A 57,073-nucleotide genomic window follows, 5' to 3' on the forward strand; every position below is an offset into this window, starting at 1 on the left:
TAGGGGGATGGATATATGAACAGTTTGATCATATTCCTGCTAAAGGAGACTTTTTTTCATATGAAGAGATACTATTTACCGTTAACGAGGTGGAAAATCGACGTATTCGCAAAGTTTCGGTAAAATCGTTTACGAATACGAAAGAGGAAGCTGATTAAAAGAAACTAGAAAGCGCTCCAAGAGGTCTTGGAGCGCTAAAGTCATAATATGAAATTAGTTAATATTAGTACTTGCCGCCTAGGTTTTGCTCAGCTAATTGTACTAAACGTTTTGTGATTTCGCCACCAATAGATCCGTTCGCACGAGCTGTTGCATCTGGTCCTAAGTTTACACCAAACTCACTAGCGATTTCGAACTTCATTTGATCGATAGCAGCTTGAGCACCAGGCTCTACTAACTTGTTTGATGAATTTCTGTTTGATGCATTTTGATAATTTGCCATGTGTATTCATCTCCTCGTTAGATAAAATAGATTGTAATGGTTGAGTTAGCTGGAGTTGAACCAGCAGAGCAGATGCATCGTTATATCTGCTTGCCTACCGCGGCGTAACTCAATGTTTGCGAGCTGTTGTGCTCGGTTGTTACTAGTATTATGGCGAAAGGTAAAAAACATATACATAGAAAATTTTGGTAATTTATAGAAAATTCATATAAAGTTTTATAAAGAGTAAGAGAGTTTTATTCTGTGCATATTACATATTATAGGTACATACTGATCAGGTAAAGCGAGGTGCGCGGATGTCGATTTGTTCCTTATGTAATGGGTTTAGTGATGTGCAAATGACGTGCAAAACATGTGGAGGAGTGCTGGGGGATATGGGAAAAGTCAGCGACTATTTTGATGATTACAGTGCTTATATGGAAATCGATCAGTTAAAAGTGGAAAATGGTTATCCTAGTGATTTAGCAAATCATCAATGTATTCATCTCTTTTACTGTTCTAATTGTCATAGTGAAGAATTGAAGCAAATACAGGAATAAAAAAAGACCCCTAGAGGTCTTTTTTTATTCGTGCTCAGCACGGATGCGCTGTTCTGATTCTGCATCAAAGAAATGCGCTTTGTTCATATCTAATGCTAAGTCTAGAGATTGAAGAGGTTTAATATCTGTTCTAGAATCCACGCGCGCTACAAAATCTTGTCCGCCAAGTTTAGAATAAAGCATGGTTTCAGCACCCATTAACTCGGATACATCGACTTTAATTGTAACTTTTGTGCCAGGTGAAGATTCAATAAATACAGGCTCATCATGGAAATCTTCAGGACGGATACCTAAAATAATTTGTTTATTTAAATATCCTTGCTCACGAAGTATTTTCAATTTGCCTTCTGGAACTGCGAGAAGAGAATCGCCTATTTGAACCTTTCCGTCTTTTAATGTTCCTGTTAAGAAGTTCATAGCAGGAGAACCAATAAACCCGCCTACAAATACATTCTCAGGTTTTTCATATACTTCTTTTGGTGTACCAACCTGCTGGATAATACCATCTTTCATCACAACGAGACGAGAAGCCATTGTCATTGCTTCCGTTTGGTCATGTGTTACGTAAATTGTCGTTGTACCTAAACGCTGGTGAAGCTTCGCGATTTCAGCACGCATTTGTACACGTAATTTCGCGTCTAAGTTTGATAAAGGTTCGTCCATTAAGAAGACCTTAGCGTCACGAACGATTGCACGACCTAGAGCTACACGCTGACGCTGTCCTCCAGATAATGCTTTTGGCTTGCGTTCTAAGTATTGCTCAAGCCCTAAAATACGAGCGGCATCTTTTACGCGGCGGTCAATTTCATCCTTTGGTAATTTACGAAGTTTTAACCCAAAAGCCATGTTGTCATATACGCTCATATGCGGATACAATGCGTAGTTTTGGAATACCATTGCAATATCGCGATCTTTTGGAGCCACGTCATTTACACGTTTACTGTCAATATAAAAATCACCTTTTGAAATTTCTTCTAGCCCTGCAACCATACGAAGCGTTGTCGATTTCCCACAGCCTGAAGGGCCAACAAATACAATAAATTCTTTATCCTGAATGTGAAGATTAAAATCTTTTACTGCCGTCACATCTTTATCATACATTTTATAAATATGTTCTAAACGTAATTCAGCCATTTCCATTTCCCCCTTGTATGTACTCTGTGAAACCGTTTTCTTAACTCTAGTGTAATTTTTTTTAATGAAACGGTAAATGGCAAACATGCACAAAAAAATGAAAGGGTTTTCGTGCACTATTCACGAAAACCCTTTCATTTTATCTTTCATCCTGCGAATTTTTCAAAGCAAGAATGGCTAAGTAAGCAGAAACAGCTCCTGTGAAGTGTTTGATATCAAGATGTGTTCGGTCAATAAATTTCTCAATTCTATACTGCAAGCTGTTGCGATGCATGTACAACTTCTTAGCAGCGAGAGATACGTTTAAATTGCATTCTAAATAAATTTTAATCGTTTCTAAAAGATCGTTATCATCTTTTACTAAGTCAAGTAAATGTATCATATGATTTTTGATTGCTCCTGAAGACTCTTGCAGAACTAAATGGGGTAAAACGTCAGTAAAATGGATAACGTATTTTTGTTCAACTGTATGTTTAATTTGATAAAACCATTTCTTTTCACACTCAAAAATTAATTGAGGTGAAGACGGAAATAAATGAATTTGTCCTTCAAAGAACTGAATAGAAGTTTCAAAATCATGACATAGAACCTCGATAGAATCTGATAGATTTTCAGTTAAGTCATTAGGATCATCAAAGGTTTCAATAATGACACCTGATTGTTTATCGATCCATAACACAGTAATGGAGGTGGAATACAAAGCGTGAAGCGCATTTTCAAACTCTATTTTTTGTTCAAACAAACGTTTAATTAAAAACTGAGTAAAGCGAAAAGAATGGTGCGTATGATGGGAGTGAATGACTTTTTCAGGTGCTTTAAATAACAGGCTTGACCAATACAATTGCTCTGGCGTCAGCACAGAAACTTCCTCATCATAAGGGGTTAAAAAAGCAGAAAGTAATGCCTGCTCTTTTTGAGATAGAGCCGTGTGTTCAATTCCAATGAAGCCTTCATCATATGAAAACCATTTGTATTGTTCAAATTGAGAAGGGGTTTTAGCCTTAATCATTTTATCCCCAAATAGTGTGTGTAGTTGTTTCATCTGTGCTCGGTCCTTTCGGTGAAAGCTTACTATTCATAAACGTGAAAAAGCATAAGCTCATGAATATAATCAATTAATTGAGTTTCATCTATTTGATTAGAAAGTGTAGTTTTCCATACAATTTGTCCATCCTTTAAATAATCAGCCTCATAATAAACCCGGTTCATATAAAACGAGATGTGCCAGCCCGGCATTCGATTATTTTGATACAGTGGTTTAACCTGGAAATGTGAAACCATAAAGAAAATCTCCTTTCTCAAGTAGTTATTATAAGCTTACCATGAGAAAAGGAGATGAAAAATCATTTAATCTAAAAATTTTGTTAATTTGTAAAATATATTGCATATGTGTTTAGCACCTTGCGTTTGAATGTCTGTCTCATCAAAAATCATTGGTTTTGCATTCACTTCAAACAGATAATAGTGCCCATGGGCTGACTTTGCCATATCAAGAGAAAACTCTTCAACTAGAGGAAAGGATTTTTGAAGGACTTGCCCGCACGTATTTACAAAAGACGAAAGAAAGGAAGTATCTATTTCATTTTCAAGATCTTGAAAAGGTGAAATGCTTCCTCCATTTAAAGTATGTGTTGTAATGGATTGATAGGGGCTATGTCGAATACCGACGCCGCTAATAATATATCTACTATCTTTGTGATGAGCTAAAATACGTAAGTCATAGCGTCGGTCGTTGAATGGTTGCGTCTCAATCGCTTCTTGAATGAGGTAAGCAGCTTGGGGAAGGTCAATTGCTTGTAAAGAAGAATATTCTTCTTTACGTTTATGATCTTGATAAATAATCGCATGCTTGTGGGAAGATAATCGGAAAATCCCAGCACCTTTACTGCTGTTAATAGGCTTAAAATAAAGGGAAGAGTGTTTTTGCAACAGCTCAGCAATATCTGTTTCCGGTGTTAAACGATAGGTTTTAGGAAGGTGAGAAGATAGTAGTGGATGCTTTGAAAATAATTGATATACTTTCCATTTTGAAAAAAAAGCGGAATTAAAAAGGGGGATGTGCTTGCTCTTAATTTTTTGATGTAAAGACTTCAGTTTCTTGGTTTCCGATTTTCTTCCTGGATAACGATTATATATAACGTTTGGCAGCGGCAAAGTTGTTTTGATCCACTGCTTCTTTGCACCGTCAAAGCAATACCCTTCAAAGAAGTGATGAGACATTGTTTCTTCAGCGAATAAAGCAAGAAGCCCCCCTTTTTCCTGTAGGGTATGGTGTAAGAGTTCTAATAAAGGGCGCTGTTTTATATTTAGTTTTTCCAGAACTGCTTTGTTAGTTAAAACCCCCACAATAGGCCCCGCTTTTTCTCCTTGGAAACGAAGAAAAGCTTGAGTAGAAGAAATATTTTGATTGAAGGGAAGTTCAATTTCTTGAACTCCCCATGTGTAAGATGCTGAAGGGTTATTATGAAACCACTGCTGCTGTTCTTTATGATAGTAAATTGTAATCATATGCTGATGCCTTCAGGTGTGTTTAGATAGTACGTAGATAAGTAAATGGCATATTCTAAAGAAAGTTTTCTAGTTTGTTGATCTGCTTTTCGTAAGGCAGGATGTGAAAAAATAGAGCGACCGGGCTTAGAATTAGCTTCAAACAGCCATACGTTTCCTTGATAATCCACTCCAAAATCGAATCCAAGCTCTCCAATTAACCCGTTCAACTCTTGTTCGAGCACATGACTAATTAAGATAGCGGCTTCTTTTAGCTTATTTTCAATTTCTTTTTTGTAAGAAGGATTGGTAAATATTTTGGCTGTAGCTTCAATTTCTCCGCCGTAATCAAGATGCGTAGTAATGCTGTTGGGACCAGCTACTTTAGCAGCTAAAGCAGTAAGCGCCCATTGGTTATTCCCGTCTTTGTTCGTATGCACGCGGAAGTCTACACAGCGCTTTTCTTTTTTGATTAGTGAAATACCTTGCTGAGCAATGTAGGAAGGATTAGTAAGTAAGAATTCAAATTCTGATAATAGCTCTTCTAAGGATTCTTTGTCTTGAATATGAAGACCTTTTTCTCCTTTGTAAGTTAGTGTATACATGGAATCTTTAAAAGATAGAGTATAAATGCCGCGACCTAAGCTTCCGTTTTTCGGTTTTAAATACACGGTTTGATGAAGGAACAAAAGTTTTTTTATTTGCGCAAGCGAAGGACTTTCAACCGTGTAAGGTAACAAATAAGCTGTCTGCTCATTCATTTTTAAAAGCTCATGAATTTCCCACTTATTGAAAAAGTCTGGATTGAAAAAGGGAATGCTATAATCAGTCATCATCTTTTCTTTAATGAACTTAAAGGGAGCTAATCCCTCTGTTTTTCTATTTGGCAAACGATTATATACAACGTTGGGAAGGGGAACTTCATGCTGTGTCCAGCCGCTTTCTTCATAAAAATAACCGTTTATAGTCCCGCTTTCCCAATTGATATGATGAGTTCCAAAAATAAAAGGAAGTCCTCCTGTCATACTTGCAGTGGAAAGAAGTTTAGCTAAGTGAAGGGAGCGTTTTCCGATTGGTCGCAGCAGAGAACCGGTAAAACCAGCTGATAACACACCAATTAAAGGTCCTAAGTGAATGGTCTCATTCACAACAATAGGGTGCATCATATGGGAGAAAGGAATTTGCAGTTTGGTCATTAGCTCAGCTGAAATCTGAATTTCTTCACGTTCTGAAGGTTGTATAAGGCATGGAGCTGTCATTGTTCCAAAAGCTACTTGTTTTAAAGATTCTTTGTAAAGAAATATAGGAACAGAAAGATCACAGTCTAACTGCTCTACCACAATAAGGCGAGTAAGAGTTCTTTTCATAGCATTACTCCTTACGGTACGATAGTGTGTTAGCTAAATAGATGCAGTAAGACAGGACATTTTTATACATGACTTCTTTTTGTTCAGGTGCTGTCTCCAATACTGTTTTTCTTCCCGGTTTTGAATTTAAATCTAAAATCCAGATGCTAAAGTCTCTTGAGATACATAAATCAATGCCTAATTCAAAAAGAGAAGGGAAGTTATTTTCCAGCACGGACGGAATCGTTTTACAAATGGTATTGATTTCATCCAATACATATTGACGATGAACGCGAGGAATGTGAGGCAGCAAGTTCTCAAAAGGTACAATAGACGCTCCTGAACTTACATTTGTTACGATAGAGTCCCGTTCACCTTGTCTAATTCCTCTTCCAATTTCTTTCCACTCACCATCGTTTCCTTTTTGTAATAGCAATCTTATATCAAAAGGAGTGCGTTCGTAAGGGAAAAATGAAATATGGGGTTGAGCAATATACAATACATCACGGGTCGTTTTCGTGAACCACTCCTTAAACTCCTGAAAAGAGGAAAATAGAATCGTGTTTACAATGTCATTTTGTTGATAAGAAGCTTCAATTTCGCGCCCGCGCTGTCTTAATTTCACAATGCCTTTACCTTGTGAGCCATTGGCAGGTTTAATCATTAGGCTATCGTTTGTTCGAAGCAGTTGAACAAGCTGCTCGATACTTTCGATTGGAGTAGTAGGAGGAATATATGAAGATAAATAGTTATCTTTTTTAATTACTTCATAGACATCCAGCTTATTAGGCAATCCATGGCCTAAAAACGTAACATCTTCCCGCTGTTTAAGCCAGTTTACAATAGGGCGAGCCTTTTTAGACAGAGAGTCTTTTCGATAAAAGCAGCGATCGTAAATAAACGAAGGAAGTAAGAAAGATTTTTCTATCCATTGCTTTTGTTCTAAATCGTAGTGGAAGCCTTCAATCTTTTCGGTGTTAGGATGAATGTTCAAAGGGGTAAAACGGTATATTTCAATCGAAAACTCAGCAGCATATTTAGCAATTTCAGTTACATACTCCACTTCTTGCTGGGGGTGAATAGTTAAAAAGCCTAATGAAATCATTGTAAATCCTCCTTGGCAAACTGAAAATTCGTTGCATGAAGACAATAATCAAGCAGTGCTTTTGTTGAAGGACGAACAGAGGAAGCGCTTGAATCTAATTGTTTTGAAGGTTTAACATTTACTTCAATAATCCAGGGCTTTCCTTCTTGATCAATTGCTAAATCAATACCAAATTCCGCATAAAGCTCAGACGGATGAGAAAGCTGTGTGCAAATTTCAATCGCAATCTCTTTTAAAAGTGAAAGGATATGGCGCGTAGTTTTTGAATCATAGAGCTGAGTTAAAACTTGCTGGGGAGGATGAATATCCCCTCCACGGGCAAGGTTTGAGACGAAATTGCCGGGTTTTGATACACGTGTGACAATAGATGTGATTTTCCACGTCAAGTCGTCTTTTTTATGACAAAGAATGCGGAAATCAAAAGGGCACTGTTTGTATGTCTGCAGGGAAATTCCTTCTTGAATGAGAAATCCTTGCCTTTTTAATTGACTATAAAGTGTTTCAAATAAGTCATAAAGAGATTCATACTCTTTTTCATATGTTTGCGTAAACGTTGTATAGTCTAAAATATACTTCTCTTTCTTTGAAATTTTAAAAATATTTTTTCCTTGGCTACCATGAACAGGCTTTAGAAAAACATCGTTATGAAGTTCCAAAGCGTTAAGAAGATCTTGACGTGAACGAAGCTGATACGTTGTTGGCAAATAGGGAAGCAAGTGTACGACATCTTTAAGCTGTTGAAAAACCGTCCATTTATTTAAGTAGCGTGCGTTAAAAAAAGGAACGTCATGCTCTTTCAAAAATGTTTTAAAGGTTTGGAAATCAGCAGTTTGCTCCGTTTTCCTGGCATGAATTCGGTTGTGTACGATTCCCGGAAAGGGAACATCTGAATAAACCCATCGATCAGCGCGATAAACATACCCTTTAGGGGATAATGACTTTAAGTCGCTCAATTTGCTCACATAGCAAAAACCCCCTAACTCCTTGCAAGTTTGAACAAATTCCTTACAAAATACAGAAATGGTGCCAAAGGGTTCTTCATCTTCTCGAACTTCTGTTACGATGCTAATCACAGGTCCCACCTTAAACGTGTTCTCTTCGTAAATGCCTCTCAGCTGATGCGTCTCATATGGAAAGCGAAACTCTGTAAATAGAGCTTCTGACATCATGAAACAACATTCTTGGTGTTGAAAAACGGTGGCTTTGACTTCTTTCATAATAGAACCTACTGTTAACGTAAACTCATGCTTGCATTTCACGCGGGAGAACAAAGCAGAACTAATGTAAATGTCGTTGCTCATATGTTTCTCTAGAGGTTTTAGAGAAATGGTGAAAGTATCCATAAGTGAATCCTCTTTTTCTTTCCTTTAGTAGGCGAATGCTGATATATACTATGAGGAATTAGCCCAATTCGTGAGGAGAATTTATCGTTTTCTTAGAAAATAAAGGTCTTAAGCTGAATTTTATATAATAATTTGTTATAGTTAGGGAAGTCAAGAAATTATAGAACTTATTTAGGAGGAACTTAACGTGTCTGTAAACTTACATGATGTAGCAAATGATTTAGAAAAAGCAATTCGCCAAAGCGATGATTACACAAACTTAAAAAACTTATATGCGGCAATAAATGCTGATCAAGGTTCAAAACAATTATTTGAGCGTTTCCGCACAATGCAAATGGAACTGCAACAAAAGCAAATGATGGGTCAAGAAATTACTGAAGAAGAAGTTCAGCAAGCTCAACAAACAGTTGCAATCGTTCAACAAGATCAAAATATTGCGAAGCTAATGGAAGCTGAACAACGTATGAGCATGGTAATTGGTGAACTAAACAAAATTATCATGAAGCCACTTGAAGAGCTTTACGGCGCGGCTGAATAAGGAATAGAGAAGAGAGGAAAAGAGAAATCTTTTCCTCTCTTTTTATGCAGAAGTTTCTTCTAATCGTTCAGTTCTGCTCATAAGCTTAGTAACAAGGCTACACATGCCGACTATCTTAAAAAGGTCATTTATAACCGTATCCTAACGGATTAGACATCTATGAAAGAAGGGGTTCTCATATGGCTTATCGATTGCTAGCGTTGAATATTGATGGAACCATTTTAAATAGCCAAGGGCGCGTTACAAAAGAAACAAAAGATGCAATTCAATTTGTGAAAAATAAAGGTGTTTACGTTACATTAGTAACAAATAGACATTTCCCGTCTGCTAAAAAAATTGCTCGGTCACTTAAAGTTCATCCAGCAATGCTAATTACTCATAGCGGTGCCTTTATCGGAACATCGATAGACAAACCGATACTAGATAAGAGAATTAGCGAGGAAAAAACATTTAATCTCATTCAGCTATTTGAGAATTTTAATTGTCATGTCCGTATTTTACATGAAAGGTTTTCAATTGGAAACCGTGTAAAGCTTCCTAATAATATTGTAGCTAAAAGTGTGTTAAAAACGGGAGAACCGCTCTTTTATCCCGTGCAGTTCGTAGATTCATTAGGAGATACGCTTCGTGATGAACCTGTTTCTACTCCAAAAATAGAAGTGTATTTTGCAGATCGTAAAGAAAAAGAATACGCTGAGCAAACAATTGCCAGTGCGGTTCCGGATATTGAATGGTTTTCGTATCCAAATGAAAATAGATGTTATATTACACCAAAAGGGGCAACAAAAGCCGCCGGCGTTCGTTATGTAGCAAATCGTCTGGGGATACCAATGGAAGACGTAGTAGCGATTGGAAATTGCTATGATGATTTGGAAACGATTGAACATGCGGGAATGGGTGTGGCAATGGGCAATTCGCCAACAGAATTAAAAATGCTGGCGGATTGGGTTACTCGTTCTAATAATGAAAATGGTGTAGCCTACATGGTGAAAGAATTATTTAGAAAGCAGCAGCGCCTTGGTTATCTTCATCAAATTGACAGCTTTCGTTTAAAATAAATAAAGCATATGCTAGGACAAAAGTAGTTTAGTTGAAGGAAGATCCGAACGATGAATCGAGATTCTTGATGGGGAATCCAGCTCGTTCGGATTTTTTTATAGTTATGGTGAACGTAGGTTTCATGTGTTCAGTTGCTTCTAGTGGTTGATTGGAGGGCAAGGTGAAGATTCCTGCGGGAAAAGCGGAATAGATGAGACCCCGCAGGAGCGGAAGCGACGAGGAGGCTCACCGGCCGCCCGGGGAAAGCGAAGTCTTGCACGGAAATCAACAGCGGTGTAATCCCTGATTTGTACTAGCTCATGTATCCAATTTGTTCGTCTTTAGGTTGAAGTGATGTAGTTATGTTTCAATCTCTTTTTCTGTTTGTTTCCTGTCTGCATATTCCCTTGAGCTGACCATCTTGACCGGACGTGTGTAGGTTTTGTAAACTGATTACTTAGATAGAATTGATTTGAAAGGTGATTATATTGAACATTTATATAAAAGGTATAGAAGATGAGCGTTTTTTACGTCCGCTTCACCGGATTTCAGATTTGTTTTTTGAAGAAAGCAACGTCTCCTTTGAGGATGATAACGAAGCTCAGCTGAAGGTCGAAGTAGAGCTGAAAGTTCATGAGGAAATTTATGCGAAAGCAGTGCTGCATGAAGCTGAAACGAATAAGATGTTTACAGAAGAGCTTTCTAAATCGTTTACACCTTATGAAACAGAAAAAGAAAAATTTAAGCAAATAAAAAATGTGGTGCTTCGCGTTTACCTATCTGTGCTACAGGAGTATACAAACATTGTTCAAAAATGGGGTATTTTAACAGGTATTCGTCCAACGAAGCTGCTTCACATGAAACTGCAGTCAGGCAAAAGTCAAGAACAGGCGCATCGTGAGCTAAAGGAAGAATATTTAATCACCGATGACAAAATTAATTTAATGCAGCATATTGTGGATCGTCAATTAGCAGCTATTCCCGATTTGCATGAGCTAAAAAACGAAGTAAGCATTTATATAGGCATTCCCTTTTGTCCGACCAAGTGTGCATACTGTACATTCCCAGCTTATGCGATTAATGGGCGTCAAGGATCTGTTACATCATTTTTAGGCGGCTTGCATTATGAGATGCGCGAAGTAGGAAAATGGCTAAAAGACAATAAGGTCAAGATTACAACTGTATATTATGGCGGAGGCACGCCAACGAGCATTACCGCTGAAGAAATGGACATGCTGTATGAAGAGATGTATGAATCGTTCCCAGATGTACAAAATATCCGTGAAATTACGGTAGAAGCAGGAAGGCCCGATACGATTACAGAAGAGAAGCTAGCTGTTTTGAACAAATGGAACATTGATCGTATTAGTGTAAATCCGCAGTCTTATATTCAAGAAACCTTAAAAGCTATCGGACGTCATCATACCGTAGAAGAAACAATTGATAAATTTCATCTTTCTCGAAAAATGGGGATGAATAACATTAACATGGACCTAATTATTGGTCTTCCAAATGAAGGTGTAGAAGAATTTCAGCATACGCTAGACGAGTCTAAAAAATTGCTGCCTGAATCTTTAACTGTTCATACGCTGTCGTTTAAACGCGCGTCTGAAATGACTCAAAATAAACGGAAATACAAAGTGGCAGATCGCTATGAGATTGGTAATATGATGGATTTAGCGACTGAGTGGACTCAAGAACAAGGGTATGAGCCTTATTATTTATATCGCCAAAAAAATATTTTAGGTAATTTAGAGAACGTTGGATATTCATTCCCTGGTCAAGAGAGCCTGTATAATATTATGATCATGGAAGAAAAGCAGACGATTATTGGACTGGGATGCGGGGCATCTAGTAAGTTCGTGCATCCAGAAACAGGCATTATTACAAGGTTTGCAAATCCAAAAGACCCAAAATCGTACAACGATGGATTCGAGCACTACACCCAAGAGAAACTCAAGATTTTAGATGAATTATTTATGAAATAAAAAGATCACTTTTTAGTGATCTTTTTTTATTTTCAGCAGGGAAATGTCGGAATCTGTTGAATATATAAAAATGTTGTAAGCGTTTTCTCGTTGTGGTGAAGCGAGGTGCCGCTTAATGATGAATGTACAGTTAAAAGGACAGAAGATATGTTTAAAGACGGTTGGCTGTATACGGGAGATAGTGTGACAATTGACGAAGAAGGAACCATCAAAATCGTAGACTGAACAAAAGATTTAATTAAAAGCGGAGGAGAATGGATTTCATCGGTTGATCTCGAAAACGCACTTATTGCCCATAGAGCTGTTTTTGAGGCCTGTGTCATAGCAGTCCCTCATAAGATGTGGCAAGAACGTCCAGTTGCTTGTGTCGTGTTAAAAGATGCATATAAAGGTGTTGTTTCGTCAGAAGAGCAGCTCAAATTTTTAGCACCGCAGTTCGCGAAATGGTGGCTTCCAGATGACATTTTATTTATGGATGAAATTCCAAAGACAACAGTAGGAAAGTTTTTAAAACGTACGCTTCGTGAACAAGTCGTCAATCATTATCAGAAAGGGTGAGTAAATATGACTGTCGAATTAAAAGGAGTAGAGCTAGTTTTGCAAGAGCGTGTCGCCACCATTTCATTTAACAGGCCGGATGCGTTAAATGCATTAAACGGAGAAGTGCTAGAGCAGTTTATTCAATGTTTAAAAGTTATCGAAGAAAGCGAAGCGGACTTTTTAGTAGTAAAGGGAAACGGAAAAGTATTTTCAGCAGGCGGAGATATTAATATGATGATGTCACCTTCACAATCAGAACGTTTTGAGCAGGTGATGGATTTGATTAATGAAGCGGTGCTGACCTTGTATAGCCTGCCTCAAATGACCATAAGTGTAATGCACGGTGCGGCTGCAGGGCTAGGGCTCAGCATCGCGCTTGCTTCTGATTATATTATTGCAGAAAGACACACAAAAATTGCGATGAACTTTATCGGTATTGCTTTAATTCCAGATGGAGGCGGTCACTTTTTACTAGAAAAGCGCATCGGTGCTCATCGTGCGAAACAGCTGATTTGGGAAGGAAAGACATTAAAAGCAGAGGAAGCTCATCAATTTGGCATAATTGATGAAATAAAAGAAGGAGATTTAGCGAAGCATGTAGAAGAGTATCTCTCATATTGGCTAAAAAAACCTTCACGCGCTTTGAAGGAAACAAAGCGAATTTATGTGGAGACATCCATTTCACAATTAAAGCAAGTGCTTGCGCTTGAGAAAAGAAGTCAGTTTGCTATGAGCCAAAGTTCGGATCATAAGGAAGGTGTGCGTGCTTTTCTGGAAAAGCGAGCTCCCGTTTTTAATCAAAGTGGAAAAGATATTTCCGAAAATTAAGTGAACTAGTTTAAAAGCCAATATTTTTGTCTATCATATTGATAGAGCATGTTTAAAAGTTGCAAAACAGTGGTAACACAAGATAATGTAGAAACTAATGAGGTGATTGGAAATGAACAAAACAGATTTAGTAAACGCAGTAGCAACAAAATCAGAGTTAACAAAAGCAGATGCATCTAAAGCAGTTGATGCACTATTAGAAACAATTTCATCAACGCTAGGTGAAGGTGAAAAAATTCAGTTAATCGGCTTCGGTACATTTGAAGTACGCGAGCGCGCTGCTCGTACAGGCCGTAACCCTCAAACGGGTGAAGAAATGCAAATTCCAGCATCAAAAGTACCGGCATTTAAAGCTGGTAAAGAACTAAAAGAAGCTGTTAAGTAATATAAAACGCCGGAAAGAGTTAGCTTTCCGGCGTTTTATATTAACGATGAAATAATACAAGTTTTCCGCTGGAGTTCACGCATCGATGCGTTTTTTCTAGATAGGAAAGCTCTTCTAACTTTTTGTTGCCAATAGTCTTTGCTTCTGCCTCAGAAGCTGCTTCGAAACTTTCATCTACTAATTTTTCTCCTGTCTTGTCAAAAGCGGTTAAGGTGTAAGTACTCATAAACTTCACTCTCCTCTTATAGTATAATTGTAAGCGTATTCAACATATTTCTCGTCCTATTCCTCTAATTCCTGCTAAGGTTTACAGATATCATTTTTTTCCATACAATAAACATAGGTTTATTTACAAAGGAGGAATTAAATGTCTCTTTCTATCCGTGAAGTTTCAAAAAGGTACGGTGAATTTATAGCTGTAAACGAACTATCCTTGCAAATTCCAAAAGGCGAAGTGTTTGGTTTTTTAGGTGCAAACGGTGCTGGCAAAACAACGACATTTCGAATGATTTTAGGGCTCATTGAGCCAACCTCAGGTCACATCCAATGGAATGATAAATCTTTAACTTACAATAGAAGTCATCTGGTTGGCTACCTCCCTGAAGAAAGGGGATTGTACCCGAAATTAAAAGTCAAGGATCAGCTTGTTTACCTAGGACGGCTGCGTGGAATGAAAAAAGCAAACGTGCTGCAAGAAATGGAGCACTGGTTATCTCGATTTAATATTCCTCAATATGCTTCAAAAAAAGTAGAAGAGCTATCCAAAGGAAATCAGCAAAAAATTCAATTTATCGCTTCCGTTATTCATCGTCCTGAGCTGCTTATTTTAGATGAACCTTTTAGCGGCTTGGATCCTGTAAACGTAGAGGTGTTAAAAGAAGCGGTACTTGATTTGAAAAAACGCGGAACGACGATTGTTTTTTCAAGTCATCGAATGGAACATGTGGAAGAACTTTGTGAATATTTATGTATTATGCATCATGGTACGCCTGTTGTGTATGGAAGACTGCCGGAGATCAAGCGTTCATTTGGCAAGAAAAACGTTATTGTACACGGAAAAGGTCCGTTTGAGAGAATTACGGAGCTTGAAGGCGTTATAAAGGTGAAAAAAACGGTTGAGGGTATGATTGTTCAAATTCAACATGAATCTGTATCGCAACTCATTTTTCAAGAACTTAAGCACTTTTCATTTGTATCTAAATTTGCTGTGGAAGAGCCTTCATTAAATGATATTTTCATTGAAAAGGTAGGTGCTTCCTATGAATAAATTTTGGGTCATCGTTTTTCATACATATCTTAATAAATTAAAAACAAAATCTTTTATTATTACGACGATTATTACTGCTCTTATTCTAGTTGCTCTTACAAATATGGAGAAAATTATCGACGTTTTTAATTCAGATGATAACGGCACAAATGTGGGCGTTATCTATGAAGTGGAAAGTGTATATACTTTGTTCAAACAAAATGTAAATGCAATGGATAAAGACATTCATTTAAAAGAATTTACGTCTGAGTCTAAGGCAAAACAAGCAGTAAAAAGTGGGCAGCTCGATAGCTATTTAATTTTATCTTTAAACGATAAGCAGCTGCCTCAAGCTGTGTACCAGGCTAACTCTTTAGCCGAATCAAATCTTTCTTCTACCTTAGAGCAGGCAGTGCAGCAAACAAAAGTGGCTATGGCTACAGTGAAAATTGGTTTAGAAGAAAAGCAAATCGACCAGCTTTACAGTCCTGTCTCGTTCAAAAAGAAAGCGTTAGTTGAGAATGCCAAAACAGAACAAGAGCTGAACCAGGCAAGGGGTCTTGTCTATGTTCTATTGTTTGTTATTTATTTTGCCGTCATTATGTATGGAAGCATGATCGCGATGGAAGTAGCTACTGAAAAATCATCCCGTGTTATGGAAATCCTTGTATCTAGTGTATCCCCTATTACACAAATGTTTGCTAAAATCATTGGAATTGCATTGCTTAGCTTAACGCAGCTTGCAGTTATACTGAGCGTGGGCTACACATCTTTAAAAACGAGTGTGGAAACAAATCATAATGGTATCTTTTCTTATCTCGGAGTTAATGATGTTCCGCTGACTACATTCCTGTACGCATTTGTCTTTTTCATATTGGGTTACTTTCTTTTTGCTACGCTCGCTGCTTTTTTAGGTTCTCTTGTAAGTCGTATTGAAGATGTACAGCAAATGATTACGCCCATGACCCTTGTGATTGTGGCCGCTTTTTTAATTGCTATGTTTGGGCTTGGTGATCCTGAAACAAAGATCATTACGGTCACATCTTTTATCCCCGTTTTTGCTCCAATGATTATGTTTTTACGTGTAGGTATGTTAAACGTTCCCCTTTGGGAAGTGAGTGTATCGATAGGGATTTTAGTTGTGACGATTACTGCTTTAGCTATATTTGGTGCCCGTGTGTATAAAGGAGGAGTCCTTATGTATGGTCAATCTACCTCTTTTAAAGATATTAAAAAGGCGCTGCAGCTAACGAAAAAAGAAACATAAAGAAGAGATACCGAGAAGATTCTTCTCGGTATCTTTTACGAAAAATGGTCTACCCGTGCATTCGGTGCCAAGCGATGGTAAAATGAAATGTAAAGAGCTGTAAATAAGCGGACGAAGCGATAAGAGCTTCGTTATCAAATACATAGAATGAAGTGGTAAGGAGGAAAAGGTCATGACAAAAGGAATTGCTCAATACGAAGTAGGGGAGCAAGTAGATCTTTATTTTTTAATTAAATCCTCAACGAGAGGAATTGCAAGCAATGGAAAGCCATTTTTAACGGTAATCCTACAGGATAAAACAGGTGATATTGAAGCTAAGCTGTGGGATGCATCTCCAGATGACGAGGAAAATTACGCTGCTCAAAAGATTGTGCGAGCTGCTGGAGAAGTAATGAATTACCGCGGGCGCAATCAGCTGAAAATACGCAACATTCGTCCTGCGCAGCCGCAAGACGGAGTGCGTACGTCTGACTTTTTAGAAGTAGCACCTTTATCTCAAGAAGAAATGATCGAACATATTACAAAGAGTATATTTGAAATGAAAAACTCCAATGTCCAGCGCATTACTCGCCATTTGTTTAAGAAATATCAAACGGAATTTTTAGAATATCCAGCAGCAACTAAAAATCATCATGAGTTTGTATCGGGGCTTGCCTATCATGTTGTATCTATGCTAAAGCTGGCTGAGTCGTTTTCAATCCTTTATCCAAGCCTAAACCGTGATTTGCTGTACGCTGGAGTTATTCTTCACGACCTTGGTAAAGTATTTGAACTTTCAGGTCCTGTTTCAACAATATATACAGTCGAAGGGAACTTGCTTGGCCATATTTCGATTATGGTTAATGAAATTGGAAAAGCGGCAGAGGAATTAGCGATTGAAGGAGAAGAGGTCATGCTTCTTCAGCATCTTGTATTATCGCATCACGGTAAGGAAGAGTGGGGAAGTCCGAAGAAGCCGTTAATTAAAGAGGCTGAGATGCTTCATTTGATTGACAATGTGGACGCCAAAATGAATATGCTTGATCGAGCATTAACAAAAGTAAAGCCTGGTGAATTTACAGAGCGTATTTTTGCTCTCGATAATCGCTCATTTTATAAACCGACGATTGATTAAAATGGTATAAGTCTTTCTTCCTTCGCATATAGTGGTTGTAAATAACTGTGATGGGGGATCAATATATGGTGACACTACCAATTTGGATTTATTTAGTTGTAGCAGGCATTTTCTTTAGTGGATTTATGGCGATTCGTGCTGCACAACATGATAAGCAAGTGGATGATTCGTTTATTGAAAAAGAGGGACAAGTATTCATAGAGAGAATGCAAGTGGAAAGAGAAAGACGCAACAGTGATTCCATCTGATTATATAAAAGAGCCTGTCACATGAGTGACAGGCTCTTAGCATTATTGCTGAGGAGTTTCTACGCCAGATTGACTATCTGTCGCACCTTCTTCAAAGATTGGTTTTACATTCTTATCTTTGACTTCCACTTTTGCTTTATCAAGTTCTTTTTGAATCTTCTTATTTGCTTCTGTTTGATCTACTTTTGAACGTTTGATTTGCTGCTCAAGTTCTGGTTTCTTTTTGTCAAAGGATTCTACTTTCTTTTTATCGACTAGTTTAATGATATGGTAGCCGTACTCTGTTTTGATTGGTTTACTTACTTCACCTTTTTTTAGCTTATAAGCAGCTTCTTCAAACTCTTTAACCATTTGGCCTTCACCGAAATAGCCTAAATCGCCACCGTTAGCAGCAGACTGCTGATCCGTTGAATATTCTTTTGCCAGACTAGCAAAGTCCTCGCCTTTTTTGATTTTTGCTTCTACTTCGTTTGCTGTTTTTTCGTCTTTTACTAAAATATGACTTGCTCGAATTTGAGGTTTTTGAGCTTTATACTCATCATAGGCTTTTTTCAGTTCTTTGTCTGATACCTTGATGCCTGCTGTAGCAGCTTTTTCACGAAGAATATCTACTTTTAACATATCTTTTACTTCTTTTTCGCCTTTTTGCTGAATAACTGAATCCACTTGATCGCCGTATTGTTCTCTTAAAATGCTCAACTGCTGATCAAGCTCTTTATCCGTTACTTTATATTTTTCACTCAATACTTTTTCTTCTGTAGCGCTTCGTACGAGTGTATTAAATTGGTCTTGTCCGATTGTATCTTTCATTTGTTTGTACAAATCACCTTGTGTGATATTGCCAGCTTTTGTTTCTACAATTACTTTTGAAGAATCGTTTGCATTTGAAGCATTACTTTCCCCACTGCACGCTGATAAAGCAACGAGACTGGCTGCTGTTGTTAGTGCAACTAAGCTTTTTTTCATACGTAAACACTCCTACTCATCATTTTTACTTATGTAGCTTGACTCAAGATTTACTATATCACATTTCCTGATGTTAGCAAATGAAGTTAAAACCACGTGAATTTACATTTATTTTCCACTAAGCATCGAGTGAATATACGCTTATGGATACTTTTTATAAAGCGTTTTCAAAATAGAGGACAAACTCACAGGTGAATCTCCAAATGAGAAGCAAGAGAAATAAAATATGTAGTTTGGGCTAAAAGCTTAGACGTTTTTTGAGCTGATGCATAAGATGCAGTATTAGTAAACAAAGGGGGTGCTCAAATGAGCGGATGCGGATATGGAGGCGGTTTTGCACTATTAGTTGTGCTATTTATCTTATTAGTCATTGTTGGTTGTGCATGTTACTACTAAGAAACAGATGAATATAAAAGGAAAGGAGCGATAGATATGGGTTCTTACGGATGCGGATACGGCGGTGGATTTGCACTATTAGTCGTATTATTCATCTTATTAGTTATCATTGGAGCTAGCTGTTTTTGCTAAGCCTATAAAAAAGCGGTGAGACATCTCACCGTTTTTTATGTAAATGATACTTCAATATAAGATGAAACTAATAAAATGGTAATCAATACATTAATCGTACGAAAAACTTTAGGCTGTTTTTCGGTTGGAATTTCTTTTTGAATACACAATGTATTTGTTAGTGCATTGATGTAGAATAAAATGAATAGTGCAAATACAATAAAGAATATGTACATAAAAATCCCCCTAACAAAATCAGTGTGACAAAGACAAAAAGTCTTATAGTCATTTATATAGTACAGCTTTGTATGAATTTACAAATATCTATATTAACATTACCAAAAAAGCGGTAAAATAGATAGTTATATATACAGTTGAGCAAAGAATTTCAAACGGTATGTACATAGAAATGCAGGTTTTATTTTATAAAGAGCAGTCGAGAAGTTGAGAAATAGGATTTAAACGAAATAGCAAAGTGAATGGATAAGAAATGAGTAACAATTAGCCATTGTTCAAAAGGACAGAGGGATTTATATTAATATATGCAGTGAGTATATAATCAGTATATGAAAATTTTTATAGGGTGCGACTTAAACAGGAAATGTGAGTGACGAAGAAAGAATTATTTGGAAGAACATGAATGAATCATGTACAATATGGAGTAGAGGTATATGAACGTTGAAGGAGTAGGGGAAGCGGATGGAAACTTTAGAATCTCGAGTATCACGTTTAGAATATTACATAAAACTGTTATCTGGGACATCTGAACAAGAAGCTAAACCATTTATTGATTTAGTGGTAAGAAATCAGCTTACAAAGAAGGAAGTAGAGGAGATTTTAATTCTGTGCGAAGACATAAAAAACGAATATATTGAGCAAAAAGCGGAAGGCCTAACAGACTTTGTTCCGCTTCTTACACAATTTGTTGGTATGCTGAATTATAAATTAAATCCTCGAGAGACGGTTGAGTCGCTTCGTTATCAACCTTCTTATCAAGATGTGATGAATGAATTATTTGAAATTATTCAATGGATAAGGGACTAACCATTAAGAGTTTGAAATAGTCTCCTGATGGTTTTCTTTCTCTTTCTTGACAAGTTTTCCATCTTCTTCAGTGAACTCTTCTTCGATATGATGGAAAGATCGCTCGAAGATATCCATAAAATCTTCACCGTAAATTTTGCGAATGACGGTCATCAGTTCCATAAACTCAGGGAATTTGCCGTACAAGTCGCGCAACGGAAGTGCGCCGCTGAACACCGAATTATTAGAAGGTTCATAATGTTCCATTAAATCTAGTAAAATGGCCTCTCCTTTATCTGTCAGCTGAATGTACGTATTTCGCTTGTCGCTTTCTTTTTTAGAAAACTCAAGTAAACCTCGTTCTTCTAGTTTTTTGGAGAAGTTAAATGCAGTGGAAACATGCATAACTCCAAACTTAGCAATTTCGGAAATAGAAGCCCCATTTAAATGATATGAAATCCATAAAATATGATGCTCGTTAATATTAAGGTCATAAGGCTTAATCCATTGCTGCCAATCCTTCTCTACGGTTTTCCAAAGGGCTTTACTTAATTGGGCAATGCGTTGGCTAAATAGAAGTGCTTCTTTCAAACTGTAATCTTGATCACTAGTCTTTTTCATCTTCTCCCACCTACTTAGTCTCTTTTTTTATTTATCTTCTATTATGCCAATAAAATAAAAAATTATAAAGATGTAAATTTACAAAATTTTAAAAAATTAAAAAAGAAGGCGTTTTAACCTTCTTTTTTGTCAATTTTTTCATTGGGATTTTTAGTTGTCTGTACATGTTCTTCTAGGTTTGACAAAGAATTTTGGATTTCTCTCAAATGGTGCTGAATAGACTCCTTATGAGGGACAATTTCTTCTTTAAACTGACCAAGGGTATTAGAAAGGTCACTTGCGATATTTTTCACTATAGTATTTCCTTCTCTGGCGGTCATTTGTACTTGTTGAGCAATCGCTTTTATTTTTGTTGAGAGCTCTTGTTGTGAAGCGTTAACTCGGTCTTTTCGAGAGCTTACACGCTGTTTAAGTTCTCGTCCTGAATATGGAGTAACAAGAAGCGTTGTAATAGCGGCTACGGCGCTTCCAATTGCTGCTCCAGCTGCTAGCTTTTTCATTCTACTCATTATTTAGTTCCTCCTATGTAGTAAAGTAAGTGCTAATACTTCCTTCTGACATAATTATAAAAAAATAGCATAGATTTATACAAAAGAAGGAGGTTATCAACATGGGATAGCTTTGTTTATTCTTTTGATAATCAGCCTGAGTTTTTTTCTGGCTGCTTTTAAATGGTTTAGCCTTACAACTAGAACGGCATCATATCCACCTAAACATGTGCTTAAACAAAAGTCTCTTACATGTGCAACAGTGGCTTTTGCAAGTTTTTTATTGGCCCTTATACTTTATTATGTAACCTAGGATGGAGAACTTAAACCTTTATTACATAGTAAGTCTTTATACGTATTGTATTAGCAGCAAATGAAATTTAAGTGAAAAAATTCTGTATTATTTCTTTTTAAACAATCAGTTAAAGGTCTAACTGTAGGTTCTTATTAAAAAGGTCAGCAACATACTATAAATGAACCGTTTTATTTAAAGGTCCTCCAAACTTGGGGGGCCTTACTTTTGGTGTAAAAAAAGAGCCTGATTCTTAATTAAATCAGGCTCTTGACGTTACGATAATTTTGCTTTGATGTTTGTGCGCTTTAGAACGGATTGAACAATCGGATAAATAACCACCATTACGATTGTATTAACTACTGTTGCAGGTAATACAACTGCAGCAATAAGTGCCATGACGCTATTTCCGCCCGGCAAGCCGACGATTAGTGCGGCAGCTGACAAGAATACGGTTCCTGATACGAGCGTGCCAACAGCTGTTAAAGCAGCAGCAACTGGTGTTTTAATACCTGTTGCTCTTTTCACAAGCATAAATAATGCAAAGAAAACAAATGCTGTAATTGGTTTATCAACTAAGTTTGCAATTTGTCCACCAGGAAAGCTTGTTGTTAAAGCAGAAATAACCGCTGTCGTTAAGCCAACCAATGCCACATTTTTTACGCTAGGAAACAACAGGATTGCTAAAAACATCATTGTTAACATCATATCTGGCTTCATTCCAAATAAAATAGGAGGTACCACCGTGTGGAGAACCGCTCCAATTCCGACTAATAACGCTAAAGAAACTAAAACTTTTGTATTCATTTCTCATCTCTCCTCTTCTAAGCTAAGCTCGAAATATACCAATAGTGCGCCTATGCCCATTGCATATATTTACATACTGATTATAACATATTTATGTGAAAAAAGAATCAGCTAATTCTGCCAATTATGCGTTTGCCTGCGCAAATTCATCCATAAAGACGGCAAGGGCTTTACACGCTTCAAGCGGTACAGCATTGTAAATAGAAGCGCGGCATCCGCCGATCGAGCGGTGTCCGGCTAATCCTACGAAGCCTTTTTCTTTTGCTTGCTGTAAAAATGCGGCTGTTAACTCATCGTTTGGTAAAGTAAACGTTACATTCATAATTGACCGGCTTTCCTCTGTAGCATGAGGGTTATAGAAACCGTTTGAACGTTCCATGCTCGTGTAGAGTAACTTAGCTTTTTTATGGTTTTGGGCTTCAATTGCTTTAACCCCACCTTGTTCTTTAATCCAATCTAAAACAAGTGAAAGCATATAAATACCAAACGTTGGAGGAGTGTTGTAAAGAGAGTTGCTCTTTACGTGGGTCTCGTAGTTCAGCATTGTTGGTAAACCTTCAGGAATACGTTTTAGCAATTCTTTCTTCAAAATGACAACCGTTACACCAGATGGTCCGAGGTTTTTCTGAGCACCAGCATAAATGAGTGAGAACTTAGATACATCAATTTGACGGCAAAGAATGTCGCTTGACATATCAGCAATTAAGTCCACTCCTTCAATAGAAGGGTAGTCAGCCCATTGTGTACCAAAAATGGTATTGTTGGACGTGATATGCAAGTATCCAACATCTTCTTTTGGAAGCTTTAAATCTTCTAACGCTGGAATAGAGCGGTAGTTCTCTTTTTTAGTAGAAGCAGCCACTACTGTTTTTCCAAGTTTCTCTGCTTCTTTTAACGCTTTTTCTGACCATGATCCAGTTAGCACATATGCACCGACTTGATCGGGAGCTAAAAAGTTCATTGGAATCATAGAGAATTGCAGGCTTGCTCCGCCCTGCAGGAATAAAATTTCATGTGTATCTGGAATATTAAGCAATTCCGTTAGTATTTCTTTAGCATGTGTTAATACATCTTCAAACTCTTTACTGCGATGTGATAATTCCATCACAGACATACCTGTATTTTTGAAATTAACTAGCTCCTCTTGAGCAAGTTGTAAGACAGGTAGGGGAAGCGCAGATGGACCTGCATTAAAATTATAAGCTCTGTTTAACGTAATCACATTAATTCCTCCTCAAATTAGTTCGAACACTCATCATACAAAATGGCTAATGACTGATGTCAGAAAGAATACCATTATACTATCACGAAAACCATTGATTGTGGAGGTAACTTTTCAAAAATTTAAATTAATCTGTAAAGAAAAAATAATAGAAAAAAGATAAATAAAAAGTATATACAAACATGTTTTGGTAAACATGTAAACGAAATGTTTATATGCTATACTGATGGAAGAAATAATCTGGAGGAACAGAATGAGAGTATTAAAATATGCAATATTAGGGCTCTTAAATCAGAAGGAGCTCAGTGGATATGACATTACCAGACTTTTTAGAGAAGAGGTCGGTAATTTTTGGAGTGCTAAGCACAGCCAGATTTATCCTGAGTTAAAGCGATTAACAGAAGAGGGATTTATTCACTATGAAACGGTGATTCAAGGCAAAAAATTAGAAAAAAAGATGTATTCGATAACGGAAGAAGGAAGAAACGAGTTAAGCAAATGGCTCACTACCATTGATCCTATTCCTGAAACAACTAAAGATGAATTTATGTTAAAAGCTTATTTTGCTTCATCTATGTCAATAGAAGAGTTAAAGCAGCAAATAGATAATCAATTATCAAGCAGGAAAGTGAAGCTGACTTTTTTAAAGAAACGAATGGATGACCTTTTAGAACAAGTTAATCACCATATTACCGTTTCTTCTCCTCAATTTGGTCATTATTTAGTGCTATCTCGTGCTCAAGATCGAGAGACAAGCTATATCAATTGGCTCGAGCGTACGCTGAATTTAATTGAAAAAGAACAATAAGAAAAGGTGAACGGATTATGACTTGGTGCATAAAATCATTTCAAGAGCTCACAAACGATGAACTTTATGAAATTTTACAGGTTCGGACCGCTATTTTTGTTGTCGAACAGCAGTGCGCTTACTTAGAGGTAGATGGAAAGGACAAATTTGCTTATCATTTGTTCAAAAAAGAGAATGAAAAAATTATCGCGTACCTTAGAATTTTACCAAAAGGAATTAGCTATAAGGAAGCTTCTCTTGGGCGCATTATTGTCAAACAGGAACAGCGCGGTACAGGTCTCGGAAGAGAACTAGTAGCGAAAGGAATTGATTTTCTAGAGAATGAGTGGCATGAAAAAATAATTAAAATTCAAGCTCAAAGCAGGCTTCAGACATTTTATGAATCGTTTGGTTTTAGACCTATTTCCGATATTTATTCAGATGAAGGACTCCCACATATAGATATGCTAAAGACAACGTAGAAACTTCACCAATTGTGTGAAGTTTTTCTATTTTCAAAACGGGTAAGGTGAAAGAAAAGTGTTAGGCTTTAGTGATGTGCAGATAGAATCGATATGACTACTACTAAATTAGTAATTTATGAAGAAGATAGATAGTGAATTTGTTTCTTTTTACTTATTCTTTGATTTTAAGTAAGTGATATATTGAAGAAAGTAATAATATTGTATATAATGATTTTTGTAACAAAAATGTAACAATTGCGTAACATTATTAATATTTATTGAAAAAGAAATTTGTTGTACATATTGCTTGGAGGCATTTTTATGAGTGCAAAAGAAAAGAAAAATAGGTATATATATAGTTTAGATGGACTTCGAGCCTTTGCTGTTATGGCTGTCATTGCTTATCACTTAGGCTTTGGATGGGCATCTGGAGGTTTTTTAGGAGTTGACGTTTTCTTTGTACTATCAGGGTATTTAATTACGTCAATTTTACTGGTGCAATCTTGGGAAAATCCTTTGGAAAATTTGAAGCACTTTTGGATTAGCCGTACGAGAAGACTCCTTCCTGCTGTATATGTGATGGTAGCATTAACTGCAGCGTGGGTTATTTTATTTAATCGACCATTGTTAACAACGCTACGAGGCGATGCATTATCGTCTATTTTTTATATGAGTAACTGGTGGTTTATTTTTCATAAAGTTTCATATTTTGATAGTTTTGGATCACCATCTCCATTAAAGAACTTATGGTCACTTGCTATTGAAGAGCAGTTTTATATTGTTTGGCCACTCGTTTTATTGTTGGGTTTAAAGTTTATCAAAAAGAGAGGAATTCTTTCTCTTTTCATTTTAGCGGGAATAATGGCCTCAGCCATTCTGATGTCTTTTTTATATGAGCCAGGTGGGGATCCTAGCCGCATTTATTATGGGACCGATACTCGGCTGTTTGCACTTTTAATTGGGTGTTTACTTGCATTTGTCTGGCCAATGTATCGTTTATCATCAAAAAACCTTCCAGCCGCGGGCAAACAAATATTAAACGTGGTAAGTATGGTGAGTTTCTTTGTATTTATTCTCTGCGTATGGAGCGTTGATGAATATACTCATGCATCTTTTCTTTATCAAGGCGGAATGCTGTTGATTTGTTTAAACGCCGCTGTGTTGGTTGCAACGATTAGTCATCCTAGTAGTTTTTTAGGAAAAACTCTGTCATTTAAACCGCTTCGCTGGCTTGGTACAAGATCATACGGTATCTATTTGTGGCATTATCCGGTTATTGTTCTTACAACACCTGTATCCGAGATTGGCCGCCCAGTCTATTGGCATGCGCTGTTGCAAGTGGGAATTACATTTATTATTGCTGAACTTTCTTATCGTTACATCGAAGTGCCTATCCGCACACGCGGCTTTCGCTATTATTTCCGGCACTACCACCCGAGAGAGCTTTTTAAATGGCGTAATCTTTCTCGTTCGAGACAAGCGGTTTTGGGCAGTCTGATTTTCTTTTTGGCACTATTCACAGCAGATATGACAAGCTTTGCTATTAGTACGCAGCAAAAAGATGAAACGGCAGCCAAAGAGACAGAGGTTAAAATTCAAACGAATCATAAAGAAAATGCTTCAACTTCTGTCAAAGATAAGGATAAAGCGGAGGATAAAAAAGCAGAGAACGGGAAAACGAATTCTGGAGAAGAAAAATCTGATGGAAAAGAAAAGCAGCAGCCAAATTCTTATAGAGACGTTCTTGCAATTGGAGATTCAGTCATGTTGGATATTGCTCCTAATCTTAAAGAGATGCCGCTTAGTATTACGATTGATGGAAAAGTAGGAAGGCAACTTAATGAAGCACTGCAGCTAACTCCTAGTTATCAAGCGTTTAATAATGCAAACAGCGCAGTGATTATTGAGTTAGGAACAAACGGTTATTTTACGAATGAAGAACTTGAACAACTATTAAAAGCTTTTTCACACGCGGACGTTTACTTAGTAAATACGCGCGTTCCTCGTTCTTGGGAAAGCACTGTGAACAAGAACTTGAAAACTGCTGCTGAAAAGTTTGATAATGTCACGCTCGTTGATTGGTACTCAGAGGCTTCTAAACACCCTGAATACTTTACATCAGACGGTGTCCATTTAGTGCCTGAAGGATCGAAGGCATTAACAAAATTGATTGAAGAGCGTATGAATTTAGAAGTTAAGGCAGAAAATCGTTCATAATGAATGAAAGGCCGCAGTATGTTTTATATCATAAACGGATTAAATGCATGGCAAATGAATAGACAAAACAAAAAAGCTTACGGATGTAAGCTTTTTTTGTTTCAAGAAAGGCGAGAAGAAATATTTCTGGCAATTTCTTGAAGTTTTTCAGGCGTGTATTCGCTTGTATGTTCTTTCCACACGGCACCGAAGCCATCGCCTTCCCCGTAGCGAGGAATAATGTGCATATGATAATGAAACACTGATTGACCAGCTTTTTCACCGTTATTATTTAAGATGTTTAAGCCGATTGGGCTGTAGGTTTCTTTAATTGCATTAGCGATTTGAGGAACCACTTCAAATAAATTGCGCGCAATTTCCGGTGTTAGTTCGTGAATGTCTTTTTTATGTACTTTTGGAATTACCAGCGTATGACCTTTTGTTACTTGACTAATGTCTAAAAAAGCTAATACATGTTCATTTTCAAATACTTTTGCACCTGGAATTTCACCGCGAATAATTTTACAAAAAATACAGTTTTCATCATGTGTGCTCATTATTTTCACCTTCCGTTACCAGTATAAATGTATGGGTATACATGTACGTTTATTTTACCACAAAGTAGAAATGCAATCAGCAGGCAAGAAATAGCCACTGGTATTTTATACACAAAAACGGGATGCAAACGATTATGCATCCCGTCATGTGAAGAAGGAAAAAGCAGCTTTTAATGCATCATATGATCTTTAAGGAACACCTCATTTACGTAATTCCATTGCTTAATGAAACAGTAACTTGAAAAAGTATATTCTCTTTAACAAACACCTCATTTAAGCATTGAGCTAAAAAATATACAATGTGAACGAAAACGTTCTTGGTCTTTGACAAACACCTCATTTACACAGTAATAAATGAACATTATTGTCTACCCATTATATACATTCTTACTACGTTCATGACTACCATCCCCTTATGAATCAAACATACATCGATTTACAATAAGGTTTTCTGAAATATGCCTGCTGTAGACACCTCATCCCAAATGTAAGAAGCTTTGTAATGATTAGTTGTAATCAATAACTCGTTTTCCTTCTTCCCTATATAGAATGTCCTGATATTTCGTTTATATTCTGGAAAAATTAACCGAAAAGAATTGAAAACGATGTGAGGAAGAAAAAGATTTGATACAATAGAGCAAATAGCACTTGCGCTTGTAGCCAAAAAGAACAAATAAAAGGAGATAGTGATGAGTCCTTTATTACAAATTAACAATATTACAGGGGGATATACAAAAACTCCCGTCTTAAAAGATGTATCGTTTGATGTGAATGCAGGTGAATTAGTTGGGTTAATCGGCTTAAACGGAGCCGGCAAAAGTACAACGATTAAACATATCATTGGATTAATGGAAGCAAAAAAAGGAAGTGTATCCATTAACAATAAAACGTTTCAACAAGACCCCACAGGTTATCGAAGCCAATTTACCTTTATTCCAGAAACTCCTGTGTTATACGATGAATTAACGTTAAAAGAGCATTTAGATATAACGGCTATGGCTTATGGACTTGAGCCTCAAACGTATGAAGCTCGTCTGCAGCCGCTGTTAAAAGAATTTCGTTTAGATCGAAAATTAAAATGGTTTCCTGCGCATTTTTCAAAAGGGATGAAGCAAAAGGTTATGATTATGTGTGCCTTTTTAGTTCAGCCGTCTCTTTATATTATTGATGAACCTTTTTTAGGTTTAGACCCGCTTGGTATTCAATCTTTACTTGACTTGATGACGGATATGAAAAAGCAAGGGGCAGGTATTTTAATGTCCACACACATTTTGGCGACTGCGGAACGCTACTGCGATAAATTCGTGATTTTACATAATGGAGAAGTAAGAGCGCAAGGAACGCTTAAGGATCTTCAAGAAGAATTTCAGATGCGCAATGCTACTCTTGATGAAATTTATATTGAATTAACAAAGGAAGAAGGCTATGAGTAAGATTGATGCATTATGGAAGCAACGATTTCAGCAGTATTTAGTGGATGTAAGAAGATATACAAAATATATCTTAAATGACCATATTAAATTAGTGTTAATTTTTGCGATTGGCGGTTTGGCCTACTATTATCAACAGTGGTTGAGTACACTAACACCTGCGTTTCCTTCGGCTGTAGTGATTGGGATACTTATGGGATTAATTTTAACAATGGGTCAAATTCAAACGTTTTTAAAACGACCTGATTTGGTTTTTTTACTTCCGTTGGAGACGAAGCTGCAGCCTTATTTTAAAAAATCTTTTTGGTTTACGTTTACGATTCAGCTCTATATCTTATTATTTGCAACGGGTGCAGCAGCGCCTCTTCATGTAAAAGTAATGCCTGATTCTTACTCAAACGTTTTTGTGTTTTTTCTGCTATTACTCATGCTGAAAGTTGTAAACCTAGGCATGTCTTGGTGGGCCGTATGGTTTGAAGAAAAGTGGGCCAAGTGGACAGATTATATCGTCAGGTTTTTCTTAAACGCGGTTTTTACGTATTTCTTATTTTCACATGCATACGTGTTCTTTACAGGAATCGTAGCGGTGATTATGATTGCTCTGGCCATTTATTATCGCTCTCTTACAAAAAGAAAGCCGATTAAATGGGAAAAGCTAATTGACTTAGAAGAAAAGCGTATGGGCTATTTTTATCGACTAGCTAATTTATTTACGGACGTTCCCCAGGTGAAAGAACGAATCAAGCGCCGTAGATATTTAGATTGGCTATTAACACGTATTTCATTTCGTCAAAGTGCCACTTACCATTACTTGTACACCAGAACATTTTTGCGATCAGGAGATTATTTAAGTTTACTCGTTCGTTTAACTGTCATTGGCGGATTTTTAATTGTAGCTGCGCCTTTTCAATACGGCAATATAGTGGTTGTCTTGTTTGTCACGTACATGACGGGTTTTCAATTACTGCCGCTTTGGAAGCAGCATAAGCAGATTTTATGGCTTTCTCTCTATCCGGTCCAAGCTAAAGAACGAAAAAAGGCATTTTTGAACGTATGGAAAAAAGCGCTGTATGTACAAATTCTTGTGCTCGCCATAGTGGTGGCTTTTTCTAATATCATTGCCGCACTGCTTTCCGTGATAGCCGGTGCTGTATTTATTCAATTATTTGTAAATGCATATGTAAATAAAAAATTAACGTAAAAAAAGCTCCGTTTGGAGCTTTTTTACGCTTTAGACTACTTTCGAGATGAAGACAATATCCGAAACCGATAGACGTTCATCGCTACTTTTGTGAGATGATCAAGAAGCTGATAATTGGCATATGCACCTATAACAGCTCCAATTCCCGGCATAAGCTGAAACATTTTCACGACATCAATGTAGTCACGGTATTCTTGTTGAAAGGCTTTCCAATCAAGCTCAAGAAGTTCTGCTTTCTTTTCCTCCCAGCTTTCTACTACTTCGAGCAGCTTAGTTCTATGGTCTTCGCTGCAAAAAGCAAGATGAAAAATATATAGCATATAAATTCGTTCTTCTTTTTCTTTTACGTCAAAACCATACGTAGCAGCAATCTCAAATAAACACTTCATTTTAATGGAAAGAAAAAGCGGGAAATCTGCTGCACCTAAAAGGAGACCGCCGGCACCAGTACCAGCTCCTTCTACGGCAGCTGTTTTTTTGTACTTAGGTATGAGCTCCAAAATCTTTTTTTCTTTCTCTTCAAACGAAAGACCGCTGACATCTCTTTTTTTAGTAGTGAAATCGGATCCAACAAGCGTGGTTTCAACCATTTTTTTTATACTTTCAGTCATAATCGTATGAACCTTAGCAGGGATTTTTTCATTTATTTTAAGTTGTAAAGATTTTGCGGTACGTTGAAATTTGGAAGGTCGCTTCAACATGCTAAATTTCCAATGTTCAGCTTCTTGTAACACTTTTTCTTCATACGTATTCAAGAAAGTCACCTCATTTCATTCGATATAAATACTACGTTTTAAACAAGAAAAAGTTTCCTCAAATAAAACAACAAGCATTCGTCTGCTTATTCGGACGAATGCTTGCTGAATAATTAATTAGCTTTTATGACGTTTTTAGAAGGAGCTTGTTCCTTTAAATATTCGACAGCAGCCGTACCAAGCGTTTTAGCTGCTATAAGCATTGCTTTTTCGTTAAAATCAAATTTAGGATGATGATGAGGATAAGGAGCATCTACACTTTCTGGCTGAGCCCCGGTAAAAAAGAATGTTCCTTTAATATGCTGCAAATAATAAGAGAAATCTTCCCCAGTCATGTGAGGCTCCGTTTCTTCGACCGTATGAACTTCATCGATTTGAGAAGCAACAGAAGCAAGAAAAGCCGTTTCTTCCGGATGATTTACGACGGAAGGATAGCCGCGCGTGTAACTCAGCTCATAAGAAGCATTTGCTGTTAGGCATGTACCTTGGACAATTCGCTCGATTTCTCTTTCGACATCATTTCGCACATCTTCGTTAAATGTTCTTACCGTCCCAATTAGCCGAGCAGAATCGGCGATAATGTTAAATGCATTTTCTGCTACAAAAGAACCTATGCTCACAACCGCTGAGTCAATCGGATTTACGCGTCTGCTCACAATTTGCTGTAAATTAACGACAAGCTGAGAGGCGATGACGATTGCATCTTTTGTTTTATGAGGCTGTGCACCGTGTCCACCAGCTCCTTTGATCGTAACTTCAAATCGATCAGCAGCAGCCATAATAGGGCCGGTTCGATATTGAACCACACCAGTTGGAGTCAATGACCATAAATGCGTTCCAAATATCGCGTCCACACCGTTTAAGCACCCGTCTTCAATCATGGACTTGGCGCCTCCGGGAGCGTACTCTTCGGCATGCTGATGAATGAAGACGATGTTACCAGGAAGAGAGTCTCTTATTTCAAAAAGAGCTTTAGCGAGAACTAAAAGAGTAGCCGTATGACCATCGTGGCCACATGCATGCATTACACCTGGAACAGTTGATTGATACGATACATCTTTTTCATCTTGAATAGGGAGGGCATCAAAGTCTGCTCTCAAAGCCACAGTAGGACCGGGATTTCCTCCTTGAATGCTTGCTACAATGCCGTTTCCTCCTACATTTGCTCGATAAGAAATACCGATTTTATCATAAAAAGAGCGAATGTAGGCAGCGGTTTGAAATTCTTTAAAGGATGGTTCTGGATACTGATGCAGATATCGGCGAATTTGAACCATTTCACTAAATTTTTCTTCAAGTAAAGTATGTAGCTTGGAATTCACATGACCATATCCTTTCTTTTCTTTATAAATTGAATAACATTTTGAATTTTTTGACATTTTAATTATTATATCACTATCTATGAAAAAGAAAAGAATGTAAGCGTTATTGTTGAAAAAAGTAATTGAATCCTGAAATATTTTATATACATAATAGATACATAAGGTGAGGAATAGGAACAAAGAATGAGTTTTTTACCAATTTTCTCATAAGACAATAGGAGGTAACCATATGGTAGATTCACAAACCGTATCCCTATACAAAAAAATGGTGTGGGTGTTTGGAATTGCGGGTCTTATTTTTTTAGGAGTGTTGTTTGCTGTGTCGACAGATTCTTTTCAAGGAGATCACTGGATTGTTTCAGCTATGGATGGTAGCATCATTCTTCAGTCAACGTCATCTGTTTTTCATGGCTTGTCTTTTTTAGCTTCAAAGTTGATGATTATTGTTCTTTTAGTTGTACTGATCATATTTTTATTTTTCAAGAAAGACTATATTGGTATGATATCGGCATTTTTACTTATTTTAAGCGGTGATGTTATTAATAAAGCAGTTAAAGATGCAGTAGAGAGAGGACGTCCACTTGCAGGCATCGAAGGCTACAGTTTTCCAAGCGGCCATGCGATGATGGGAATTCTTATCTACGGTCTGATTATCTTTTTCCTGACAAAGCATATGAACAATCAAAAGTTAGCCAAGTGGTATCAGCGTGCAATTACTTTAATCGTTTTATTAATCGGTGTAAGCCGTATTTTATTAAGAGAACATTTTTTAACAGACGTCTTAGCTGGCTATAGCTTAGGGCTTATGTGGCTTATTGCAGGCATTTTCTTCTACACGCTTGTTTATGCATATGTAAAACCTTCAGCAGAAAAAGAGTTTCCAAAAGGTATGTAAAAAATATATACATATAGCCCCCTTTATAAAAAGAAGGGGGCTTTTGTTTAAACTAGGAACATCGCGACAATTGTAGTGACGACTAATCCAATCGCTACAGGTTTTAAATTGCGTCTGGCGAGTTCGAATGGACTGACTCCGCAAATCGCAGCAGCTGGAATCAAAGCCCACGGAATCAAGGTGCCTCCTCCAACCCAAATTGCAGCAATTTGACCTAGAGCAGTTAGCGTGGCAGCGCCCGAACCTAAAGCAGATGCAAATAAATGAGAAACAGAGCCTACAAGTGAAATGCCTGAAAAGCCTGAACCGTCTAACCCTGTAATAGCTCCTAGAGCCGTTATCGTTACAGTAGCGACTTGTGCAGTTAACGGCACAGTGGAAGCAAGTGCAACGCCTAGGTCATTTACAAGTCCATGTGACCCTTTCGGAAGAAAGTCACCAATGATTGTTGTGAATCCAGCATCTCCTAAATAGAAAAAAGCTGCGATTGGAATAACGGGACCGAATACTTTAAAACCGAACTGCAAACCTTCAATCAAGTAGGAAGTCGTTTGTTCGAGACCTTTTCCTTTGTGAGCAATAAGCGACACCACCACTAAAATAAACAGAGCTGTACCTCCAACGAGAGCAGTCGCATCTCCTCCCTGTAAATGAAGAGCGAACATTGCCCAAACGTCTATAGCAAAGAAAAGTGGGACCGCAATGGCTAATGCACGGCGTACTGAAGAAGAAAGAGGTGTGGATTGGACCGAAGAGCTGCTTGTTAAAATTGTTGTTTGAGCCTCAATTCTATTGTGCTTCATATCTTGTTTTAGAAAGTAAAAAGCAGAGAGCGTTGTAACGACTCCCATCACAATGACAAGAGGGACACTTGCTTGAACAACCTCGTGAACTGGAAGGCCTGCTGCATCAGCTGTTAGTTTAGGAGCAGCTTGAATAACGAAGTCTCCTGAAAGAGCCACGCCATGACCGAATAAATTCATCGCTACAGCTACGCCTATAGCGGGCAGCCCTACGCGGATGGCAACTGGTAAAAGCACGGCTCCAAGTAAAGCAACAGCTGGAGAAGGCCAGAAAAAATAGGAGATTGTCATCATAACTAATCCGATAATCCAATAGGCAAGGGTAGGTGTTTTAATGAGGCGAGCAAAAGGTGAAATCATCGATTCATTTATTCCTGTAGCCATTAAGACTTTACTCATGGATACAATAATTGAAATAATTAAAATGGTAGGAAGCAGTTCTGTAATGGCATAAATGAAGCTGGAAAAAACAGCGCTGACGGAGTGGCTCAACGAAGAGGTAGCGGTTAAGGAAAGTAAGAAAATCCCGAGTATACAAAGGATACTCGTATCTCGTCGCATAATCATAAAGCCAATAATTAAAGCGATAAAAAGGACATACATCCAATGAAGAGCTCCAAGCTCTATGCCCATAAAAATTCCTCCCAATAGGTGATGTAGTATACAATATGACGAATGTGCCTATTGTGATACTCGCCTACTAGGAGGACGTTTACTTATTTAACTACATGGTATGAGGTCACATAAGAAGGTCGAGAGAAAACCGATGGTTGCTGATCCACTCCTTCTGACGTACCGCGTTTTTTATGTGCTTCACTATAGGCTTTTGAAGACTGCCAATCGCTAAATGAACTTTCATCTTTCCACCCTGTGAAGATAATGTATGTGTCATTTTGTAGTGGACGAAGCACCCGAATGGCTGAGAACCCTGGTTCATTTTCAATTAACCGAGCCCGTTGGCTAAATCGCTGCTCAAATAAAGGACGACCTTCATCTGTAACTGAAATATTATTTAGTACAGCAAATCCACTCTCTGCAAGATCTCCAGAAGTATCTAATACTTCATAAGCATGTCCTTCTTTAAAAATTGTATCTCCATCTGTTTCGTGAACTAGTGCAAATTGATCGTCATCTTTATGAAGCAATAATAAACGTTCGTTTGGATGTTCATCGATCAACTTCTGAAGGTAAGGGCCTGTTCCGTAAGTAATAAAGATCTTCATGGATTATACTTCCTTTCTAATTGGGAATTGCATACAATTTACAATTGTAAATCATACTAAAATTATAAAATTTCACACACAAAAATTCAAAAATTGTGAACTTCGAATGAAGATGGTAAAGTAAAACATTGATGAAGTTGTTTTCCATATTATCAAAAGTTTAGCGAAAAAAAAGGGGTGGCACTATGTACAAAAAAGGCTTATACGCAATTGCTGCCTTAGTTGGAATTTTTCTGTTAGGATTGATTGGATATATTATCATCTTGTTTCTTGGAAACTATGTAATCGATGAAAAAAAGATCGTCATGGACTCGGCTACGAGATTAGTGGATGAAAATGGAGACGAGTTGACAAAACTCTACGTAAAAAATCGGGATTTGGTTTCAATTGACAAGATTCCAAAGTATGTACAACAAGCATTTGTTTCAATTGAAGATGTCCGTTTTTATGAACATCACGGAATTGATTTTAAATCTATTGGTCGAGCATTATACCGGGACATATTGGCCGGAGGAAGTGTTGAAGGGGGAAGTACTTTAACACAGCAGCTGGCTAAAAATGTGTTTTTATCTAATGATAAAACACTGCTTAGAAAAACAAAAGAAGTCGTTGTGGCTATTAACTTGGAGCAGCGTTACAGTAAACAAAAGCTGCTTGAAATGTATTTGAACCAAATATACTTTGGACACGGAGCTTATGGAATCCAAGCTGCATCCAAGCTTTACTTCAATAAAGACGTCTCCGAATTAACGGTAGAAGAAGGTGCGTTGCTCGCTGCACTGCCGAAAGCACCGAATTCTTATTCTCCTATTTTACATCCAGAAAAAAGTATAGAACGTAGAAATATTGTGTTAAATGCTATGCAAAAAGCAGGTTATTTATCAGTTGAAAAAAATGTTCGTTTACAAGGAAGAACGCTGGGGTTGAACATAAAGGAGCAGGCTAAAAACCCAGCGTATTTAACCTATATCGATATGGTTATTCAAGAAGCAGAGAAGAAATACAGCATTTCAAGCAATGAGCTTCTTCGCGGAGGTTATACGGTCAAAGTACCGATGAGTATAAAAGTACAAGAGGCCGCATACGAGTTGATGAAAGAAAATCGTTATTTTCCAGGTACAGATAACAATGCCCAAGGTGCTTTTGTATTAGTCGATAATAAAAGCGGAGGAGTTTTATCTGCTATGGGAGGACGAGATTATGTACAGAAATCGCTCAATCGCGTCAATGTGAAAAGACAGCCAGGGTCTACGATGAAACCTATTGCGGTATATGGCCCTGCATTAGAAGAAGGGCAATTTAAGCCTTATTCTTTACTGCAAGACAAGCTGAGAAGCTACGGGGGATACACACCTAAAAACGTAGACGGCCAATATGCTAAAAACGTAACGATGTACGATGCCCTAAAGGATTCTAAAAACGCAGCTGCTGTTTGGACATTGGATCAGCTAGGGGTTGGAACAAGTAAGCAGTATCTCACAAAGCTAGGAATTCCTTTAGAAGACAAAGGGCTTGCTATAGCTCTTGGAGGATTAAAAGAAGGAATTACACCGCTTCAATTAGCAGGAGTGTACCGGGCATTTGCTGAAAACGGAGAGAACATTCAACCGTACTTCATTCAAGAAATAAAAGATCAAGATGGCAAAGTAATTGTAAAAGCCGCTCCCGAAACTCACAAAGTCTTCTCAAAGCAGACGGTTTGGTATATGACAAAAATGCTTCAAGGAGTTGTTAAAGAAGGAACGGCACAGAATGGAGAATTTAAAGGAGAATTAGCAGGGAAAACAGGGTCTACTTCGTATACAAATGTTAAAGGAGCCACAAGGGATGCTTGGTTTGTTGGATATACACCAGATGTTGTAGGAAGCGTTTGGATGGGGTATGATTCTACAAATAATCAGCATTATTTAACAAAAGGAAGTTCTTATCCGACTCTATTATTTAAAGACATTCTCTCAAGAGCTGGTTATGATGAAGCTAAGTTTCAAAAGCCAGCGGGCGTTAAAGATCTCCCAAAACCAATACGGTTAAAGCAGGTTAAAGACTTGAAACAAGAATTGACATTCCATCCATTTGGTTTGCTCACGGTAAATCTATCGTGGACACCTTCATCTGATAAAAGAGCGGTTTATTATGTTTATGAGAAAAAAGGGGATAAAGCCGAAGTAATTGGAAAAGTGAAGGGAAAAGGAACGTTTGAAAAAGAACGTGTGAATCTGCTCGACAGTCCTACGTACTATGTAGTCCCTTACAATTCCCAAACAAAACAAAAAGGACAAAAATCCAACGAAGTAACACCTGATTTTTTTCAATAAAAAAGGAAGAGTAGGGCGAATTTTTGACATTTTTAGCAGGTGGCTATACAAGTCGTAAAGAAATGGGTATAGTGACAAGTAGAGAATATAACGTGAAACTTTAATCAGTAGAGGAACTGGTATGTTCCTTTGCTGATTCTTGTCTGTCTAATCGAAGAAAATACGAATGGAAGACAATCGAGAAAGGTGGAAATTATGAGTCAAGGAACGTTTAACGATACTTTTTTAAAAGCCTGTAGAGGGGAGAAAGCGGATCATGTTCCGGTTTGGTATATGCGTCAAGCAGGGCGTTCACAGCCGGAATACCGAAAGCTAAAAGAGAAGTACTCTCTATTTGAAATCACTCACCAGCCGGAGCTTGGGGCATATGTAACACGCCTGCCCGTTGAACAGTACGGAGTGGATGCAGCAATCTTATATAAAGATATAATGTCACCGCTTCCTTCAATTGGAGTGGATGTCGAAATTAAATCAGGAATTGGTCCTGTAATTTCTAATCCAATTCAATCTTTAAGCGATGTAGAAAAACTAGGAGAAATTACACCGGAAGAAGATGTTCCATATGTATTAGATACGATTAAGTTGTTAACAACAGAACAGTTAAACGTACCTTTAATTGGTTTTGCCGGTGCTCCTTTTACAGTGGCAAGCTATATGATTGAAGGGGGACCTTCAAAAAATTACAATAAGACAAAAGCATTTATGTATACGGAGCCTAAAGCATGGTTTGCACTAATGGATAAGTTAGCAGATATGACGATTACATATGTAAAAGCGCAAATTGACGCTGGAGCAAAAGCCGTTCAAATCTTTGATTCGTGGGTGGGTGCTTTAAATGTAGCGGATTATCGTTACTTTATAAAACCTGTTATGGAGCGGATTTTCACCTCTTTACGTGAAAAAAATGTACCGCTAATTATGTTTGGAGTAGGAGCAAGTCATTTGGCAAAAGAATGGCATGATCTTCCTCTGGATGTAGTGGGATTAGATTGGCGAATGCAGCTCGATGAAGCACGTGCATTAGGTTTAACAAAAACACTGCAAGGAAACTTAGACCCTGCTATTTTGTTAGCTCCATGGGAAGTTATTGAAGAACGTGTAAAAGAAATATTAGATAAAGGGATGGCGAGTCCGGGTTACATCTTCAACTTGGGGCACGGCGTCTTTCCACAGGTTCAACCGGAAACGTTGAAGCGTTTAACAGCCTTTATTCATGAATATTCTGCAAATAGACAATAAATTGTCAAACAATTTGAAGCCCTAAACTTTGAATTTTTCTTTTTATTCATGGCAAAATGAAGACAAGTATTGAATCTAACAAAGAGGTGTCGAACACATGAGTAAAAAAGTAATGGGATTACTTGTAATGGCATATGGAACGCCGTATAAAGAAGAAGATATTGAACGTTACTATACACACATCCGCCGCGGACGTAAACCTTCACCGGAAGCTTTAGAAGATTTACAAAACCGCTACGAAGCAATCGGGGGTATTTCACCACTTGCCAAAATTACGCAACAGCAAATGGAAAGTCTGGAAAAGCGCTTGAATGAAGTACAGGATGAGATTGAATTTAAAGCATATCTTGGCTTAAAGCATATTGAACCGTTTGTTGAAGATGCAGTAGAAGCGATGCATAAAGACGGGATTAAAGAAGCGGTCAGCATTGTGCTTGCACCTCACTTTTCAACATTTAGCGTGAAATCTTATAATGGGCGCGCTAAAGAAACGGCTGAAAAATTAGGAGGACCAATCATTCATTCCGTAGAAAGCTGGTACAGCGAGCCGAAGTTCATTCAGTACTGGGCTACACGTGTTAAACAAACGTTTGATTTAATAGACGAAAAGAAACGTCAAAAAGCTGTATTGATTGTTTCTGCGCACAGCTTGCCAGAAAAAATTATTGCAGCAGGAGATCCATATCCAAATCAGCTTCAAGAAACAGCGGATTTAATTGCACAAGCAGCTGGTATAGAACATTATGAAATTGGATGGCAAAGTGCTGGAAATACGCCAGAGCCATGGATTGGTCCTGACGTACAAGATTTAACAAGAGAATTGCATGAGGAAAAAGGCTATACATCGTTCGTGTATACCCCTGTTGGATTTATCGCGGACCACTTAGAAGTCCTTTACGATAACGACTATGAATGTAAAGTCGTGACAGATGAAATCGGGGCTGATTATTACCGTCCTAAAATGCCGAATGCGCAGCCTGAATTTATCGATGGGTTAGCTACAGTTGTACTAAAACGAATTGCCAATTAAGTCAATATAGATTCTTTGTACGTTGAATAGGGACGAAAAGTAACATATAATCAATATAAAGAAAAGTAAGAAGCGAGCTATGGATTTCCATAATCGCTTCTCTTTATATTGAATTTTACAGAAAAGGCGATGATAACATGACGGATAGACGAAAAAAGGTTGTCATCATCGGTGGAGGAATAACAGGTCTTTCAGCTGCCTATTATTTGCAAAAAAAAATAAAGGATCATCAGCTGCCAATTGATCTTCAATTAATAGAAGCGACGCATCGGCTTGGCGGGAAAATCCAAACGGTCAAACGAGATGGTTATTTATTTGAAAAAGGTCCTGATTCATTTTTAGCGCGTAAGCTAGCTGCTACAAAGCTGGCAAAAGAAGTGGGGCTAGGTAGGGAACTAGTCGGAAATGAAAAGGGGAAATCCTATATTCTAGTAAAAGATACACCGCATGCGCTGCCTGATGGTGCTGTAATGGGGATACCAACCAAATTATCTCCCTTTATCACAACAGGGTTATTTTCACCTGTTGGCAAACTGCGCGCAGCAGCTGATTTTTTTATACCAAAGACAAAAAATCAGGATGATCGTTCGCTAGGTGTATTTTTTAGAAGACGGTTTGGTGATGAAGTTGTTGAGAATTTAATTGAGCCTCTATTATCAGGAATTTATGCAGGAGACGTTGATCGTTTGAGTTTAAGGTCCACATTTCCACAGTTTCTGCATGCTGAACATAAGTACCGAAGCTTAATTGTTGGAATGAAAAAGCTAAAGGAAATTCACCCACGGCACGGTGATGATTCAGAGTTTGAAAAAAATAGCGTCTTTTTAACATTAAAAGAAGGTCTGCAATCGCTAGTCGATGGTGTAGAAAAAGCACTAGATCCTGATATTATTACAAAAGGAATAAAAGTAGAGAAAATTTACAAAGAAGATATCACATATGAATTATCGTTAAATAGCGGGAAAGTAATAAAAGCAGACAGCGTGATTGTAACTTCTCCTCATGCAGCTGCTCAGTCTATGCTTTCGGAATATAAAATATTTGAACCTCTGAAGCATATGCCCTCTACTTCAGTAGCTACTGTTGTGATAGCCTTTGCACAAGAAGCGCTGCAAGATCATCTAGATGCAATGAATATCGCCGTTTCAAGAAATAGCGATTATACGATTACAGCGTGCACGTGGTTAAATAAAAAGTGGCCGCATGCGGTTCCGGAAGGAAAAGTGCTGTTGAGATGTTTAGTTGGGCGAACCGGAGACGAAGCTGTGGTGGATCAGCCTGATGATGAAATCTTTAAAATTGTCTTGGAGGATTTGAAGAAACTCATTACAATTTCTGCTGATCCTGAATTTTATGCGGTAACGAGATGGAAGCAGTCTATGCCTCAGTATACGGTCGGACATCACGATATGCTAGATACGATGAATGAACAACTTGAAAAAGAGCTTGCCGGTCTTTATGTAGCAGGAAGCTCATATGAAGGTCTAGGAATACCAGAATGTGTAGAGCAAGGAGAAGACGTGGCTAAAAAAGCCGTTAAATACGTGCAGCAACTGTAGAAGTGGAGCGGTAAATCAGTGCTCCACTTTTTTGTCTACTCGCTGTAGAGGAAGGTTATACTAGGAGAAGAGATTGTGGTTGAAAAGCAAAAGAAATTTATGCTATAGTAAAATCGTACTTGTTGACTAAAATATTCATTTGGTCAGAAAGAAGGGGATAACGTGGCTATAGACCGAAAGCAATCAGTTGTTGATGCAGCGTCAAAATCATTTGCGCTGTTTGGATATAAAGCAACGACTATGGAGCAAGTGGCGAAGCTTGCAAATGTCGGAAAAGGAACAATTTATACTTTTTTTAAAAACAAAGAAGAGTTATTTGATGAAATTGTTACACGAATGATTCGAGAAATGACAGATGCAGCCGAAACTGTCATTGACAGCAACCGTCCGTTTTTCGAAAATGCCCAAGCAGCTATCTTTCGAATCTTAGAATTCCGCACCGAGCATCAGCTTATGCTAAAGTTGGTACAGGAACAGCAGTTAGGCACTACAGCAGTGCAGGAAGTGCTGGTGCGAGTAGAAGAAGAGATTTTGACTTATATAAAAAACAAAATTGAAATTGCGATTTCTAAAAAAGAAATCAAACTGTGTGACCCGGAGCTCACAGCTTTTTTATTACTTAAAATGTACATTGCACTTGTCTATGATTGGGAAAAACGGCATGAGCCGCTCTCAGAAGAAAAAATTGCTGAATTAATTGAACTATACTTTTTACGCGGTCTATCTCAGTGAGATGGGCTTTTTTCATAGAAAAAACAAAAAAGGTCTCGTGACGAGCCCTTTTTTATTGTTCAGTAGTATCTTTTTTTACACCATTTAATTCTGTATTTCCTGTTTTTGCATCTTCTTCTTTTTGTTCTACTTCTTTTTCGCCTTCTTTTTTAAGGTCGAAGTAAGCTTTAATAGAATCGCCTGTAATGGTTTTACTTAACGTGTTAGATGTACCTGCTACATAAGCAGAAGGGATAACAACCGCTACGGCTACTTCAGGATTATCATAAGGTGCGTATGAAACGAACGTAGAGTTACGAACGCTTACGCCTTTATTAAAGGTTTCGGCTGTCCCTGATTTACCAGCAATGTTATACTGACGATATTTTCCTGTATTAAGTAAACGTCCTGTACCATGTGAGCTAGTAACTACGCGGCGGAAGCCTTGCTTAACAAGGTCAATTTCCGATTGACTCATTGTAATACGGTTTAACACTTCTGGTTCAACAGAACTTTGAATACTTCCTTTTAGCTCGCTATCAAGCTCAGGCTCGCGAATTTCTTTTACTAGATGCGGTTTCATGCGATAGCCGCCGTTTGCAATTGTTGAGATGTACTGGACAAGCTGAAGCGGTGTGTACGTATCATACTGTCCAATACCAAAATCCAACGCTTTCCCTGGTTCGTTTGTGACGCTGTTACGAATACCCGTAGATTCGTTTTCTAGGTCAATTCCCGTTGAAATTCCAAGGCCAAATTGGCTATAGTATGAGCGCAGCTTATTAAAGATAGACGGTGGAATGTTCAGCTTGCCGCCAGGGCGGTACGTTTCACCGGCCATACTCATAACGGTGCGGTACATGAATACGTTTGATGATTGTTCCAGTGCTTTTTCGATTCCAGTAGCCCCCATATTATGTGAAGACTTTTTCTTCGTGCCCCCAGCAAATGTCATTGGTGCATCATAAAATACCGTGCCGGGCTGAATAGCGCCTGAGTCCAGACCTGCAAGAACAGTAGCTCCTTTTACAGCCGAACCTACTTCATAAGAAGTGGTCATGTTACCAAGAGCAAAATCTTGCACTTTTCGTGCGCCTGTCTTTTTATCAGTAACGAGCTGTTTCCCACCCATCGCTAAAATATCTCCTGTATGAGGATCCATCATGATAGCAAAAGCACGATCCATTAATCGTGAACCAGCCGCTCCGGATGTCACAGCTTTTGTTAAGATATCTTCAACCTGCTTTTGCAGCTCCATATCAATTGTTAAAATTAAGTCACTGCCGCGCTGGCCTTCTGTAACGGTCTCTTGGCTCACTAAGTTGCCGGAGCGGTCCGTGACGTTTTTCACGCGGGCTTTTTGACCGCGAAGGACGTCTTCATACTGCTTTTCTAAGTAGCTTTTTCCTACTCGGTCGTTACGGCTGTAACCGTGTGATAAGTAGTACTGTAAGTTTTCGCTTGGCAAGCCTTCATCTGCTGATGTGATTTTACCAAGCAATGTGCTAAGTAAGCCATCGTATGTATACATACGGTCCCAGTAAGTTGTCGTATCAACACCCGGCAAGTTACCTAATTGTTCACTAATAACGGCAAGTTCTTTATCGGTTAAGCCGCTTTTAATAATTTGAGCGGTTAAGGCATATCCGCCTTCCATCTTGCTTTTAATGGCAATTACTTCAAGGTCGTCTTTCACCGATAGAAGTTCATTTTTGGTGATGCGCTTCAGCTGAAGAGGATACAAATCGTCTTCAGTGATTTTGCCTTCTTTCACTTTTTGTTTATCCGCTGCGGTAATTTTTTGTGCAGCTGCTTTTGGATGAGTTGCAATCCAATAATCTTTTAAGTCGCGTTCTGTTAGCTTAATCGTATTTTTATCTTTCTTTTTATCCGATTTGCCAAACACGTCTGTCGTAACAGGGACGTCAATAAGAGTGGCAAGCTTTTTAGCTACTTTTAGCTTATCTTCTTGAGTGACTCCCTTCAAACGCGTGTACGTGACAGCGTTCAACGGTTTATTATCCACGATAACGCGGTCGTAGCGGTCTAGCATCTTTCCGCGAGGAACCGGTGAATCTACCGTTTCATCTTCTGTTTTTTCAACTTCTCGTTTATAGTTCTCTCCGTAGACAATCTGTACGAAGCCTAATCGTAAAATGAGTGCAGAAAAAAGCAGGAAAACCACAATAAACAGCCAGTTAATTCGAAATGAGACATGTGTTTTTTTGCGCTTTTTAGTTTTCATGTAAACCCCTTCACTTTGTTTATACAAGTTAAAAAATTCATAAATTTTCTTATGAATCTATCACTCTACATATTAACATAATTTTGTCTATAAATGTTATTAGGTGGAATAAAACAGACAAAAAATTTATAGAATTTTTTTGCGCAAGAAAGAGAGCTATCGAAGCGTGCTGAAGGTGGTGTTCAATATTTTCCACTCGGTTGTTCAATATTGTTACCTGTTCAAATGTCCTAGAATCGGTAAAATAAAGAGAGATAGATATCAAGGGGGGCAAAATGAATGAAAATGAAAAGGCTTTCAATAATGTCTGGCGTGTTAGCAACATCACTTTTATTTGCGACAGCATGTTCAAACTCGGGTACGGATTCAAAAGCAAGTAAATCTGCAGGTTCAGGTGATCAAGTCGTTATTGATATGTTCCAGTTCAAAGTGGAAATTGCAGATCAGCTGAAAGAATTAACGGATGAATATACAAAAGAACATCCAAACGTAAAGTTTAACATCCAAACAGTCGGCGGAGGTGCGGACTATGGTGCAGCATTAAAAGCACAGTTTGCCTCTGGAAATGAACCTGATATCTTTAATAACGGAGGTTTCCAAGAAGCACAAACGTGGAAGGATAAATTAGAAGATTTATCTGATCAGCCGTGGGTAGATAATTTATACGATATTGCCAAAGAACCGATGACAATGGACGGGAAAATCTATGGTCAGCCGCTAAACTTAGAAGGTTATGGTTTTATTTATAATAAAGATTTATTTGAAAAAGCAGGCATTAAAGAATTGCCTAAGACGCTTTCAGAATTAGAAGCAGCTTCTAAAAAGCTTAAAGCAAAAGGCATTACGCCGTTTTCTAATGGATACGGCGAGTGGTGGGTACTAGGTAACCACTTATTTAATATTCCAATGGCGCAGCAAGATGATCCAGATGCTTTTATTAAAGGCCTAAATGAAGGAAAAGCAAAATTTGAAGGCAATGAAACATTTAAGCAATTTATGAATCTGTTCGATTTAACGTTAAAGTATGGAAATAAAAACCCATTAACGACAGATTATAATACCCAAGTTACTCAATTTGCTTCTGGTGAAACAGCAATGATGCAACAGGGGAACTGGACGGTAAATATGATCACAAAAATTAATCCGGACATGAAAATGGGCTTTATCCCAATGCCAATCAGCAACGATGCGAAGAAAAATGATAAATTAGCAATCGGGGTTCCAAATAACTGGGTAGTGAACAAAAATGCGCCAGATGCAGATAAAAAAGCAGCGAAGGAATTCTTAAATTGGATGGTTTCTTCTAAAGAAGGGCAAAAATTCTTAGTTGAAAAGTTCAAGTTCATTCCAGCGTTCAAAAATATTGATGGAAAAGGAATCGATTCTTTATCTGATGATATCTTAAAATACTCTGAAGAAGGCAAAACATTATCTTGGAACTGGTTTAAGTATCCGGAAGGAACGGTTCAAGAAGTCGGAGCAGCAATGCAGTCCTATGCAGGCAAGCAAATGACGGAAGAAGAGTTTATGAAGAAATTAGATACGATTTGGGCAAAAATGAAGAAATAAACGAGAAGTCCGCGTGTAAAATGCGGACTTTTTAGTATGAAAAAATAGCTGGTTAGATTCATAGTTTTGAAAAAATAATAGTTAATTGAAAGCGCTTTTAATGTATAATGATAGTCATAATGTATGACATTAGTCAAAGGAGGTTGTTTGTGAAAGGCTGGAGTATACGCAAGAAATTGATTTTGTTTTTTCTATTCGCAACAGTTATTCCATTTTTAATTTCAACAATTTTTACGTATCAATACACAAAAGAAACGGTTAAAAATCGATTTATTTCTACTAACTATCAAGTTATTAAAAATGGAAGCAACGATTTGAGCGATTACTTAAATGAAATTGCTAATATTACGAAAAGGCTGTACGGCTATCACCCATTTATTAAAGTGTTAGATGAAGGCGTATCGAGTGACCTAGGAGCCAATCAGCTGGAAATATCACGAACTCTTCTTTATTTATATAATACTCGTCCAGAGATTGAACAGCTCCATCTTTATATTGAAAATGGGCATGACTCGTATACTGTCTATAATTCGAAAGTGAGCAGCAGAGGGAAGTACGACAATATTTACACTCAGCCTTACTATTCTTATTTAAACAAAAACCATGAATTTCTTGCCGTTGAGCCTACCCATGAAATTTATAGCTATAATAATTTATCAACGTTAATTGAGTCACTACCAAATCAAGTGATTAGCTTTCATCAGCGAATTGATGAAATTCCATCAGACAAGTTGTTAGCTTATCTATCTTTAGACATTAACATGACACAAATTCAATCTATATCGCAGCGTTTATACAATGAAGAGTCAGAAGATTTTTATTTAATGAACAATAAAGGGAAGGTTTTGTATTCCTCGGATTCAAAGGTTATTGGAAAAAACGAGAACTACCCGTGGCTAAAGGCTCTTACGTCCCAAGAAGATCACAGTATGGAATGGGAAGATAAAAGCTTCTCAGGAGTATTAATGTATGAAAAGCTTAAACAGCCTTTTGAAGACTTGTACATTGTGAAGCGAATTCCTTACAGCGTTTTATATGAGGATGCGCGGAAGACAGCACTTATGAATGTATTAATTGGCCTACCATTTTTGTGTATGCTCGTTATCGCTACGCTCTTTATATCCGTCCGTTTTACACAGCCGATTAACGTGTTAATTCGCAATATGAAAGAAGTGGAAAAAGGATCATTTGAGGTCCGGTTTAAATCGCTTGGAAACGATGAATTTGGTGTTTTAGGAAGGCACTTTACCTCTATGGTGGAAACAATTAATGACTTGATTGAACGTAAATTCCGATTGGAGTTAGAAAATAAATCAACGCAGCTAAAAGTGCTGCAGTCACAAATTAATCCACATTTTTTATACAACGCATTTCAATCGATTGGAACTCTTGCCCTTAAGCATAAAGCAGTTGAAGTGTATTCTTTATTAACCTCCCTTTCACATATTATGCGGTACAGCATGAATATGAAAGAGGATATTGTTACCTTAAAGCAAGAAGTCGATCATGTAAAAGCTTTCTTAAGCCTACAGAAACAGAGGTTTGGTTCAAAGTTTGAGTATGAGTTAAATATCGAAAAAGAGGCCGAACTTATACGAATACCAAAAATGATTTTGCAGCCCCTTGTTGAGAATTCTTTTAAGCATGGGTTCGAAACCCGAACAGGCAGCGGAAAACTGTTGATTTCAGCGAAGTTGAACGGCGAAGAACTGATTCTGACCGTTTCTGATAATGGAAAAGGCATAGGGCAACAAGAATTAAATCAATTAAAAACGAGACTTCAGCAATCGTATCATCAAACAGATGAGCACATTGGGTTGCAAAATATTTACGAACGGCTTCGCATCTACTATGGAGATAGTGCTTTAATGCAAATTAGTAGTCAAGAAAATCACGATTTTACCGTTATCATAAAGCTAACAACAATTGAAGAAAAGAGGGATAGTGATGAAAGTATTAATCGTGGATGATGAAGAGCATGTAAGGGAAGGAATAAAGCTGCTTGGACAGTGGGAAGAGCATGAAATTACAGATGTGATAGAAGCCGATAGCGGTGAGCAAGCGATTGCGCTTATTGAGGATCACGGACCGGAAATCATCTTTACAGATATGAAGATGCCTAATATAGATGGAATTGCTTTGTTGGAGTGGATTAAAGAAAATTCGCCTTCTAGCAAAACCATTGTGGTAACAGGGTATGATGACTATCACTATATGCGTAAGGCTATTCATTTTGGAAGTACAGATTATATTCTAAAACCAGTAGACCCTTCGATTTTAAACGATACGCTTATACGAGCTGTAACCCAATGGAAAAAAGAAGAAGAGTCCAGAAAAGTTCATAATAGCAGCTATCGTTTAATTAATGAAATGAAGCCGATTTATCGAGATCGAAAATTAACTCAGTTAATGAACAATTATCTGCTAAATCAATCAATCTATGAAGAGTTTGGTTTTCATCTAAGTAGAGAATATGAAGTGGGTATCGTACGTGTAGATGAAGCCATTATTCGTTCTTTTGGCGGTGATCGGGATTTAGCCTATTTTTCGATTTTAAATGTAATCAATGAAATACTGATGACAGAAGAAAATGGGGTGGCCTTCCGTTATTTATCAAACAAGTGGGAAATCATCATTATATTTTGGAATGATTTTGAAAGCATTTCCTCTTTACTAACAGCTTTATATACAGCAATTCGCCGTACGCTAGATGTGAGTTGCCGGATTGCAAGAGGGTGCAAAGTCTCTTCTATTGATCAGCTAATGAAATCCTATGGACATGCTAAAAAATCGCTTTTATTAAGCAATGTCCTTGATCAAAATAAAGTGAAGGTATACAGCGAGCAAGATGTTTTAGCAAGTGCTTTATTAATAAATATGATGGATTATAACAGTAAAATAGAAGAAGCGCTGCAAGTAGGAAAGTTTGAAGCGTTTTTGCCGGTATTCAACGAAATTATCACAGCTTTTGAAGCACAAAATTATCTATCATTAAAGCAAATTCTGCATTTTGAGCAGGAATATCAGGTGTTAAGTCAGCATTGGTTAAAAAGATACCACATTCCTTATACGGTAAATAACGGTCCTGAATATGTTCTTTCTTTTTTCTATAACCAAGATGGACAGTTTCAGTTAGCAAAATATGTAGAGAAAGAAGCGTGAAGTACGACGTTTTTTAAAAGTAGTAAAAAGGTATAGCAAGCAAAACAATCGCGACGTTATTTACGAGATAGAAGAATATTTGCAACATAATTTTCATCGAGATGTGAAACTCCAAGAAATATCAGAACGTTTCTATTTAAGCCGTGAATATATTTCAAGAAAATTTAAGCAAGAATTTCAAGAAAACATTTCAGACTATATGGTGAAAGTCAGAATGAATAAAGCTAAATCACTTTTACTAAATGAAGAACTAAAAATCTATGAAATTGCCAATATGATTGGGTATCATGATGATAAATACTTTCGAAAAGTGTTTAAAAAAGTAGAAGGCATTACGCCCAATGAGTATCGCAGTTTGACCGTATAAAAAAGCTAAAACTGTTTTATAACAGTTTTAGCTTTTTTTTATTTCATTACATCTAGACAGTGATCGCATTTGTTTCCGTAGCACTCATGCTGTTCATCGATGTCATTGCCACATTCTACGCACTTTTTATTGGGTAATCTTTTGAAAAATTCAGTCATTTTTTCTAACATTTTAAATCCCCTCCGTTGTTTTGTTATTAACATTGTATTATAACAGATAATAAAATGTCAATGATGTTTTATAACAATTTAGCCTATTTTGATATTCTAAGTAGTTATTTGTTATATAACAATGAGTTATTTCGATAAAGTTACGGAAACAGATGCCTTTCAGTTAGTTTTCAAAAAAAAGTAGGGTATACTGAACGTAGTAAAAATAGTACGAAAGGGTGATTGAAGTGAAAGTAACTGTTATTGGTTTTTGGGGAGGTTATCCCGCTGTTTCAGAAGCTACTTCTAGTTATTTAGTTGAGCACGATGGATTTAAGCTGCTTGTTGATTGTGGAAGCGGTGCATTGGCTCAGCTGCAAAAATATGTAAAGCCAGAAGAAATAGATGCTATGATTTTATCTCATTATCATCACGATCACGTGGCTGACGTTGGAGTGTTTCAATATGCTCGCCTCATTCAGACTCATCTAGGAAACTCTGTTAGAGAACTTTCTATTTACGGACATACATATGATCAGGAAAGCTTCAGCAAACTTACTCACAAAGGAATTACCAAAGGGGTAGAATATGATCCGAGTCAAAAACTTGAAGTTGGACCTTTTACAATCGAATTTATGAAAACGAAACATCCAGTCGTTTGTTATGCCATGAAAATAAGTGTGGGCAATCAAACCTTTGTATACACAGCGGACTCTAGTTATTTAGAAGAGTTTGTTTCCTTCTCAGAGAATGCAGATCTTCTTATTTGTGAATGTAATTTTTATGCAAATCAAGATGGAAGCGGCGCTGGACACATGACGAGTAGAGAAGCCGGTACACTTGCTTCTAAAGCAGAAGTCAAACATCTCATGCTTACTCACCTTCCGCACTACGGAGAACATCAACAGCTAATAGAGGAAGCTGCTGCTCATTATAGAGGTACGCTTACATTAGCCGAATCAGGATATGTATGGGAAGAATAAGGAGGAAAATGAATGTTATTTATTGATAATCAAAAAAACTATGATCCCCGAATTAACTTAGCAATTGAAGAATATGCACTCAAGCATTTAGATATTAATGAAACATATCTGCTGTTTTATATCAATGAACCTTCTATTATCATTGGGAAAAACCAGAATACCATTGAGGAGATTAATACAAAGTATGTTGAAGATCAGCATATTCATGTAGTGCGACGTCTATCGGGAGGCGGTGCCGTTTATCATGATAAAGGAAATTTAAACTTCAGCTTTATTACGAAAGACGATGGAAATAGCTTTCATAATTTTAAAAAGTTTACCGAGCCAGTCGTTGCAGCTTTAAAGAAATTAGGTGTTAATGCTGAGTTAAGCGGACGAAATGATTTAATGGCAGAAGGACGGAAAATTTCTGGAAATGCGCAGTTTTCGACGAAAGGAAGAATGTTCAGCCATGGAACTCTTCTTTTTGATTCAGAAATTGAAAACGTCGTATCAGCGTTAAAAGTAAAAAAAGATAAAATTGAATCCAAAGGTATTAAGTCCATTCGAAATAGAGTAGCGAATATCAGTGAATTTTTAGAACAGAAAGTAACAGTGGAAGAATTTAGAGAAATGCTGCTTCGCTATATTTTTGAAGGAGAAGAAAATATAACAGAATATAAACTCACGGAAAAAGATTGGGAAATAATTCATCAAATCTCTAAAGAGCGCTATCAGTCATGGGATTGGAACTATGGAAAATCACCTAAATTTAACTTACAGCACTCTCATCGCTTTCCGGTGGGGCAAATTGATGTTCGTTTAGAAGTGAATAAAGGAAAAATTGATGCCTGCACCATTTATGGAGATTTCTTTGGGGTGGGAGATGTTCAGGAAGTACAGGAAAAATTAACGGGTGTTCGTTATGAAAAAGCTTCTATCGAACAAGCCTTAGAGGATGTCGATATTCCACATTATTTTGGTAATATTACAAAAGAAGAGTTTGTTGAATTAATCTATTAAGAAAAAGTCTGCTACATCAGGCTTTTTTCTTTTTACATAGATGAGTCTTGTCAATAGAACAACACTAACATTATAATAGAATAGAAGAAGTAAGAATTTTTCCATTATTATGACTTAATAATGAATGGTTGTTCATTCATTATTAAAAGGAGGAAGTTATGAGATGAATTTGTCAGCACAGCTTCATAAAACAGCTGAGCGATTTCCACAAAAGTCGGCATATGTTTTTATGGGCCAGGAAACATCTTATGAAGAACTTGATGCATCGATATCTAAATTTGCTAATGGTCTGAAGCAATTAGGTGTAAAAAAAGGAGATCATATCGCCTTGATTGTCGGCAACTCGCCTCATTTTGTTATTGGATTGTACGGTGCGCTTCGAGTAGGAGCTACTGTTATACCCATTAATCCTATTTACACAGCGGATGAAATTAGCTACATGCTTCAGGATGGAGATGTAAAAGCAGTTATTGCAGTTGATTTACTTCTCCCCATTATAAAGAAAATCGTTGGACACACTCCATTCTTGGAACATGTTATTTTATGTGAAACAACAGGTAAAGTAGAAAATATACCATCTTATTTTCACACGTTTTCGCACGTTGTAAACAGAGGGGAAGCTACATATGATTTCCTGGAGTTAAAAGAAGAAGATGTGGCCATCATTTTATATACGTCAGGAACAACTGGAAAACCAAAGGGAGCTATGCTTACGCATAAGAATATTTATTCAAACGCTCAAGACGTAGCAAATTATTTGAGTATAAATGGGAATGACCGAGTCGTAGCTGCTTTGCCTATGTTTCACGTATTTTGTTTAACTGTTTCATTAAATGCGCCTTTAATGAATGGAGGAACGATATTAATCGAACCAAAATTCAGCCCATCTTCTATCTTTGAATTAATTCAAAATCGACAAGCGACCATTTTTGCCGGCGTTCCGACAATGTATAATTTCTTACTTCAGCATGAGAAAGGGAAAAAAGAGCACTTCCATACCATAAGGCTTTGTATATCAGGAGGGGCATCAATGCCGGTGGCGCTTCTAACTCATTTTGAGCGTAAATTTGGGGTAATGGTAGCAGAAGGGTATGGATTATCCGAGGCGTCTCCTGTGACATGTTTTAATCCGATCGATCGAGAGAGAAAAGCCGGTTCTATAGGTACATCTATAATGAATGTAGAGAATAAAGTGGTAAATGAACTAGGAGAAGAAGTGGAGGTAGGACAAGTTGGCGAGCTTATTGTTAAAGGTCCTAATGTAATGAAAGGCTATTACAAGCTTCCTGAAGACACAGAATATGCGCTTCGAGATGGTTGGCTGTATACAGGTGACTTAGCAAGGATGGATAAGGAAGGTTATTTTTATATCGTTGACCGTAAAAAGGATTTAATTATTGTAGGAGGATATAACGTTTATCCTCGCGAAGTAGAAGAAGTGCTGTATGCGCATCCGAATATTGTAGAAGTGGCTGTTATCGGAGTCCCTGATCCTTCTTTAGGCGAATGCGTAAAGAGTTACGTGGTTTGCAATAATCAAGGGGTAACGGAAGAGAATCTTCTTGCCTACTGCAAAGAGCACCTAGCTAAATATAAAGTGCCAAGTGAAATTGAATTTTTAAAAGAACTTCCTAAAAATACAACAGGTAAAATTTTAAGGCGTGCACTCAAGCAGCAGGTATCTCAGGAAAAATAAAATGAAAGCGATTCCAAATTTGAGGCGGTGAAAAGATGTCATCTATTTCTTACGAAATGAAAGAACATGTCGCGCACGTAATACTAAATCGTCCTGAAGCGATGAATGCTTTTAATTACGATATGCTAAAAGAATTGGAAGAAGTAATTGAAGAAATTCGTGTTCAAAAAGACATTCGAGTTGTGACGTTTAAAGGGGCAGGTGAAAAATCTTTTAGTGTAGGCGCTGATTTAAAAGAGCGTAAAACCCTTTCTGATCAAGAGGTAAAGCGCAATATTTACAAAATAGGAGAAGTGTTTTCTAAGATAGAGCAGCTTCCTCAGCCAACGATAGCAATCATCAATGGATATGCATTTGGAGGGGGAATGGAGCTGGCTTTAGCATGTGATTTTCGGATTGCTTTAACAGAAGCGCTTATGGGTTTAACGGAAACTAGCTTAGCAATTATACCAGGTGCAGGAGGAACACAGCGTCTCCCTCGGCTAGTTGGGGAAGCAAAAGCAATGGAACTAATTTTAACAGCTCAGCGTCTCTCAGCATCAGAAGCGAAAGAATGTGGTCTAATAACGAAGGTAGCTCCTGGATATGAAATAGAAGAAACAATAGATATTTTTATTTCTCTGTTATTAAAAAATGGGCCAATCGCACTTCAGCAAGCAAAATTTGCTATCAAAGAGGGAATGAAGGTAGATTTGCAGACTGGTTTGCAAATTGAACGAAAAGCATATGAATTAACGATCCCGACAGAAGATCGTCTAGAAGCACTCCAAGCATTTGCTGAGAAGTCTTTGAAAACTGAACAAAGCGACAAACGTCAACGTTAATTTTTTTATTTTATATGAGCAAGTCAAACATTTCTTCGGAGAGTTTGATCCTGGCTCAGGATGAACGCTGGCGGCGTGCCTAATACATGCAAGTCGAGCGAACTGATTAGAAGCTTGCTTCTATGACGTTAGCGGCGGACGGGTGAGTAACACGTGGGCAACCTACCTGTAAGACTGGGATAACTTCGGGAAACCGAAGCTAATACCGGATAGGATCTTCTCCTTCATGGGAGATGATTGAAAGATGGTTTCGGCTATCACTTACAGATGGGCCCGCGGTGCATTAGCTAGTTGGTGAGGTAACGGCTCACCAAGGCAACGATGCATAGCCGACCTGAGAGGGTGATCGGCCACACTGGGACTGAGACACGGCCCAGACTCCTACGGGAGGCAGCAGTAGGGAATCTTCCGCAATGGACGAAAGTCTGACGGAGCAACGCCGCGTGAGTGATGAAGGCTTTCGGGTCGTAAAACTCTGTTGTTAGGGAAGAACAAGTACGAGAGTAACTGCTCGTACCTTGACGGTACCTAACCAGAAAGCCACGGCTAACTACGTGCCAGCAGCCGCGGTAATACGTAGGTGGCAAGCGTTATCCGGAATTATTGGGCGTAAAGCGCGCGCAGGCGGTTTCTTAAGTCTGATGTGAAAGCCCACGGCTCAACCGTGGAGGGTCATTGGAAACTGGGGAACTTGAGTGCAGAAGAGAAAAGCGGAATTCCACGTGTAGCGGTGAAATGCGTAGAGATGTGGAGGAACACCAGTGGCGAAGGCGGCTTTTTGGTCTGTAACTGACGCTGAGGCGCGAAAGCGTGGGGAGCAAACAGGATTAGATACCCTGGTAGTCCACGCCGTAAACGATGAGTGCTAAGTGTTAGAGGGTTTCCGCCCTTTAGTGCTGCAGCTAACGCATTAAGCACTCCGCCTGGGGAGTACGGTCGCAAGACTGAAACTCAAAGGAATTGACGGGGGCCCGCACAAGCGGTGGAGCATGTGGTTTAATTCGAAGCAACGCGAAGAACCTTACCAGGTCTTGACATCCTCTGACAACTCTAGAGATAGAGCGTTCCCCTTCGGGGGACAGAGTGACAGGTGGTGCATGGTTGTCGTCAGCTCGTGTCGTGAGATGTTGGGTTAAGTCCCGCAACGAGCGCAACCCTTGATCTTAGTTGCCAGCATTAAGTTGGGCACTCTAAGGTGACTGCCGGTGACAAACCGGAGGAAGGTGGGGATGACGTCAAATCATCATGCCCCTTATGACCTGGGCTACACACGTGCTACAATGGATGGTACAAAGGGCTGCAAGACCGCGAGGTCAAGCCAATCCCATAAAACCATTCTCAGTTCGGATTGTAGGCTGCAACTCGCCTACATGAAGCTGGAATCGCTAGTAATCGCGGATCAGCATGCCGCGGTGAATACGTTCCCGGGCCTTGTACACACCGCCCGTCACACCACGAGAGTTTGTAACACCCGAAGTCGGTGGAGTAACCGTAAGGAGCTAGCCGCCTAAGGTGGGACAGATGATTGGGGTGAAGTCGTAACAAGGTAGCCGTATCGGAAGGTGCGGCTGGATCACCTCCTTTCTAAGGATTTTTATAAGACGTACGTTTTGATACTTTGTTCAGTTTTGAGAGAGATTGCGCCTGCGATTACTTGGCGCAAAATCGTAGATATCACAGTGATGTTCATCATGATGTGATTGAAGTCAGTTGTTTTGTTCTTTGAAAACTAGATAACAGTAATAGCTGAGGAAAAGTGAAACTTTTCTTTTAATCAAACCAATAAATAACACAACAGTATGTTGTACCATTTATTCGCTAATGGTTAAGTTAGAAAGGGCGCACGGTGAATGCCTTGGCACTAGGAGCCGATGAAGGACGGGACTAACACCGATATGCTTCGGGGAGCTGTAAGTGAGCTTTGATCCGGAGATTTCCGAATGGGGAAACCCACTGTTCGTAATGGAACAGTATCTTTATCTGAATACATAGGATATTGATGGCAGACCCGGGGAACTGAAACATCTAAGTACCCGGAGGAAGAGAAAGCAAATGCGATTTCCTGAGTAGCGGCGAGCGAAACGGAATTAGCCCAAACCAAGAGGCTTGCCTCTTGGGGTTGTAGGACACTCTATATGGAGTTACAAAGGAACGAAGTAAATGAAGCGACCTGGAAAGGTCCGTCGAAGAAGGTAACAACCCTGTAGTTGAAACTTCGTTCCCTCTTGAGTGGATCCTGAGTACGGCGGAACACGTGAAATTCCGTCGGAATCTGGGAGGACCATCTCCCAAGGCTAAATACTCCCTAGTGACCGATAGTGAACCAGTACCGTGAGGGAAAGGTGAAAAGCACCCCGGAAGGGGAGTGAAAGAGATCCTGAAACCGTGTGCCTACAAGTAGTCAGAGCCCGTTAATGGGTGATGGCGTGCCTTTTGTAGAATGAACCGGCGAGTTACGATCCCATGCAAGGTTAAGCCGATAAGGCGGAGCCGTAGCGAAAGCGAGTCTGAATAGGGCGTTTAGTATGTGGTTGTAGACCCGAAACCAGGTGATCTACCCATGTCCAGGGTGAAGTTCAGGTAACACTGAATGGAGGCCCGAACCCACGCACGTTGAAAAGTGCGGGGATGAGGTGTGGGTAGCGGAGAAATTCCAATCGAACCTGGAGATAGCTGGTTCTCTCCGAAATAGCTTTAGGGCTAGCCTCATGTTGTAAGAGTCTTGGAGGTAGAGCACTGATTGGACTAGGGGCCCCCAACGGGTTACCGAATTCAGTCAAACTCCGAATGCCAAAGACTTATCCATGGGAGTCAGACTGCGAGTGATAAGATCCGTAGTCAAAAGGGAAACAGCCCAGACCACCAGCTAAGGTCCCCAAGTATACGTTAAGTGGAAAAGGATGTGGAGTTGCTTAGACAACCAGGATGTTGGCTTAGAAGCAGCCACCATTTAAAGAGTGCGTAATAGCTCACTGGTCGATGCCTAAGGTTTCCTGAGGAAGGCTCGTCCGCTCAGGGTTAGTCGGGACCTAAGCCGAGGCTGAAAAGCGTAGGCGATGGCCAACAGGTTGATAT

Annotated in this window: 56 protein-coding genes, 2 rRNA genes and 1 pseudogene; 37 read left to right on the forward strand and 22 right to left on the reverse strand. The window is 38.2% G+C overall.

Annotated elements, in window-relative coordinates; genetic code table 11:
- Nucleotides 1-11: 11 nt before the first annotated feature.
- Nucleotides 12-158, forward strand: coding sequence for a transporter associated domain-containing protein (locus ACLHDF_RS31585; RefSeq protein WP_413922331.1), 147 nt, complete (start codon nucleotides 12-14; stop codon nucleotides 156-158).
- A 65-nt stretch (nucleotides 159-223) separates the two neighbouring features.
- Here the strand turns inward: ACLHDF_RS31585 and ACLHDF_RS31590 are convergent, their stop codons facing one another.
- Nucleotides 224-442 (reverse strand): small, acid-soluble spore protein, alpha/beta type, encoded by a 219-nt coding sequence (locus tag ACLHDF_RS31590; protein ID WP_413920295.1) that lies wholly within the window; start codon nucleotides 440-442, stop codon nucleotides 224-226.
- 296 nt (nucleotides 443-738) lie between these two features.
- Between ACLHDF_RS31590 and ACLHDF_RS31595 the strand changes: the two genes are divergently transcribed.
- Nucleotides 739-981 carry a hypothetical protein gene (locus ACLHDF_RS31595; protein WP_413920294.1) on the forward strand — a complete coding sequence of 81 codons (243 nt, stop codon included), beginning with the start codon at nucleotides 739-741 and terminating at the stop codon, nucleotides 979-981.
- A 24-nt stretch (nucleotides 982-1,005) separates the two neighbouring features.
- Here ACLHDF_RS31595 and ACLHDF_RS31600 read toward each other — a convergent pair whose 3' ends face one another.
- The 7 genes from ACLHDF_RS31600 to ACLHDF_RS31630 all read right to left on the reverse strand — a co-directional run bounded on the left by ACLHDF_RS31600 (nucleotide 1,006) and on the right by ACLHDF_RS31630 (nucleotide 8,396).
- On the reverse strand, nucleotides 1,006-2,115 hold the full coding sequence (locus ACLHDF_RS31600) for an ABC transporter ATP-binding protein (protein ID WP_413922283.1): 1,110 nt from the start codon (nucleotides 2,113-2,115) through the stop codon (nucleotides 1,006-1,008).
- A 139-nt stretch (nucleotides 2,116-2,254) separates the two neighbouring features.
- Nucleotides 2,255-3,157, reverse strand: a complete 903-nt coding sequence (locus tag ACLHDF_RS31605; protein ID WP_413922284.1) for a PucR family transcriptional regulator — start codon at nucleotides 3,155-3,157, stop codon at nucleotides 2,255-2,257.
- A 29-nt stretch (nucleotides 3,158-3,186) separates the two neighbouring features.
- Nucleotides 3,187-3,396 carry a YheE family protein gene (locus tag ACLHDF_RS31610; RefSeq protein WP_413922285.1) on the reverse strand — a complete coding sequence of 70 codons (210 nt, stop codon included), beginning with the start codon at nucleotides 3,394-3,396 and terminating at the stop codon, nucleotides 3,187-3,189.
- Nucleotides 3,397-3,462: 66 nt separating this feature from the next.
- The gene (locus ACLHDF_RS31615) at nucleotides 3,463-4,623 is read right to left on the reverse strand and encodes a YheC/YheD family protein (RefSeq protein WP_413922286.1); all 1,161 of its coding nucleotides are present in this window, start codon (nucleotides 4,621-4,623) and stop codon (nucleotides 3,463-3,465) included.
- On the reverse strand, nucleotides 4,620-5,969 hold the full coding sequence (locus ACLHDF_RS31620; protein ID WP_413922287.1) for a YheC/YheD family protein: 1,350 nt from the start codon (nucleotides 5,967-5,969) through the stop codon (nucleotides 4,620-4,622). The genes ACLHDF_RS31615 and ACLHDF_RS31620 overlap by 4 nt, the downstream gene beginning before the upstream one ends.
- 4 nt (nucleotides 5,970-5,973) lie before the next feature.
- On the reverse strand, nucleotides 5,974-7,053 hold the full coding sequence (locus ACLHDF_RS31625) for a YheC/YheD family protein (protein ID WP_413922288.1): 1,080 nt from the start codon (nucleotides 7,051-7,053) through the stop codon (nucleotides 5,974-5,976).
- Complete coding sequence (locus ACLHDF_RS31630) at nucleotides 7,050-8,396, reverse strand: YheC/YheD family protein (RefSeq protein WP_413922289.1); 1,347 nt, start codon at nucleotides 8,394-8,396, stop codon at nucleotides 7,050-7,052. Before ACLHDF_RS31630 ends, ACLHDF_RS31625 begins: the two co-directional genes overlap by 4 nt.
- 187 nt (nucleotides 8,397-8,583) lie before the next feature.
- Between ACLHDF_RS31630 and ACLHDF_RS31635 the strand changes: the two genes are divergently transcribed.
- The 7 genes and pseudogenes from ACLHDF_RS31635 to ACLHDF_RS31665 all read left to right on the forward strand — a co-directional run bounded on the left by ACLHDF_RS31635 (nucleotide 8,584) and on the right by ACLHDF_RS31665 (nucleotide 13,713).
- Nucleotides 8,584-8,934: a YlbF family regulator gene (locus tag ACLHDF_RS31635; protein ID WP_413922290.1), complete on the forward strand. Its 351-nt coding sequence runs from the start codon at nucleotides 8,584-8,586 to the stop codon at nucleotides 8,932-8,934.
- Nucleotides 8,935-9,113: 179 nt separating this feature from the next.
- A complete protein-coding gene (locus tag ACLHDF_RS31640) occupies nucleotides 9,114-9,992 on the forward strand; it encodes a Cof-type HAD-IIB family hydrolase (RefSeq protein ID WP_413922291.1) in 879 nt (292 codons plus the stop codon).
- A gap of 145 nt (nucleotides 9,993-10,137) precedes the next feature.
- Nucleotides 10,138-10,272: a hypothetical protein gene (locus tag ACLHDF_RS31645; protein ID WP_268241072.1), complete on the forward strand. Its 135-nt coding sequence runs from the start codon at nucleotides 10,138-10,140 to the stop codon at nucleotides 10,270-10,272.
- Nucleotides 10,273-10,460: 188 nt separating this feature from the next.
- Entirely contained in the window at nucleotides 10,461-11,960 is a 1,500-nt protein-coding gene (locus ACLHDF_RS31650; RefSeq protein ID WP_413922292.1) for a coproporphyrinogen III oxidase, read from the forward strand.
- 132 nt (nucleotides 11,961-12,092) lie between these two features.
- Nucleotides 12,093-12,518 (forward strand): annotated as a pseudogene (locus ACLHDF_RS31655) (AMP-binding enzyme); the annotation flags it as partial.
- 6 nt (nucleotides 12,519-12,524) lie between these two features.
- Nucleotides 12,525-13,328 carry an enoyl-CoA hydratase gene (locus ACLHDF_RS31660; RefSeq protein WP_413922293.1) on the forward strand — a complete coding sequence of 268 codons (804 nt, stop codon included), beginning with the start codon at nucleotides 12,525-12,527 and terminating at the stop codon, nucleotides 13,326-13,328.
- A gap of 112 nt (nucleotides 13,329-13,440) precedes the next feature.
- A complete protein-coding gene (locus tag ACLHDF_RS31665) occupies nucleotides 13,441-13,713 on the forward strand; it encodes an HU family DNA-binding protein (protein WP_013055305.1) in 273 nt (90 codons plus the stop codon).
- 40 nt (nucleotides 13,714-13,753) lie between these two features.
- Here ACLHDF_RS31665 and ACLHDF_RS31670 read toward each other — a convergent pair whose 3' ends face one another.
- Nucleotides 13,754-13,939, reverse strand: coding sequence for a YhzD family protein (locus ACLHDF_RS31670; protein ID WP_413922294.1), 186 nt, complete (start codon nucleotides 13,937-13,939; stop codon nucleotides 13,754-13,756).
- Between the two features lie 141 nt (nucleotides 13,940-14,080).
- Between ACLHDF_RS31670 and ACLHDF_RS31675 the strand changes: the two genes are divergently transcribed.
- The 4 genes from ACLHDF_RS31675 to ACLHDF_RS31690 all read left to right on the forward strand — a co-directional run bounded on the left by ACLHDF_RS31675 (nucleotide 14,081) and on the right by ACLHDF_RS31690 (nucleotide 17,588).
- Complete coding sequence (locus ACLHDF_RS31675; RefSeq protein WP_413922295.1) at nucleotides 14,081-14,980, forward strand: ABC transporter ATP-binding protein; 900 nt, start codon at nucleotides 14,081-14,083, stop codon at nucleotides 14,978-14,980.
- Nucleotides 14,973-16,226, forward strand: a complete 1,254-nt coding sequence (locus ACLHDF_RS31680) for an ABC transporter permease (RefSeq protein WP_413922296.1) — start codon at nucleotides 14,973-14,975, stop codon at nucleotides 16,224-16,226. Before ACLHDF_RS31675 ends, ACLHDF_RS31680 begins: the two co-directional genes overlap by 8 nt.
- 172 nt (nucleotides 16,227-16,398) lie before the next feature.
- Complete coding sequence (yhaM, locus tag ACLHDF_RS31685; RefSeq protein WP_413922297.1) at nucleotides 16,399-17,340, forward strand: 3'-5' exoribonuclease YhaM; 942 nt, start codon at nucleotides 16,399-16,401, stop codon at nucleotides 17,338-17,340.
- 65 nt (nucleotides 17,341-17,405) lie between these two features.
- Complete coding sequence (locus tag ACLHDF_RS31690) at nucleotides 17,406-17,588, forward strand: sporulation YhaL family protein (protein WP_413922298.1); 183 nt, start codon at nucleotides 17,406-17,408, stop codon at nucleotides 17,586-17,588.
- A 42-nt stretch (nucleotides 17,589-17,630) separates the two neighbouring features.
- On the opposite strand, the gene ACLHDF_RS31695 is transcribed toward ACLHDF_RS31690, so the two are convergent.
- Nucleotides 17,631-18,554, reverse strand: a complete 924-nt coding sequence (locus ACLHDF_RS31695; protein WP_413922299.1) for a peptidylprolyl isomerase — start codon at nucleotides 18,552-18,554, stop codon at nucleotides 17,631-17,633.
- 306 nt (nucleotides 18,555-18,860) lie between these two features.
- On the opposite strand from ACLHDF_RS31695, the gene ACLHDF_RS31700 reads away from it, so the two are divergent.
- Nucleotides 18,861-18,950 carry a YjcZ family sporulation protein gene (locus ACLHDF_RS31700; protein ID WP_413922300.1) on the forward strand — a complete coding sequence of 30 codons (90 nt, stop codon included), beginning with the start codon at nucleotides 18,861-18,863 and terminating at the stop codon, nucleotides 18,948-18,950.
- 36 nt (nucleotides 18,951-18,986) lie between these two features.
- Nucleotides 18,987-19,082, forward strand: a complete 96-nt coding sequence (locus ACLHDF_RS31705; protein WP_251398864.1) for a YjcZ family sporulation protein — start codon at nucleotides 18,987-18,989, stop codon at nucleotides 19,080-19,082.
- A 35-nt stretch (nucleotides 19,083-19,117) separates the two neighbouring features.
- On the opposite strand, the gene ACLHDF_RS31710 is transcribed toward ACLHDF_RS31705, so the two are convergent.
- Nucleotides 19,118-19,297, reverse strand: a complete 180-nt coding sequence (locus ACLHDF_RS31710; protein WP_413922301.1) for a hypothetical protein — start codon at nucleotides 19,295-19,297, stop codon at nucleotides 19,118-19,120.
- Between the two features lie 463 nt (nucleotides 19,298-19,760).
- Between ACLHDF_RS31710 and ACLHDF_RS31715 the strand changes: the two genes are divergently transcribed.
- The gene (locus tag ACLHDF_RS31715; RefSeq protein ID WP_413922302.1) at nucleotides 19,761-20,105 is read left to right on the forward strand and encodes a DUF1878 family protein; all 345 of its coding nucleotides are present in this window, start codon (nucleotides 19,761-19,763) and stop codon (nucleotides 20,103-20,105) included.
- Between the two features lie 3 nt (nucleotides 20,106-20,108).
- On the opposite strand, the gene ACLHDF_RS31720 is transcribed toward ACLHDF_RS31715, so the two are convergent.
- The 4 genes from ACLHDF_RS31720 to serC form a co-directional block, all read right to left on the reverse strand.
- Complete coding sequence (locus ACLHDF_RS31720) at nucleotides 20,109-20,705, reverse strand: HTH-type transcriptional regulator Hpr (RefSeq protein ID WP_413922303.1); 597 nt, start codon at nucleotides 20,703-20,705, stop codon at nucleotides 20,109-20,111.
- A 113-nt stretch (nucleotides 20,706-20,818) separates the two neighbouring features.
- Nucleotides 20,819-21,214: a YtxH domain-containing protein gene (locus ACLHDF_RS31725; RefSeq protein WP_413922304.1), complete on the reverse strand. Its 396-nt coding sequence runs from the start codon at nucleotides 21,212-21,214 to the stop codon at nucleotides 20,819-20,821.
- A gap of 547 nt (nucleotides 21,215-21,761) precedes the next feature.
- Entirely contained in the window at nucleotides 21,762-22,292 is a 531-nt protein-coding gene (locus ACLHDF_RS31730) for a tryptophan transporter (protein ID WP_413922305.1), read from the reverse strand.
- A gap of 124 nt (nucleotides 22,293-22,416) precedes the next feature.
- Nucleotides 22,417-23,514, reverse strand: coding sequence for a 3-phosphoserine/phosphohydroxythreonine transaminase (serC, locus tag ACLHDF_RS31735; RefSeq protein ID WP_413922306.1), 1,098 nt, complete (start codon nucleotides 23,512-23,514; stop codon nucleotides 22,417-22,419).
- Between the two features lie 253 nt (nucleotides 23,515-23,767).
- Between serC and ACLHDF_RS31740 the strand changes: the two genes are divergently transcribed.
- From ACLHDF_RS31740 to ACLHDF_RS31750, 3 genes are all read left to right on the forward strand, one after another.
- On the forward strand, nucleotides 23,768-24,322 hold the full coding sequence (locus ACLHDF_RS31740) for a PadR family transcriptional regulator (protein WP_413922307.1): 555 nt from the start codon (nucleotides 23,768-23,770) through the stop codon (nucleotides 24,320-24,322).
- Between the two features lie 17 nt (nucleotides 24,323-24,339).
- Nucleotides 24,340-24,783, forward strand: a complete 444-nt coding sequence (locus tag ACLHDF_RS31745; RefSeq protein ID WP_413922308.1) for a GNAT family N-acetyltransferase — start codon at nucleotides 24,340-24,342, stop codon at nucleotides 24,781-24,783.
- Nucleotides 24,784-25,086: 303 nt separating this feature from the next.
- A complete protein-coding gene (locus ACLHDF_RS31750; protein ID WP_413922309.1) occupies nucleotides 25,087-26,982 on the forward strand; it encodes an acyltransferase family protein in 1,896 nt (631 codons plus the stop codon).
- Nucleotides 26,983-27,083: 101 nt separating this feature from the next.
- On the opposite strand, the gene ACLHDF_RS31755 is transcribed toward ACLHDF_RS31750, so the two are convergent.
- Complete coding sequence (locus tag ACLHDF_RS31755; RefSeq protein WP_413922310.1) at nucleotides 27,084-27,518, reverse strand: HIT family protein; 435 nt, start codon at nucleotides 27,516-27,518, stop codon at nucleotides 27,084-27,086.
- Nucleotides 27,519-28,207: 689 nt separating this feature from the next.
- On the opposite strand from ACLHDF_RS31755, the gene ACLHDF_RS31760 reads away from it, so the two are divergent.
- Nucleotides 28,208-28,951, forward strand: a complete 744-nt coding sequence (locus ACLHDF_RS31760) for an ABC transporter ATP-binding protein (protein WP_413922311.1) — start codon at nucleotides 28,208-28,210, stop codon at nucleotides 28,949-28,951.
- Nucleotides 28,944-30,149 (forward strand): ABC transporter permease, encoded by a 1,206-nt coding sequence (locus tag ACLHDF_RS31765; RefSeq protein WP_413922312.1) that lies wholly within the window; start codon nucleotides 28,944-28,946, stop codon nucleotides 30,147-30,149. The genes ACLHDF_RS31760 and ACLHDF_RS31765 overlap by 8 nt, the downstream gene beginning before the upstream one ends.
- Before the next feature lie 35 nt (nucleotides 30,150-30,184).
- Here the strand turns inward: ACLHDF_RS31765 and ACLHDF_RS31770 are convergent, their stop codons facing one another.
- Together ACLHDF_RS31770 and ACLHDF_RS31775 are read right to left on the reverse strand one after the other, a co-directional pair.
- Nucleotides 30,185-30,904 (reverse strand): EcsC family protein, encoded by a 720-nt coding sequence (locus ACLHDF_RS31770; protein ID WP_413922313.1) that lies wholly within the window; start codon nucleotides 30,902-30,904, stop codon nucleotides 30,185-30,187.
- 113 nt (nucleotides 30,905-31,017) lie between these two features.
- The gene (locus ACLHDF_RS31775; RefSeq protein WP_413922314.1) at nucleotides 31,018-32,226 is read right to left on the reverse strand and encodes a M20 family metallopeptidase; all 1,209 of its coding nucleotides are present in this window, start codon (nucleotides 32,224-32,226) and stop codon (nucleotides 31,018-31,020) included.
- A gap of 229 nt (nucleotides 32,227-32,455) precedes the next feature.
- On the opposite strand from ACLHDF_RS31775, the gene ACLHDF_RS31780 reads away from it, so the two are divergent.
- Nucleotides 32,456-33,121, forward strand: a complete 666-nt coding sequence (locus ACLHDF_RS31780) for a phosphatase PAP2 family protein (RefSeq protein ID WP_413922315.1) — start codon at nucleotides 32,456-32,458, stop codon at nucleotides 33,119-33,121.
- A gap of 47 nt (nucleotides 33,122-33,168) precedes the next feature.
- Here the strand turns inward: ACLHDF_RS31780 and ACLHDF_RS31785 are convergent, their stop codons facing one another.
- Nucleotides 33,169-34,557 (reverse strand): hypothetical protein, encoded by a 1,389-nt coding sequence (locus tag ACLHDF_RS31785; protein ID WP_413922316.1) that lies wholly within the window; start codon nucleotides 34,555-34,557, stop codon nucleotides 33,169-33,171.
- Nucleotides 34,558-34,640: 83 nt separating this feature from the next.
- A complete protein-coding gene (locus ACLHDF_RS31790) occupies nucleotides 34,641-35,147 on the reverse strand; it encodes an antibiotic biosynthesis monooxygenase family protein (RefSeq protein ID WP_413922317.1) in 507 nt (168 codons plus the stop codon).
- Nucleotides 35,148-35,332: 185 nt separating this feature from the next.
- Here ACLHDF_RS31790 and ACLHDF_RS31795 point away from each other — a divergent pair, with 185 nt between their 5' ends.
- The 5 genes from ACLHDF_RS31795 (at nucleotide 35,333) to ACLHDF_RS31815 (ending at nucleotide 42,022) form a co-directional block, all read left to right on the forward strand.
- On the forward strand, nucleotides 35,333-37,462 hold the full coding sequence (locus ACLHDF_RS31795; protein ID WP_413922318.1) for a transglycosylase domain-containing protein: 2,130 nt from the start codon (nucleotides 35,333-35,335) through the stop codon (nucleotides 37,460-37,462).
- Nucleotides 37,463-37,657: 195 nt separating this feature from the next.
- The gene (gene hemE, locus ACLHDF_RS31800) at nucleotides 37,658-38,701 is read left to right on the forward strand and encodes a uroporphyrinogen decarboxylase (protein WP_413922319.1); all 1,044 of its coding nucleotides are present in this window, start codon (nucleotides 37,658-37,660) and stop codon (nucleotides 38,699-38,701) included.
- Nucleotides 38,702-38,798: 97 nt separating this feature from the next.
- Entirely contained in the window at nucleotides 38,799-39,731 is a 933-nt protein-coding gene (hemH, locus tag ACLHDF_RS31805; protein WP_413922320.1) for a ferrochelatase, read from the forward strand.
- Nucleotides 39,732-39,868: 137 nt separating this feature from the next.
- Nucleotides 39,869-41,290: a protoporphyrinogen oxidase gene (gene hemY, locus ACLHDF_RS31810; RefSeq protein WP_413922321.1), complete on the forward strand. Its 1,422-nt coding sequence runs from the start codon at nucleotides 39,869-39,871 to the stop codon at nucleotides 41,288-41,290.
- 162 nt (nucleotides 41,291-41,452) lie between these two features.
- On the forward strand, nucleotides 41,453-42,022 hold the full coding sequence (locus ACLHDF_RS31815) for a TetR/AcrR family transcriptional regulator (protein WP_413922322.1): 570 nt from the start codon (nucleotides 41,453-41,455) through the stop codon (nucleotides 42,020-42,022).
- A gap of 52 nt (nucleotides 42,023-42,074) precedes the next feature.
- On the opposite strand, the gene ACLHDF_RS31820 is transcribed toward ACLHDF_RS31815, so the two are convergent.
- A complete protein-coding gene (locus ACLHDF_RS31820; RefSeq protein WP_413922323.1) occupies nucleotides 42,075-44,246 on the reverse strand; it encodes a peptidoglycan D,D-transpeptidase FtsI family protein in 2,172 nt (723 codons plus the stop codon).
- A gap of 279 nt (nucleotides 44,247-44,525) precedes the next feature.
- Between ACLHDF_RS31820 and ACLHDF_RS31825 the strand changes: the two genes are divergently transcribed.
- From ACLHDF_RS31825 to ACLHDF_RS31840, 4 genes are all read left to right on the forward strand, one after another.
- Nucleotides 44,526-45,815, forward strand: a complete 1,290-nt coding sequence (locus ACLHDF_RS31825; RefSeq protein WP_274157988.1) for an ABC transporter substrate-binding protein — start codon at nucleotides 44,526-44,528, stop codon at nucleotides 45,813-45,815.
- A gap of 149 nt (nucleotides 45,816-45,964) precedes the next feature.
- Entirely contained in the window at nucleotides 45,965-47,785 is a 1,821-nt protein-coding gene (locus ACLHDF_RS31830) for a cache domain-containing sensor histidine kinase (protein WP_413922324.1), read from the forward strand.
- Nucleotides 47,763-48,977 (forward strand): response regulator, encoded by a 1,215-nt coding sequence (locus ACLHDF_RS31835; RefSeq protein WP_413922325.1) that lies wholly within the window; start codon nucleotides 47,763-47,765, stop codon nucleotides 48,975-48,977. Before ACLHDF_RS31830 ends, ACLHDF_RS31835 begins: the two co-directional genes overlap by 23 nt.
- Before the next feature lie 103 nt (nucleotides 48,978-49,080).
- The gene (locus ACLHDF_RS31840; RefSeq protein ID WP_268587899.1) at nucleotides 49,081-49,344 is read left to right on the forward strand and encodes a helix-turn-helix domain-containing protein; all 264 of its coding nucleotides are present in this window, start codon (nucleotides 49,081-49,083) and stop codon (nucleotides 49,342-49,344) included.
- A gap of 38 nt (nucleotides 49,345-49,382) precedes the next feature.
- On the opposite strand, the gene yhfH is transcribed toward ACLHDF_RS31840, so the two are convergent.
- Nucleotides 49,383-49,514, reverse strand: a complete 132-nt coding sequence (gene yhfH / locus ACLHDF_RS31845) for a protein YhfH (protein WP_413922326.1) — start codon at nucleotides 49,512-49,514, stop codon at nucleotides 49,383-49,385.
- Nucleotides 49,515-49,741: 227 nt separating this feature from the next.
- On the opposite strand from yhfH, the gene ACLHDF_RS31850 reads away from it, so the two are divergent.
- The 6 genes from ACLHDF_RS31850 to ACLHDF_RS31875 form a co-directional block, all read left to right on the forward strand.
- Nucleotides 49,742-50,476, forward strand: a complete 735-nt coding sequence (locus ACLHDF_RS31850) for an MBL fold metallo-hydrolase (RefSeq protein ID WP_413922327.1) — start codon at nucleotides 49,742-49,744, stop codon at nucleotides 50,474-50,476.
- 12 nt (nucleotides 50,477-50,488) lie between these two features.
- Complete coding sequence (locus tag ACLHDF_RS31855) at nucleotides 50,489-51,478, forward strand: lipoate--protein ligase (RefSeq protein ID WP_413922328.1); 990 nt, start codon at nucleotides 50,489-50,491, stop codon at nucleotides 51,476-51,478.
- Nucleotides 51,479-51,641: 163 nt separating this feature from the next.
- Complete coding sequence (locus tag ACLHDF_RS31860) at nucleotides 51,642-53,174, forward strand: fatty acid--CoA ligase family protein (protein WP_413922329.1); 1,533 nt, start codon at nucleotides 51,642-51,644, stop codon at nucleotides 53,172-53,174.
- 35 nt (nucleotides 53,175-53,209) lie between these two features.
- Complete coding sequence (locus ACLHDF_RS31865) at nucleotides 53,210-53,998, forward strand: enoyl-CoA hydratase-related protein (RefSeq protein ID WP_413922330.1); 789 nt, start codon at nucleotides 53,210-53,212, stop codon at nucleotides 53,996-53,998.
- A 32-nt stretch (nucleotides 53,999-54,030) separates the two neighbouring features.
- Nucleotides 54,031-55,582: ribosomal RNA gene (locus ACLHDF_RS31870) — 16S ribosomal RNA — on the forward strand.
- A gap of 239 nt (nucleotides 55,583-55,821) precedes the next feature.
- Nucleotides 55,822-57,073 (forward strand): 23S ribosomal RNA (locus ACLHDF_RS31875); the annotation flags it as partial.

The organism is Priestia megaterium, from assembly GCF_046599315.1.
Classification (GTDB): domain Bacteria; phylum Bacillota; class Bacilli; order Bacillales; family Bacillaceae_H; genus Priestia; species Priestia megaterium_F.

Excerpts from the sequence above, each read along its gene's own strand:
- ACLHDF_RS31590 (WP_413920295.1), bottom strand. The coding sequence starts at position 442 with ATGGCAAATTATCAAAATGCATCAAACAGAAATTCATCAAACAAGTTA.
- ACLHDF_RS31595 (WP_413920294.1), top strand. The coding sequence starts at position 739 with ATGTCGATTTGTTCCTTATGTAATGGGTTTAGTGATGTGCAAATGACG.
- ACLHDF_RS31600 (WP_413922283.1), bottom strand. The coding sequence starts at position 2,115 with ATGGCTGAATTACGTTTAGAACATATTTATAAAATGTATGATAAAGAT.
- ACLHDF_RS31605 (WP_413922284.1), bottom strand. The coding sequence starts at position 3,157 with ATGAAACAACTACACACACTATTTGGGGATAAAATGATTAAGGCTAAA.
- ACLHDF_RS31610 (WP_413922285.1), bottom strand. The coding sequence starts at position 3,396 with ATGGTTTCACATTTCCAGGTTAAACCACTGTATCAAAATAATCGAATG.
- ACLHDF_RS31615 (WP_413922286.1), bottom strand. The coding sequence starts at position 4,623 with ATGATTACAATTTACTATCATAAAGAACAGCAGCAGTGGTTTCATAAT.
- ACLHDF_RS31620 (WP_413922287.1), bottom strand. The coding sequence starts at position 5,969 with ATGAAAAGAACTCTTACTCGCCTTATTGTGGTAGAGCAGTTAGACTGT.
- ACLHDF_RS31625 (WP_413922288.1), bottom strand. The coding sequence starts at position 7,053 with ATGATTTCATTAGGCTTTTTAACTATTCACCCCCAGCAAGAAGTGGAG.
- ACLHDF_RS31630 (WP_413922289.1), bottom strand. The coding sequence starts at position 8,396 with ATGGATACTTTCACCATTTCTCTAAAACCTCTAGAGAAACATATGAGC.
- ACLHDF_RS31640 (WP_413922291.1), top strand. The coding sequence starts at position 9,114 with ATGGCTTATCGATTGCTAGCGTTGAATATTGATGGAACCATTTTAAAT.
- ACLHDF_RS31660 (WP_413922293.1), top strand. The coding sequence starts at position 12,525 with ATGACTGTCGAATTAAAAGGAGTAGAGCTAGTTTTGCAAGAGCGTGTC.
- ACLHDF_RS31665 (WP_013055305.1), top strand. The coding sequence starts at position 13,441 with ATGAACAAAACAGATTTAGTAAACGCAGTAGCAACAAAATCAGAGTTA.
- ACLHDF_RS31670 (WP_413922294.1), bottom strand. The coding sequence starts at position 13,939 with ATGAGTACTTACACCTTAACCGCTTTTGACAAGACAGGAGAAAAATTA.
- ACLHDF_RS31675 (WP_413922295.1), top strand. The coding sequence starts at position 14,081 with ATGTCTCTTTCTATCCGTGAAGTTTCAAAAAGGTACGGTGAATTTATA.
- ACLHDF_RS31680 (WP_413922296.1), top strand. The coding sequence starts at position 14,973 with ATGAATAAATTTTGGGTCATCGTTTTTCATACATATCTTAATAAATTA.
- yhaM (WP_413922297.1), top strand. The coding sequence starts at position 16,399 with ATGACAAAAGGAATTGCTCAATACGAAGTAGGGGAGCAAGTAGATCTT.
- ACLHDF_RS31690 (WP_413922298.1), top strand. The coding sequence starts at position 17,406 with ATGGTGACACTACCAATTTGGATTTATTTAGTTGTAGCAGGCATTTTC.
- ACLHDF_RS31695 (WP_413922299.1), bottom strand. The coding sequence starts at position 18,554 with ATGAAAAAAAGCTTAGTTGCACTAACAACAGCAGCCAGTCTCGTTGCT.
- ACLHDF_RS31700 (WP_413922300.1), top strand. The coding sequence starts at position 18,861 with ATGAGCGGATGCGGATATGGAGGCGGTTTTGCACTATTAGTTGTGCTA.
- ACLHDF_RS31705 (WP_251398864.1), top strand. The coding sequence starts at position 18,987 with ATGGGTTCTTACGGATGCGGATACGGCGGTGGATTTGCACTATTAGTC.
- ACLHDF_RS31710 (WP_413922301.1), bottom strand. The coding sequence starts at position 19,297 with ATGTACATATTCTTTATTGTATTTGCACTATTCATTTTATTCTACATC.
- ACLHDF_RS31715 (WP_413922302.1), top strand. The coding sequence starts at position 19,761 with ATGGAAACTTTAGAATCTCGAGTATCACGTTTAGAATATTACATAAAA.
- ACLHDF_RS31720 (WP_413922303.1), bottom strand. The coding sequence starts at position 20,705 with ATGAAAAAGACTAGTGATCAAGATTACAGTTTGAAAGAAGCACTTCTA.
- ACLHDF_RS31725 (WP_413922304.1), bottom strand. The coding sequence starts at position 21,214 with ATGAGTAGAATGAAAAAGCTAGCAGCTGGAGCAGCAATTGGAAGCGCC.
- ACLHDF_RS31730 (WP_413922305.1), bottom strand. The coding sequence starts at position 22,292 with ATGAATACAAAAGTTTTAGTTTCTTTAGCGTTATTAGTCGGAATTGGA.
- ACLHDF_RS31740 (WP_413922307.1), top strand. The coding sequence starts at position 23,768 with ATGAGAGTATTAAAATATGCAATATTAGGGCTCTTAAATCAGAAGGAG.
- ACLHDF_RS31745 (WP_413922308.1), top strand. The coding sequence starts at position 24,340 with ATGACTTGGTGCATAAAATCATTTCAAGAGCTCACAAACGATGAACTT.
- ACLHDF_RS31750 (WP_413922309.1), top strand. The coding sequence starts at position 25,087 with ATGAGTGCAAAAGAAAAGAAAAATAGGTATATATATAGTTTAGATGGA.
- ACLHDF_RS31755 (WP_413922310.1), bottom strand. The coding sequence starts at position 27,518 with ATGAGCACACATGATGAAAACTGTATTTTTTGTAAAATTATTCGCGGT.
- ACLHDF_RS31760 (WP_413922311.1), top strand. The coding sequence starts at position 28,208 with ATGAGTCCTTTATTACAAATTAACAATATTACAGGGGGATATACAAAA.
- ACLHDF_RS31765 (WP_413922312.1), top strand. The coding sequence starts at position 28,944 with ATGAGTAAGATTGATGCATTATGGAAGCAACGATTTCAGCAGTATTTA.
- ACLHDF_RS31780 (WP_413922315.1), top strand. The coding sequence starts at position 32,456 with ATGGTAGATTCACAAACCGTATCCCTATACAAAAAAATGGTGTGGGTG.
- ACLHDF_RS31785 (WP_413922316.1), bottom strand. The coding sequence starts at position 34,557 with ATGGGCATAGAGCTTGGAGCTCTTCATTGGATGTATGTCCTTTTTATC.
- ACLHDF_RS31790 (WP_413922317.1), bottom strand. The coding sequence starts at position 35,147 with ATGAAGATCTTTATTACTTACGGAACAGGCCCTTACCTTCAGAAGTTG.
- ACLHDF_RS31795 (WP_413922318.1), top strand. The coding sequence starts at position 35,333 with ATGTACAAAAAAGGCTTATACGCAATTGCTGCCTTAGTTGGAATTTTT.
- hemE (WP_413922319.1), top strand. The coding sequence starts at position 37,658 with ATGAGTCAAGGAACGTTTAACGATACTTTTTTAAAAGCCTGTAGAGGG.
- hemH (WP_413922320.1), top strand. The coding sequence starts at position 38,799 with ATGAGTAAAAAAGTAATGGGATTACTTGTAATGGCATATGGAACGCCG.
- hemY (WP_413922321.1), top strand. The coding sequence starts at position 39,869 with ATGACGGATAGACGAAAAAAGGTTGTCATCATCGGTGGAGGAATAACA.
- ACLHDF_RS31820 (WP_413922323.1), bottom strand. The coding sequence starts at position 44,246 with ATGAAAACTAAAAAGCGCAAAAAAACACATGTCTCATTTCGAATTAAC.
- ACLHDF_RS31825 (WP_274157988.1), top strand. The coding sequence starts at position 44,526 with ATGAAAATGAAAAGGCTTTCAATAATGTCTGGCGTGTTAGCAACATCA.
- ACLHDF_RS31835 (WP_413922325.1), top strand. The coding sequence starts at position 47,763 with ATGAAAGTATTAATCGTGGATGATGAAGAGCATGTAAGGGAAGGAATA.
- yhfH (WP_413922326.1), bottom strand. The coding sequence starts at position 49,514 with ATGTTAGAAAAAATGACTGAATTTTTCAAAAGATTACCCAATAAAAAG.
- ACLHDF_RS31855 (WP_413922328.1), top strand. The coding sequence starts at position 50,489 with ATGTTATTTATTGATAATCAAAAAAACTATGATCCCCGAATTAACTTA.
- ACLHDF_RS31860 (WP_413922329.1), top strand. The coding sequence starts at position 51,642 with ATGAATTTGTCAGCACAGCTTCATAAAACAGCTGAGCGATTTCCACAA.
- ACLHDF_RS31865 (WP_413922330.1), top strand. The coding sequence starts at position 53,210 with ATGTCATCTATTTCTTACGAAATGAAAGAACATGTCGCGCACGTAATA.